This window comes from Luteimonas dalianensis, from assembly GCF_049339425.1.
Taxonomy (GTDB): Bacteria; Pseudomonadota; Gammaproteobacteria; order Xanthomonadales; family Xanthomonadaceae; genus Luteimonas; species Luteimonas dalianensis.
On record NZ_JBMPPO010000008.1, the window covers coordinates 167,527 to 224,617 of the forward strand.

Below are 57,091 nucleotides of genomic sequence, written 5' to 3' on the forward strand. Positions count from 1 at the left end.
AGGTGGTGGATCAGGCCTACCGTGATCCGAACTCGCTCGAGCCTGCGGCTGCGGTGGGTGATTTCGAAGTCAGGAGCGCGGGGCCGTTCGCGCGCGGTGAGGGCGAGGGCGTGATCGCGCATCCGGCGCTGCAGCGCGCCGCGTTCACCGAGAGCCTGATCGAGGATCGCACCGTCAGCGATCCGATCGAGGTGGGCACCAACCACAGCGTGCTGATCCGGGTGACCGACCACACGCCCGAGCAGGCCCGCCCGCTGGAGCAGGTGCGTGACGAGGTCATTGCCGCGATCCGTGCCGACCGCAGCGCCCGTCGCCTGGCGGCCGAAGCGGAGGCCATCGTCGAGCGGATCGGAGAGGGCGCGTCGCTGTCGGAAATCGCCGAGGCCGAAGGGCTGGCGGTGCAGGACGTGCCGGGCGTGCCGCGCGGCGCGCCGATCCCCCATCCGGCGGCCGCGGAGGCCTACTTCGCCGCCGACGTCCCGGAAGAGGGGAGCGCCAGCGCGGGCCAGGTCCAGCTGGAAGACGGCAGCATCGTGGTGTTCGCCGTCACCGCGGTGAACCCGGGTGACCCGTCCGATGCCAGCGAGCAGGAGCGCGGGATGCTGCGCCAGCAGCTGACCGTGCTGGCCAGCAACGACTCGGCCGAAACCGTGCTGCGCGCCCTGCGCGAGCGGATGAAGGTCACCGTGATCGAATCCCAGCTCTGATCCCGGTGCACGGCGCGCCCCGCAGGGAGCGCGCCGCATGCGCGAAGCCGCGCGCTGTTACGACTGCGCGGGCTCTTCGATGCCGGTCATGCTGACGATGTTGTAGCCGCCGTCGACGTAGGTCACCTCGCCGGTGACGCCCGAGGCCAGGTCCGAGCACAGGAACGCGGCCACGTTGCCTACGTCCTCGATGCTCACCGTGCGCCGCAGCGGCGCCTCGGACTCCACGTGGCCCAGGATCTTGCGGAAGCCGCCGATGCCCGAAGCCGCCAGGGTCTTGATCGGGCCGGCCGAGATCGCGTTTACGCGGATGCCTTCCGGGCCCAGGTTGTAGGCCAGGTAGCGCATGGTGGCTTCCAGGCTGGCCTTGGCCACGCCCATCACGTTGTAGCTGGGCAGGGTGCGCACCGCGCCCAGGTAGGACAGCGTGAGGACCGCGCCGTTGCGACCCTGCATCAGCGGCCGCGCGCCCTTGGCCAGCGCCGCCAGCGAGTAGGCGGAGATGTCCTGGGCGATGGCGAACGACTCGCGCGACAGCCCGTCCAGGAACTGGCCGGCGATGGCCTCGCGCGGGGCGAAGGCGATGGCGTGGATGAGGATGTCGAAGCCGTCCGGCCAGTGCTTGCCCACGTCGGCGAACAGCGCGTCGATCTGCGCGTCGTCGGTCACGTCCAGGGCGAACGACGGCCCGCCGCCCAGCCGCGAGGCGACGTCCTCGACCCGCGACTTGAGCTTTTCATTCTGGTAGGTGAAGGCCAGTTCGGCACCTTCGCGGTGCATGGCCTCGGCGATGCCGTTGGCGATCGAGCGCTGACTGGCGATGCCCGTGATCAGGGCGCGCTTGCCTTTCAGGAAACCCATGTGTGTCCGTCTCTTGGTTGAGCAACGGCCTAGTTTGCCACGGGCGGCGCGTCACCGGGCTCGGCGGGGTCGATCTGCAGCAGCATGCCGGGCTGCAGCACGCTGCCGGCGTCCAGGCCGTTGCGCAGCAGCAGCTCGGCGGTGCCGATTCCGTAGCGACGGGCGATCCGCCAGATCGAGTCGCCGCGGGTGACGGCGTGGGTGCGGGGTTCTGCACCGGCTTCGCTTTCGGCAACCAGGTCGCTCGCATCCGCCAGGAACACGGGCGCCTGCACCTCGTCGGCCTTCCCGGGCCGGGTGGCATGCTGCAGGAAGGCCGCCAGCGCGTCGCGAGGGCGCGCGGGCACCATCACCTCCACGCCCCGGTCGCCGCGGCCCACGCGGCCTTCGGCGAAAGCCGGATTGAAGTGCCGCACCAGTGCCGGGTCATGGCCGTTGCGGCTGGCCCAGCGATCCAGCTGGCGGGTGCCGGCCGGCAGCGGGGTGCTGGTCAGCACCGGCACCGGCCGGTCGATCGCGTCCAGCCACTGCGGATCCTCGCCGGCCTCCACCAGCAGGCACGACAGCGCCTGCAGCTTGCGCACGTAGGCGCGGGTGATGCCGGGCACGGCGAGCTTCTCCGGCTCGGCGTCCATGGCCCGCTGGCCGGCGTTGCGCAGCGCGCCGAAGATCCGGTATTCGCCGGCGTTGTAGCCCATCACCGCCAGCCGCCAGTCGCCGGCGAACATGCCGTGCAGGGTGCGCAGGTAGCGCACCGCGGCGGTCGTGGATTCCACCGGCGACAGCCGGCCGTCATAGCCGGGCCGGATCGTGACCTCGTGGTTGCGCGCGGTGACGGCGATGAACTGCCACAGCCCGGCCGGGCCGGAGGGACTGCGGGCGTTGGGGCGGTAGCCGCTTTCCACGAACGGGATCAGCGCGTACTCGGAGGGCAGGTGGTATTCACGCAGCGCCTCGACCACGTAGCCGAACAGCGGCAGCAGCCGCTCGGGCCGGTTGGCCAGCTCGCCCGGGACGTGGGCGAAGTGCTGCCGCCAGCGCTCGCTTGCATCCACCGCGCACTCCTGATCCGACAGCCCGCTGCGGAACTCGGCATAGATCTCGCGCCCGCTGCGGGTGACCGGCTGCAGGGCCCGGGTGGTCTGGCCGGCACCGCCGGCGATGGCCGGCAGCTGCGTCGCCTGCAGCGCCGTGGCCGGGGTGGCCGCGGCTGCCGTCGCCAGGCAGGCAGCAGCCAGCACGGCGGCCAGCAACGCCCCGCGGACGCTCGCAAGACCGGCCCTCATGCGGTGAAGCCGTCCTTCCAGGCGCGCAGCGCCGCGAACAGGGCCGTCCGGTCGTCGGCCCGGCCGCCCTCGACCCGATCGCGCAGCGCGTCGCGCACCTGCGCAACGTCGACCCGCAGGAACGGATTGCAGGCCAGTTCGCTTTCCAGGGTGGACGGCACGGTGGGTTGGCCCTGCGCCAGCATGCGTTCAACCTCCTCACTGCGTTCGCGCAGCGCCCGGTTCGCCGGCTCGACGGCCAGGGCGAAGGCGGCGTTGCCGCGCGTGTATTCGTGTCCGCAGCACACCAGAGTTTCGGGCGGCAATCCCGCCAGCCGATCCAGGGACTCCAGCATCTGCAACGGCGTACCCTCGAACAGCCGCCCGCAACCCAGGCTGAACAAGGCGTCGCCGCTGAACAGCGCGCCGTGGCCGTGGAAGGCGACGTGGCTGCGCGTGTGGCCCGGCACGTCGATCACCTCGAACCGCCAGGGGCCGGTTTCCACCACGTCCCCGCCGCGCACGCGCACGGTGGCGGTGCGGATGCGCTCATCGTGCGGTGCGTAGACCGGCAGTCCCGGCCAGCGCTCGAGCAGGGCCGGCACGCCGCCGACATGGTCATCGTGGTGGTGGGTGAGCAGGATCGCCGCCGGCACCCTGCCATCGGACGCCGCGGCCAGCACCGGCCCGGCTTCGCCGGGATCGACCACCAGCAACCGCCCGCCGTCGCCGGGGAGAGTCCAGATGTAGTTGTCGGACAGCGCCGCCAGGGGCGTGGGCTGCATCGGCCGGCTCCCCGAACCCAGTAGAATGGAACCATGCCCGCGCTCTCCCCGAACGGTCAACCCGCGTCCGCCCGAAACTGGTTTGCTTCCGAGGCCGGCCAGGCCCTGCTCCGGAGTGAATTCCCGCTGATCCAGCGCGCCCTGCGCGACCGCCCGGCGCCGCCGTGGGCGTGGTTTGCGCCGTGCAAGGTCGAGGCTGAAGACTGCGGCCGCGGCGCCTGCCTGGTGGCGGGCGAGGGCGGCTGGGAAGGCTCCCTGCGCTGCGGGCTGCCGCTGCCCTTCGCCACCGGATCGCTGGCCACCGTGGTGCTGCAGCACGCGCCCGCGGTGGCCGGCCCGCTGGACGCGCTGCTGGACGAGTGCGCGCGGGTGCTGATCGATGGCGGCCGGCTGTACCTGCTGGCGCTCAACCCGCTCTCGCCCTATCGGATGCGCTGGCGCGGCAGCGGCCTGGCGGCGAGCGAGCCGCTGGTCTGGCGCCGGCGCCTGCGTCGCGTGGGCCTGGAGCCCGACCCGGTTTCGCAGGGAGTCGGCCCCGTCTGGAAGCCCCGGGCCCGCGAGGAGCTGCGCAGCGGCCCGGGCCTGGCCGCCGCGTACGTCCTGGGCGCCGAGAAGCGGGTGGTTCCGCTGACCCCGGCCGCGGGCAAGGCCCGGCGCATCCGCCTGCAGCACGGGCTGAGCGCCGGATGAGCGCGCGCAAGCAGGTTCGGATCCACACCGACGGCGCCTGCCTGGGCAATCCCGGGCCGGGCGGCTGGGCGGCGCTGCTGCGCTACGGCCAGCGCGAGCGCGAGCTGGCGGGCGGCGAGGCGCAGACCACCAACAACCGCATGGAGCTGATGGCCGCCATCCGCGCGCTGGAAGTGCTGACCGAGCCGTGCGAAGTCGTGCTGCACACCGACTCGCAGTACGTGCGCAAGGGCATCACCGAATGGATGCCCAACTGGCTGCGCCGCAACTGGCGCACCGCCGCCGGCGCTGCGGTGAAGAACCAGGATCTGTGGCAGCGCCTGCACGCCGCGGCGCAGCGCCACGAGGTGGACTGGCGCTGGGTCAAGGGCCATTCCGGCGATCCCGACAACGAGCGGGTCGACGACCTCGCCCGCAACGAGGCCGAGCGCATCAAGGCCGCCCCGGCCGATGCGATAGGCTAGCGGCATGCGACAGATCGTCCTGGATACCGAAACCACCGGCCTGGAATGGAAGAAGGGCAACCGGGTGGTCGAGATCGGCTGCGTGGAGCTGGTCGAGCGCCGTCCCACCGGCCGCACCTACCACTGCTACCTCAATCCGAAGCGCGAGTTCGAGGCGGGGGCGCAGGAGGTTACCGGCCTGACCCTGGAGTTCCTGGCCGACAAGCCGCTGTTCGAAGACGTGGTGGACGAGTTCCTGGCCTTCGTGGAGGGCGCGGAGCTGGTGATCCACAACGCCGCGTTCGACATCGGCTTCCTGGATTCCGAGCTGGACAGGCTGGGCACCGGCCGCGGCCGCATGACCGACCACGCCTCGGTGCTGGACTCGCTGGACCTGGCCCGCCAGCGCTATCCGGGCCAGCGCAACTCACTGGACGCGCTGTGCCGCAGGCTGGGCGTGGACAACGCCCACCGCCAGCTGCACGGCGCGCTGCTGGACGCCCAGCTGCTGGCCGAGGTGTACCTGGCGCTGACCGCGGGGCAGGGCGAGATCGGCTTCGACGCGCTCGAGCCGGCCGCCGCCGCGGCCACGCCCCTCGCATCCGCGCCGCCGGCCGGCCCGCGCCCGCGGGTGGTGGCCACGGACGAGGAGATGGCCCTGCACGCCGCGCGCGTGGAGGCGATCAGCGCCCGCGCCGGCCGCAACCTGTGGCAGGTGGCGGCCGAAGCGCCGCAGCGCGAGGTCGAGCCGGCCTGACCAGGCGGGCCGCGCCGCTCAGGCGCGGCGCACCAGCACCACGGTCACGTTGTCCGAGCCGCCGTTGTCCAGCGCCGCGGCGACCAGCCCGTCCACGCATTCCTGCGCGCTGCATTCGGTATGGGCCAGCACCCGGGCGATGCTGTCGTCGTCCACTTCCTCGGTCAGTCCGTCGCTGCACAGCAGCAGCTGCATGCCGGGCAGCAGCTCGCCGGTCATCGTCTCCACGTTCAGCGCCTTGGGGTCGGTGATGCCCAGCGCCTGGGTGACCACGTTGCGGTGCGGGTGGTTGCGCGCCTGGTCGACGCTGATGGTGCCCTGGCTGATGAGTTCCTGGACATAGCTGTGATCCTGGGACAGCTGGGTCAGGCGGCCGCCGTGCCACAGGTACACCCGGCTGTCGCCGACCCAGGCCACTTCGAAGCGGTCGTTGCCCACCCGCGCGGCCACCACCGTGGTGCCCATCGGCAGGGTGTCGTGGCGCTGGCGCGAGGCGCGGATGATTTCCTCGTCGGCGATCCGGATCGCCTGCTCCAGCGGCGTGCCCTGGCGGGTTTCGCGCACGATGGTCTCGCGCGCCAGGGCGCTGGCGACCTCGCCGTATTCGTGGCCGCCCATGCCGTCGGCCACCAGCCACAGGCCCAGGTCGCTGTCGCCGTAGTAGGTGTCCTCGTTGAGATCCCGGCGCAGCCCGACGTGAGTCAGGTGTCCGAACTCGATCATCCGGATGCCGTGATCCGATACGGGCGCGCGTTCAATGGCAGGTGGGGCGGTGGTGCGGACTTCGGCCGCGGAATCTTGTGCGTCTGCGTCAACCACTGGCAACCCGGATCCTGCGGAGGGTACGGATAAGTTATCAGAGTGGCGCTCAAACGGTTGTCGCGGGTGTGGCGGGGGCGGATGCCGCTTGTTCATTCGGGACGGCCGGTTGCTCGAACAGGGAAGGTGCGACCGCGCGGTGCTCCGGGCTGGAGAGAACCCGGTGCACCGGCGGCAATCCGGCCGATCCTGGCCATGCACGCGGTGGGGGACTGCGCGTGCGGCTTTTCGGTTGCAGCCTTCCGGCGTGGAAGGCCCGGGGCGTTCTCTGGGCCCCTTGTCTGGTACATACGTAAATCAGGCGGCGGCCGGACACCGCCAGCGCAGCCTGAGCCCGCGCCCGGCCAGGTGGCGCTCGAACCCGTCCGCCAGCACCATGTCGCCGGCGGCCAGCACGCTGCCATCGGCTGCGCACAGCAGCGGCAGGCGCTCGCGCACCCACGGCGGCACGTCCATTTCCTGCAGCAGGTTCCTGAGCGCGTGCGAATGGCTGCGCCCGGGCAGGGTGATGCGCTCGCCGCCCTGGCGGGCGCGAATCGTGAGCGGGAAGGGCTTTCCGGGGGGCGCGGCGGCGGCCGGCAGGCCCTCAAGTTCCAGGATGTCGCCGGTGGGCAGCAGCAGCGGCGCGCAGCCGTCCCACTGCGCCTGGTAGGCCGGCGGCAGCGCGGGCGAAGCATGCGATGCGTGCAGCAGGTCGCGCCAGCGCCGCACGACGGCGCCGGCCCAGGCGAATTCCGGGATCCTGTCTCCGGCGGGGCCGAGCAGTCCGGCCTCGATGCGCGCCACGCCCTCGCCGGGCAGCGGCGGCAGGCCGAGGCGTTCCAGCCAGAGCCGCAGCACCCGTGCGCGGCGTTCGCGGGGGAGCTGCAGCAGGCGAGCGACGTCGAGCACCTGCGGCTGGGTGGTGGACGCGCCGGCCAGTGCCGCCGCGTCCCCGTCGGCCAGCAGGCTGGCGGCTTCGGCGGCCAGCCCGGCGCTGCGCGCAAGCATCGCGCCGGCGTGCGGCCAGCGCTGGCGCAGCAGCGGCATCACGTGCAGGCGCAGGTGGTTGCGGTCGTGGTCGCCTGCCGTGTTGGCCGGGTCTTCCACCCAGTCCAGGCCGGTGCCGCGGGCGTATGCGAGCAGCGCATCGCGTGGCTGTTCCAGCAGCGGCCGCCACAGCCAGCCGCGCCCCAGCGGGCGCCAGGCCGGCATCGCGCGCAGGCCGTCCACGCCGGAGCCGCGCAGGGCCCGCAGCAGGAAGGTCTCGGCCTGGTCGTCGCGGTGGTGGGCGAGGGCGAGGAGTTCGCCGGCGCCAAGCACCTGGTCGAACGCGCGGTAGCGGGCCTGCCGGGCCGCGGCCTCCAGGCCCAGGCCGGTATCGCGGTCGACGTCCACGCGCGCCACCTGCAGCGGCACGGTGAGTGCGTCGCAGCGGCGCTGGCAGTGCGCGGCCCAGTCGTCGGCCTGCGCGGCCAGCCCGTGGTGGACGTGGACGGCGCGCAGCCCGCGGTCGCGCACTTCGACGTCGGCGGCCAGCAGGTGCAGCAGCACGGTTGAGTCCAGGCCGCCGCTGAAGCCCACCAGCACCGGCCCCGGGGCCGGCGGCTGCGGCAGGGTCGGCGGCGTCATCATCGCACCGGCCGCGGCCTCAGCCGGCTTCGTAGGCGCCGTAGCTGCGCAGGCGCTGGTAGCGCTGTTCCACCAGCGCCGGTGTCGGCATGGATTCGAGCTGGTCGAGCTGGTTGAGCAGCACCGCCTTGAGCCGGACTGCGGTCTGGCCGGGGTTGCGGTGGGCGCCGCCGATGGGTTCGCGCACCAGCTTGTCGACCAGGCCCAGCCCGTGCAGGCGGCTGGCGGTCAGGCCCAGCTGTTCGGCGGCATCGCGCTTCTTGTCCGCGTCCTTCCACAGGATCGAAGCGCAGCCTTCCGGCGAGATCACCGAATAGGTGCTGTATTCGAGCATGAGCGTGCGGTCACCCACGCCGATCGCCAGCGCGCCGCCGGAGCCGCCTTCGCCGATCACCGTGCACAGGATCGGGATCTTCAGCTCGGCCATCTCCATCAGGTTGCGGGCGATCGCTTCCGACTGCCCGCGCTCCTCCGCGCCGATGCCCGGGTAGGCGCCGGGGGTATCGATGAAGGTCAGCAGCGGCAGGCCGAAGCGCTCGGCCATCTTCATCAGCCGCAGCGCCTTGCGGTAGCCCTCCGGCCGCGGCATGCCGAAGTTGCGGCGCACCTTGGACTTGGTGTCGCGGCCCTTCTCGTGGCCGATGATCATCACCGCGCGCCCGTCGATGCGGCCCAGCCCGCCGATGATCGCCGGATCGTCCGCATAGGCGCGGTCGCCGGCGAGCTCCTCGAACTCCTCGCACATCACCCGGATGTAGTCGCTGGTGTACGGGCGCGCCGGATGCCGCGCCAGCTGCGACACCTGCCACGGTGTCAGGTCGCGGAAGATCTGGGCCGTGCGCCGGCGCAGCTTGTCCTGCAGCGTGCGCAGCTCGGCGTCGATGTTGACCGCCGGCCCGGTGCTGGCCTGGCGCAGATCCTGGATCTTCGCCTCAAGGTCGGCGATGGGCTGTTCGAAATCGAGGTAGTTCGGATTCATCGGATACGGGGGCCGAAAACGATCCGCACAGTCTATCCGACCACCCGCCGCGGCACCGTACCGCGGCGTTTGTCGCGCGCTGGCGCGAACGGTGCGCAGGGGCCGGGTACGGCGCCATCACGCGGGCATGACACCATATGCAGGGTCTCAGAACCGATGGGGGCTTCATGCTGACCCGGTTGCACGACCTGCTCGGCCTTCGAACCGGCCCGGTGACGTTCTTCGTCTCCATGGCGATCATCCTGGCATTCTCCGTGGCCATGGCGCTCTTTCCGGGGCCTGTCCAGGCCGCATTCGGCGTGGTGGCGCGCTACCTGCGCTACGAACTGGGCTGGCTGTACACCCTGGGGACGACCGCGCTGGTGATCTTCGCCTTCGGGCTGGCGGCCAGCCGCTACGGACGGGTGAAGCTCGGTGACGACGATGCCGAGCCGGAGTTTTCGGGGGTGGCGTGGTTCGGCATGCTGTTCGCGGCGGGCGTGGGCGCGGTGCTGATGTTCTGGGGCGTGGCCGAGCCGGTGAACCACTATGCCAACCCGCCGCTCTACGGAACCGGGCCGGGCACCGACCTGGCGGCCATGCAGGCCCTGGCCATCGCCAACTTCCATTTCGGCATCCACATGTGGGCGCTGCTGGTGATCCCGGGGCTGTGCTTCGGCTACTTCACCTACAAGCGCCGGCTGCCGCCGCGCGTGTCTTCGGCGCTGCAGCCGCTGCTCGGAGAGCGCATCCACGGCCCCTGGGGCCGGGCGGTGGACATCACCTGCGTGGTGGCGACCGTGTTCGGACTGGCCGTGTCGGTCGGGCTGGGCGCGATGCAGATCAACTCCGGCATGAACTACGTCATGGGCGTGCCCATGAACGGCTCGCTGCAGGCCGGCATCATCGCCGTGATCACCGCCCTCGCGCTGGCCTCGGCGCTGGCGGGCCTGGACCAGGGCATCAAGCGGCTGTCCTACCTGAACATCGTCCTGACGGTCGCACTGATGGTGTTCGTGCTCATGTGGGGCGCCAGCATGGACACGATCCGCGGCATCGTGGAGTCGGCGGGGGCCTATGTGTCGCATCTGCCGGTGCTGTCGTTCTTCAACGACTCCTTTGGCGGCGGCAGGTGGTCGGGGGACTGGACGGTCTTCTACTACGCGTGGACGGTCACCTGGTCGCCCTTCGTCGGCCTGTTCATCGCCCGCATCTCGCGTGGCCGGTCGATCCGGGCCTTCGTCACCGCCTCCATCGGCCTGCCGACGGCCTTCGTCGTCATCTGGATGGGCACCTTCGGCTTCAGCGCCTTCCGCATCGACCGGGCGGCGGAGACGGCCGGCAGCCTGACCGAAACCATCGTGACCAACGGAAACGTGGAGGCCGCGCTGTTCCAGTTCCTCCAGTCCTTTCCGCTCTACGGGTTCACGGCGGTGCTGGCGCTGATCGTGATCACCATTTTCTTCGTCACATCGCTCGACTCGGGCGCACTGGTGCTCGACAACCTGGCGTCCGGGCACGAGGACGTGGGGCCCAGGCGGCAGCGCGTGCTCTGGGGGCTGTCGGTGGGGCTGGTCTGCGCGGTGATCCTGGTGACCTCGGGCGAGCACGGGCTCGCGGCCCTGCAGGAGGTCATCATCGTCGTTGGAGCCCCGGTGATGCTGATGGTGGTGGGGCTGTGCCTGCTGCTGCTGCAGGCGCTGCGGGAGGACGCGGGAACGGCCAGGCCGATGCGCACGCGGCAGTGGAAGCAGGTGCTGCCGGTGGAAGAATACCGGCGGCGGGCGCGCGAGGATGAGCACGACATGGCCGAGTACGTGATCCGGCCCGAATACGAGCCCGGAACCGAGCCCGAATACGACACCCATCCGCCGGCCATCCGGCGCAATGGCGACGACCGCGGGGCCCTGCTGACCATCGGGTTGACCGGCGGCATCGGCTCGGGGCGGACGCTTGCGGCCGAGGATTTCCGCGAACTCGGGGCGGTGGTGATCAGCGCCGATGAGCTGGTCCGCCGGGTGGTCATGCCCGGCACCGGGGCGCTCCGGGAAATCAGGGAGCTGTTCGGCGAGGAAGTGATTGGCGAAAACGGTGAGCTGATCCGCTCCGCCCTGGCCGGGCTCGTGTCGGGCAACGACACCGCGCGGCGCAGGCTCAACCGGATCATCCATCCGAGGGTGCGCGCCGAGATCGCGCGCCGTGCCGCACAGGCCGGCCCGGACGCGGTGGTCGTGGCCGACGTGCCGCTGCTGGCCGAGACCGACGCGCCGCGGGCCGGGCTCGACCTGGTCCTGGTGGTGGAGGCGCCCATCGAGGTGCGGATCGACCGGCTGATGAACGTGCGCGGCATGTCCAGGCAGGAGGCGTGGGAACGGGTGGATGCCCAGGCCACGGACCCCGAGCGCCGGGAAATCGCCGACGAGGTCATCGTCAACGATTCCGGGCGCGAGGCGCTGGCCGGGGCGGTGCGCGGGTTCTGGAACGAGCGGGTGCAGCCGGTGCTTGAAGGGCATCGGAACGGGTCGTGAGGGCGGCGCCGGTGCGGCTGTCCCGCGTGCGTCAGCTGCCGGCCCAGGGCCTTTCCAGCTGCAGCGCCACCTCGCGCACGGCGGGATCGGCACGCAGCAGGCCGGGCAGGTCGGCGTCCACGCGCACGCCGGACTGGCCGTTGACGTCCACCGCACCGCGGGCGCCGGAGGCCAGCAGCAGTTCGTAGCGCAGCGGCGTGGTGCCCGGCCGGCGGGCTTCGAGCAGCTGTTCAACGCGATCCAGCCCGCCGGGATCCCGCAGATCCAGGCGCAGTCTCATGCCCCGTGCCAGCTCCGGGCAGACCTGCTGGAAATCCCAGCAGCGGCGGGCGCGCAGCGAGAATCCGCCGCTGAACTCGTCCTCGCGCAGGCCGCCCTCGACGATCAGGATCCGGTCGCGGGTCAGCAGCGGTGCGTATTCCTGGAAGGCTTCGGAAAAGAAGGCGCACTCGATGCGGCCGCGGCCGTCTTCGATCTGCACGAACGCCTGCGAGTCGCCGCGCCGGCGCATGGCGGTCACCAGCCCGGCGATCACCACCTTGGCCTCCTGGCGCCAGCCACCGCGGGACTCGCCGGTCGAGGCCGAGGCCCACAGTGCGTCCAGCCGGCCCAGGTCGGTGCCGACCAGCGCTTCCAGATCCTGGCGGTAGGGGTCGATCGGATGGCCGCTGAGGTAGTGGCCCAGGGTGTCGCGTTCGCCGGCCAAGGTCTGTGCCAGCGGCCACGGCGCGGTTTCGGGCAGCTCGATCGCCAGCGCCGGCGCTGCGTCCCCGCCGCCACCGAACAGCGACACCTGGCCCGCGCTGCGCTCGCGCGCCAGCTGCTCGGTGGCCTTCATCGCCTCGGGCAGCTGCAGCATCAGCGAGGCGCGGTTGCTGCCCAGCGCGTCCAGCGCGCCCGACAGCGTGAGTGCCTCCATCGTGCGGCGGTTCATGCGCCCGGCATCGACCCGGTTGCAGAAGTCCAGCAGGCCCTCGAAGGGCCCGCCTTCGGTGCGCTCGGATGAAATCGCCTCGCAGGCACCGCGGCCCACGCCCTTCACCGCGCCCAGGCCGTAGCGGATCGTTCCCCGGTGCGCCTGCGCATCGGCTTCGACAGCGCCATCCATCGCCTCGAACATGAAGCCCGACGCGTTCACGTCCGGCGGCAGCACGGTGAGCCCGATCGTGCGCGCCTCCTCCAGGAAGCCGACCACCTTGTCGGTGTTGTCCATGTCCGACGACAGCACCGCGGCCATGAACTCGGCCGGATAGTGCACCTTCAGCCACGCGGTCTGGTAGGCCACCAGCGCGTAGGCCGCCGAGTGCGACTTGTTGAAGCCGTACTCGGCGAACTGTTCCATCAGGTCGAAGATCGAGGTGGCGACCTTCGGATCGACCCCGTTCTCGGCCGCGCCGGCCTCGAACTTGGCGCGCTCCTTGGCCATCTCCTCGGGCTTCTTCTTGCCCATCGCCCGGCGCAGCAGGTCGGCGCCGCCCAGCGAATAGCCGGCCAGCACCTGGGCGATCTGCATCACCTGTTCCTGGTACACGATCACGCCGTAGGTCGGCGCCAGCACCGCCTCCAGCTTCGGGTGCGGATAGGTGACCTCGGCGTTGCCGTGCTTGCGATCCACCCAGTCCCTGTCCATCCCCGAGTTCAGCGGGCCGGGGCGGAACAGCGCCGCCAGCGCGATGATGTCCTCGAAGGTGTCCGGCTTGGCCCGCTTGAGCAGCTCGCGCATGCCGCGTGATTCGAACTGGAACACTGCCACGGTGTCGCCGCGGGCGAACAGCTCGTAGGTCTTCGGGTCGTCGAGCTCGAGCGCGGAGATATCCAGCGGCTCCTCGCCGGCGGCCTTGCGGCGCCTGTTGATCGCCTTCACCGCCCAGTCGATGATGGTCAGCGTGCGCAGGCCGAGGAAGTCGAACTTCACCAGGCCCACCGCTTCCACGTCATCCTTGTCGAACTGGGTCACCGGGTTGCGCCCGCGGCCCTCGCCGTCGTGTTCGGCGAACAGCGGGCAAAAATCGCTCAGCGGCCTGGGCGCGATCACCACGCCGCCGGCGTGCTTGCCGGCGTTGCGGGTGAGGTTCTCCAGCTGCAGCGCCAGGTCGAGCAGGTCGCGCACGTCCTCCTCGTCGTGGTAGCGCGCGATCAGCTCGTCCGAACGCCAGTTCTCGTCCTTGCGGCCCTTGTCGGTGCGCCCCAGCGCGTCCGACAGCGACACGCCCAGGGTCATCGGCACCAGCTTGGCGATGCCGTCCACCATGCCGTAGGGATAGCCGAGCACGCGGCCGACGTCGCGCACCACCGCCTTGGCGGCCATGGTGCCGTAGGTGATGATCTGGCTGACCCGGTCGCGGCCGTACTTGCGGGCGACGTACTCGATCACCTCGTCGCGCCGGTCCATGCAGAAGTCGATGTCGAAGTCGGGCATCGACACGCGTTCGGGATTCAGGAAGCGCTCGAACAGCAGGTCGTAGGGCAGCGGATCCAGGTCGGTGATGCCCAGCGCCCAGGCGACCAGCGAGCCGGCGCCCGAGCCGCGCCCCGGCCCCACCGGGATGCCCTGTTCCTTGGCCCAGTTGATGAAGTCGGCCACGATCAGGAAGTAGCCGGGGAAGCCCATCTTGATGATGACTTCCAGCTCCACGTCCAGGCGTTCGAAGTAGCTTTCGCGGGTATGGCCTTCGGCCAGCGGCGCGTCTTCCAGCCGCCGCTCCAGGCCGTCGCGCGCCTCGCTGCGGATCCAGCTGTCCAGGGTGTGGTCGTCGGGCACCGGGAACGCCGGCAGGTAGTACTTGCCCAGGCTCAGCTCGAAGTTGCAGCGCTGCGCCAGGGCCACGGTGTTGTCGAGCGCGTCGGGCAGGTCGGCGAACAGCCCGGCCATTTCATCGGCCGACTTCAGGTACTGCTCGGGGCTGTAGTCGCGCGGCCGGCGCGGGTCGTCCAGCACCCGGCCGGTGGCGATGCAGGCGCGGGCCTCGTGGGCGTCGAAGCCCTCGCGCTCCAGGAACCGCACGTCGTTGCTGGCGACGATCGGGATCCCGCGCTCGCTGGCCGCGTGCAGGGCGAAGTCGTTGAACTGGGCCTCGCCGTCGCGGCTGGTGCGGGTCAGCTCCAGGTGCAGGCGGTCGCCGAACGCGCGCTGCCAGTCGCCCAGCCACTGCAGCGCCAGCTCGTGCTTGCCGGCGGCGGCCAGGCGGCCTGCTTCGGTATGCCGGCCGAGCAGGGCGAACAGGTCGCCGGGCTGTTCCAGCAGCCACTCCGGGCGCACTGCCACGCCGTCGGTACGGTGGCCTTCCAGCCAGCCCCGGCTGAGCAGCCGCGACAGGTTGAGGTAGCCCGCGTGGTTGCGGCACAGCAGGGTCACCGGGAAGGCAGGCTCGCTGCCGCTGGCGACCATCACGTCGGCACCGGCCAACGGCTTGACCCCCGCGGCCTCGGCCTTGGCATGGAACTCCACCAACGCAAACAGGTTGTTGCGGTCGGTCACCGCCACCGCCGGCTGGCCCAGCGCAGCGCAGCGATCGACGAGCCCCGGGATGCGGATCGTCGAATCGACCAGCGAGTACTCGCTGTGCAGGTGGAGGTGGACGAAGCGGGCGGACACGGCCCGTGCAGCGTAGGTGCCACGGCGGGCCCGGACAAGGCTTGACATCGGCGCGCCCAGGCGGGCGTGCCGCGCTCAGTCTTCGGCCACCGCCAGCGGCAGGCCCTGCTGCACGGGCCGGAAGCTGCGCCGGTGATGCGGGCAGGGGCCGTGCGCCCGCAGCGCGGCCAGGTGCGCGGGGCTGGGGTAGCCCTTGTGGCGGTCGAAGCCGTACTGCGGGTATTCCAGGTGCAGGGCGCGCATGGCGCGGTCGCGCGAGACCTTGGCCAGGATCGAGGCGGCCATGATGGCCGGCTCCAGCGCGTCGCCGCCGACTACGGCTTCGGCCGGGCAGGGCAGGTCGCGCGGGAGCTGGTTGCCGTCGATGCGCGCCAGCTGGGCAGCGGGCGTGAGCCCGCGCAGGGCGCGGCCCATGCCGGCCAGGGTTGCCTGGAGAATGTTCAGCGTGTCGATCTCGGCACACTCCACGAACTCCACCCGCCACGCCAGCGCCCCGGCCAGGATCCGCGGGTACAGTGCCTCGCGCCTGGCCTCGGTCAGGCGCTTGGAGTCGTCCAGGCCGTCCACGCCATGATCGGGGCGCAGGATGACCGCGGCCACCACCACCGGCCCGGCCAGCGGGCCGCGACCGGCTTCGTCCACGCCGGCCACCAGCAGGCTCACCGGCGCGCCACCAGGGCCTCGACCACGTCCGCCGCGCGCGCGGAGGCGTCGCGGCGCAGATCCATGTGGATTTCGCGAAAGCGCGGCTCCAGCGCCGCCGCCGCCGCGGGGTCGCGCAGCCAGCCCAGCACCGCGGCGGCCAGCTGCTCCGGCGTGCAGTCTTCCTGGATCAGTTCCGGCACCAGCCGCTCGCCGGCCAGCACGTTGGGCAGCGAGTAGCGATCCGTGCGCAGCAGCCCGGTGGCCCGCACCAGCACCTGGGTGCCGCGTGCAACCTTGTAGCCGACCACCATCGGCCGTTTGGCCAGCAGCGCCTCCAGGGTTGCGGTGCCCGACGCCAGCAGCACCACGTCGCTGGCCACCATGGCTTCGCGCGCGCGGCCGTCGAGCACCGTCAGCGCATCGGCCTTGAAGCCGGCGCCGGCGGCCAGCGCGTCGATCGCCTCACGGCAGCCCGGGTTGGCGGCAGGCACCACCACGCGCAGCCCCGGAACCTGGGCCGCCACCTCGCGGGCGGCCTGCAGGAAGGGTTCGCCCAGCCGGCCGATCTCGCCCAGCCGAGAGCCCGGCAGCACCGCCAGCACCGTGCCCTCGCGCGGCAGCCCCAGCTGCTGGCGTGCGGCCCTGCGGTCGGGGTTGAGCGGCATCTCGTCGGCCATCGGATGGCCGACAAAGCGCGCGTCCACGCCGTGGGCGGCGTAGATCTCCGGCTCCATCGGGAACAGGCACAGCACCCGGTCGGCGCTGCGGCCGATGGTGCGCGCGCGCCCGCTGCGCCAGGCCCACACCGAGGGGCTGACGTAATGCACCGTGCGCACGCCGTGGTGCTTGAGCTGGCGCTCCAGGCCGAGGTTGAAATCGGGCGCGTCGATGCCGATGAAGGCGTCCGGCTGCCACTCCAGCAGGCGCCGGCGCAGCTTCGATCGCAGGGCGAGCAGGCGCGGCAGGTGCGAGAGCACCTCGCTCAGCCCCATCACTGCCAGCTCGGAGGCATCGTGCCAGGCGTCCAGCCCGGCCTGGCGCATCGCGGCGCCGCCGACCCCGGCGAACAGCGCGCCGGGGAAACGCCGGGAAAGCTCGCTGACCAGGCCTGCGCCCAGCTGATCCCCGGACGCCTCGCCGGCCACCAGTGCGAAACGGGGCGGACGGGCCGTGGCGGGGCTCATCGGAGCAGGGCGCGCTGGCCGGCGTCGATGAATTCGAGCATCGCGCGCACATCCTCGCTGCTGTCCGCGATCTCGGCCAGGCGCTCGCGCGCCTGCGCCAGGTCGGTGCCGGACATGTACAGGGCGCGGTAGGCGCGCTTGATCGCGGCCGTGCGTTCGCTATCGAAGCCGCGCCGCTTGAGGCCTTCGCTGTTGATGCCGCGCGGGCGGCCGTAGCCGTCCTGGGCGACCATCACGAACGGCGGCACGTCGCCGTTGACGAACGCGCCCATGCCGATGAAGGCGTGCATGCCGATGCGGCAGAACTGGTGGATGCCGGCGAAGCCGCTGAGGATCACGTGGTCGCCGACCTCGACGTGGCCGGCCAGGGTGGCGTTGTTGGAGAACACGCAGTGGTTGCCGACGATGCAGTCGTGGGCGATGTGCGTGTAGGCCAGCAGCCAGTTGTCGTCGCCGATGCGGGTCACCCTGCCGCCGCCGCCGGTGCCGCGGTTGATGGTGGTGAACTCGCGGATGACGTTGCGCTCGCCGATCTCCAGGCGAACCGCTTCGCCGGCGTATTTCTTGTCCTGCGGGTCGCCGCCGATCGCGGCGTGGCCGTGCACCACGTTGTCACGGCCGATGCGGGTCGGGCCGTGGATGCTGGAGTGCGGGCCGATGCGGGTGCCTTCGCCGATCTCGACCCCGGCCCCGATCAGCGTGAACGCGCCGACTTCGACCCCGCTGCCCAGCCGCGCCGACGGGTCGACGACGGCGGTGGGGTGCACCTGGCCGGCCGCGTCCATGTCAGGAGGTGGCCTCCGCGCACAGGATCTCGGCGCTGGCGACCTCCTTGCCGTCCACGCTCGCGGTGCCGGCATACAGGGTCATGTTGCGGATCACGCGGCGGATCTCCACCTCCAGGTCGAGCCGGTCGCCGGGCACCACCATGCTCGAGAACCGGGCCTTGTCGACCTTGACCAGGTAGGAGGTGCGCCCGGGCGTGTACTCGCCGGTGCTCAGGTAGCTGAGCACGCCGCCGGCCTGGGCCAGCGATTCGATCACCAGCACCCCCGGCATCACCGGGCGGCTCGGGAAATGGCCCTGGAAGAAGGGCTCGTTGGCGCTGACGTTCTTGTAGCAGAGCACCCGCTTGCCCGGCTCCAGCTCGAGCACGCGGTCGATCAGCAGGAACGGATAGCGGTGCGGCAGCAGCGCCTTGATCGCGTTGATGTCCATCGGCATCGATGGTGTCGTGTTGCTCATTCCCCTTCCTTTTCCAGGGCGCTGATGCGCCGCGCGAGCGTGTCGAGCTGGCGGATGCGCACCGCGTTGCGGCGCCAGTCGCGCGCCGGCGTCGCCGGGATGCCCGAAGCATACTCGCCCGGCTCGGTGATCGAGTGCGAGACCATGCTCTGGGCCATCACGGTGACGTGGTCGCAGATGTCCAGGTGCCCGGCCGCGCCCGCCTGCCCGGCGAACATGCAGTAGCGGCCGATGCGGGTGCTGCCGGCGATGCCGACGCAGCCGGCCATGGCCGTGTGCGCGCCCACGTGCACGTTGTGGGCGATCTGGATCAGGTTGTCCAGGCGCACGTTGTCCTCGAGCACGGTGTCGTCGATGGCGCCGCGGTCGATGGTGGTGTTGGCGCCGATCTCGCAGTCGTCGCCGATCCGCACCCCGCCCAGCTGCGGCACCTTGATCCACTGGCCGGCGTCCATTGCCAGGCCGAAGCCGTCGGCGCCGATCACCGCACCCGGGTGGATCACGGTGCGCGCGCCGATGCGCACCCGGCGCACCAGGCTGACGCGGGCGACCAGTTCGGTGCCTTCGCCGATCTCGCAGTCCTCGCCGATGGTGCAGCCCGGGCCGATCACCGCGCCGCGCGCGATCTTCGTGCGCGGGCCGACGGTAGCCAGCGGGCCCACGTGCGCGCCCGGATCCACTTCGGCCGCCGGGTCGACCACCGCGCTGGGGTGGATGCCGGGCGCGATGGCCTCGCGGACTTCGAACAGCGCTGCTGCGCGGGCGTAGGCCACGTACGGGTCGGGGGCCAGCAGCACCGTGCCTGCGTGGCCGTCGGCGTCGGCGGGCCTGAGGATCACCACGCCCGCGCGGCTGGTCGCCAGCTGCTCGCGATAGCGCGGGTTGGCCAGGAACGTGAGCTGGTCCGGCCCGGCGGCGGCCAGGCTTGCCACCCCGTCGATGCGCGTGCCGCCGTCGCCACGCAGCTCCAGGCCGAGCCGTTCCGCGATCTGCCCGGCGGTGAAGGTGTTGTCCATGCTTGCTCCCGCGCCCGTGCGACGCGCCGTCAGAACGCGCCGCCGAAGGTGAACTGCAGGCGCTCGACCTCGTCGCCGCGGCGGATCAGGTCGCCCGCGCCGCCGAACACGTCGTCCTTCTTGCGGATCGGGTAGGCATAGCTGATCGAGATCGGTCCCACCGGTGCGCGCCACATCAGCGCGATGCCGGCCGAAGCGCGGAAGTCCTTGGCGTCGAAGGCATCGGCATCGGCAAACACGGTGCCGAAGTCGACGAACGCCGAGATCCGCGCCGCCGGCGAATCGAGCAGGGTCGGGAAGTACATCTCCAGCGAGCCCACCGTCTTCAGTGCACCGCCCAGCGGCTGCAGGTAGTTGCTGCCGGCCACAGACTCGCGCGGGCCCAGGGTGTTGTCGCGGAAACCGCGCACCGAGCGCGCGCCACCGGCGTAGAAGTTCTCGTAGAACGGCAGCCCGCTGGCGGTGACCGTCTTCACGTAGTCATCGGCGTCCGGGGTGCAGGGGTCGCTCGCCGGCGGCGGCTGCGGCCAGGGATTGTCCTCGGTCGGCGGCGGCGGCGGGATGTAGCACAGGTCGCGGGTCACGTCGTCGCCGTAGCTGTCGCCGTAGCCGATCTCGGCACGGGTGTTGAGCACCAGCGCGCGGTTGAGCTGCCAGTACTTGGAGAACTCGTAGTTGAGCTTGAAGTACTCGGCCGTGGAGCCGGGCAGGGTGACTTCCGCCGACACCCGCTGATAGGTGCCGCGGGTGGGCTGCAGAAAGTCGTTGCGGGTATCGCGGGCCCAGCCGATCTCCGAGCGCCAGGCGTGGAAGGTGCGCGAGCCGAAGGCGTCGATGTAGTCGACGATGGTCTGCGGCGTGGCCCCCGGCCAGGCGAAGATCTGGTTGCTGTCGATGCCGAACAGCAGCGAGAAGCTGTCGTGCTCGCTGATCGGCACGCCGAAGTACACCTGTCCGGCGGCGCTGGTGGACGAGTACTGGGCGGTATTGAACTCGGAGTTGTCGAATTCGCGCCACCACAGGTTGTAGCCCATCGACAGCCCGTCGTCGGTGAAATAGGGGTTGTGATAGGAGAACGCGTAGCGCTGCAGGTACAGGTTGCGGCTGGCCTCGATCGAGACCCGGTTGCCGCGGCCCAGGAAGTTGTCCTGCGACAGCTGGATCGACGTGGTCACGCCGGCCAGCTGCGAATAGCCCAGGCCGAACACGAAGCTGCCCGAGGCGGTCTCGGTCAGGTTGAACACCACGTCCACCTGGTCCGGCGTGCCGGGCACCGGCTCGGTCTCCACGCTCACGCTGCCCGATTCGAAGAAGCCCAGCCGCTGCAGGCGCACCCGCGAGCGGTCGATCGCCGCCTGCGAGTACCAGGCGCCTTCGAACTGGCGCATCTCGCGGCGCAGCACCTCGTCAGCGGTGCGGGTATTGCCGCGGAACACCACCCGGCGCACGTTCACCCGCGGGCCGGGGACCACCTGCATGTTGATGCTGACGGTGCGGTCTTCGCGGTTGACCTCGGGGATCGGATTGACCTGGGCGAACGCGTAGCCGATGTTGCTGAGCGTGGCGATAATCGAGTCCGAGCTGAGCTCGAGCAGCGCGCGCGAGAACGTCTGGCCCTCGCGGATGAACAGCCGCGAGCGGATGTCTTCTTCCGGCAGCACGGTGTCGCCGCTGATCTCCACCCCGGACAGGGTGTAGATCTCGCCCTCGGTGATGCCGGCGGTGATGTACATGTCCTGGCGGTCGGGGCTGATCGCGACCTGGATGCTGTCCTCGGTGAAGTCCAGGTGGCCGCGGTCGAGGTAGAAGTTGTGCAGCTTCTCGCGGTCGCCCTCCAGTTTCTCGCGCGAGTACTGGTCGTCGCGGCGGTACCAGCTGAGCCAGTTGCTGGTGGCCGACTCCCAGCCCGCGCGCAGGTCGTCCTCGTCGTAGAGTTCGTTGCCGACGATGTTGATGTGGCGGATCCGCGCGGCATCGCCCTCGTCCACGTTGATGGTGACGTCGACCCGGTTGCGATCCAGGTTGGACACCGTCGGGGTGATCTGGACGCTGTACTTGCCGCGGTTGTTGTACTGCCGGGTCAGCTCCTGGGTGACCCGGTCCAGGGCCAGCCGGTCAAAGGTCTCGCCTTCGGCCAGGCCGATCTCGGCCAGGCCGCCCAGCAGGTCTTCGGTCTTGATGTCCTTGTTGCCGACCAGGGTCAGGCGGTTGATCGCCGGGCGCTCGGTCACGCTCACCACCAGGATGTCGCCCTGGCGGCCCATGCGCACGTCCTCGAAGAAGCCGGTGCGGTACAGGGCGCGGATGCCTTCGCTCACCCGGCCCTGGTCGACGCGGTCGCCGCGCTCGATCGGCAGGTAGGTGAACACGGTGCCGGCGCCGATGCGCTGCAGGCCGTCCACGCGGATGTCGCTGACGGTGAAGGCGTCGGCGGCGGGGGCGCGGGCGGGCGCCTGCGGGGGCGCGACCGGCAGCGGCGCGCCCTGGTTCTGGGCCATCGCCGGGGAGATGAGCGCCGCCGCGAGGGCAAGGGCGAGCAGGTGGCGGCTGGGATATCGCGTCATCTATTGCGTCCGTCTCGGTTCCGCCGCCGCTGCAGCGCTGGGCTGGGGCGGAGGCGGGTACGTGGGGTGGTTAGCGTTGGATCAGTTGCAGGATGTCGTTGTAGAACGCCAGTCCCATGAGGCTGGCAAGCAGCGCAAGGCCGACATACTGCCCGGCGACCATGGCACGCTCGCTTAACGGGCTGCCCTTGACCAACTCGATAAGGTAATACAGGAGGTGGCCGCCATCCAAGAGCGGGATCGGCAGCAGGTTGAGGATCGCAAGGCTCAGCGAGAGCAGGGCGAGGATGGTGAGGTACCACGCCGCGCCCTGGTTGGCGTAGGCATTCGCCGCCCGGGCGATGGTGATCGGGCCGGCCACGGTGTTCTCGATCGCGACCCGGCCGCTGAACGCGCGGCCGATCATCCCGAACAGCTGGCCGGTCAGGTGCGCGGTCTCGCGCAGGGCCGCCGGCACCGCCGCCACCGGCCCGTAGCGCTGCATCGCGTCCTTGGGCGGGGCCTGGCCGCGGTCGGACTCGATGCCCAGCATCCAGAACTCGCCGCGGGCCGGATCCTGGACGAGCTCGGGCACGATCTCCAGCGCCAGCCGCTCGCCATCGCGCTCGACTTCGACCATCCCGTGGCCCCCGGCCTCGCCCAGGGCCTGTACCAGCGGGCCGATCTGCTCGAACGTCTCCACCGGCTGGCCGTCCACCGCGGTGATGCGGTCGCCGGCCTCCAGCACGCCCGCCGCCGGAGTGTCCTCGCGCACGGTGCCGATCACCGGCGGGGCCAGCAGGTGCCGCGGCAGCAGGCCGATCGACGGCAGCAGCATGCGGTCGTCCAGCTCGGCCGGCAGTCGTGACAGCGGCAGGGTGCGGGTGGTGCGGTTGCCGTGGCCGTCGGTGACCTCCAGCCGCACGTCGCTGCGATCCAGCGCCGCCGGCAGCAGCGCCAGCTGCACTTCGTTCCAGGTCGGGGTCGCGCGCTCGCCCACCGCGTTGATGGTGTCGCCGCGCTGCAGGCCCGCCTCGGCGGCCACGGCCTGGGAGACGCCGACCACCGGCGCATAGTCCGGGCGGCCGATCACGAACATCGCCCACAGCAGGGCCACGCACAGGATCAGGTTGGCGGCCGGGCCGGCGACGACGATGGCGATCCGCTGCCACACCGTCTTGCGGTTGAAGGCCTGGGAGACCTCTTCGGCCTCGACCGGCGCCTCGCGCTCGTCGAGCATCTTCACGTAGCCGCCCAGCGGGATCGCCGCGACCACGTACTCGGTGCCGTCGCGGCCGCGGCGCGACCACAGCGCGCGGCCGAAGCCGATCGAGAAGCGCAGCACCTTGACCCCGTTGCGCCGGGCCACCCAGTAGTGGCCAAACTCGTGGAAGGTCACCAGCACGCCCAGGCTGACGATCAGCCACCACACCGATCCGATGAAGGTGCTCATGCGGGCAGGCTCATGGGTGAAACGGGCCGGGGGAACGCCATCACGGTGCAGCGTACCGGGGCAGGGCGGCGTGTGCGAGCCTGCGGGCCGCGGCGTCGGCCTCGCGCAGGGCCTCCAGCGAGCCGGCCGCCGTGGCCGGCAGCGCCTCCAGCGCGTCCGTGACCACCGCAGGGATGTCGAGGAAGCCGATCCGGCGGTTAAGGAACGCCTCCACCGCGACCTCGTTGGCCGCATTCAGGGTGGCCGGCGCGGTTCCGCCCGCTTCCATCGCCTGGCGTGCCAGCGACAGGCAGGGGAAGGTCTCCACGTCGGGCGCTTCGAACTCCAGCCGCCCGTGTTCCAGCAGATCCAGGCCGCCTACGCCCGAATCGATCCGCTCCGGCCAGCCCAGGCCCACCGCCAGCGCGGTGCGCATGTCCGGCAGGCCCATCTGGGCCAGGGTGGAGCCGTCCTGGAACTCCACCAGCGCGTGCACCAGGCTCTGCGGGTGCACCAGCACGTCGATCCGCCCGGCGGGCAGGCCGAACAGGTGGTGGGCCTCGATCACCTCCAGGCCCTTGTTCATCAGGGTGGCCGAATCGACCGAGATCTTCGGCCCCATCGACCACTTGGGGTGGGCAACGGCCTGCTCGGGGGTGACGGCGGCCAGTTCGGCACGGCTGCGGCCGCGGAACGGCCCGCCCGAGGCGGTGAGGGTGATTTTGCGCAGCCCCGCGCCCGGCCTGCCGTCGGGCAGGCACTGGAAGATCGCGCTGTGCTCGCTGTCGATCGGCACCACGGTGGCGCCGGCGTCGCGGGCGGCGGCCATCACCAGCTCGCCGGCCAGCACCAGCGATTCCTTGTTGGCCAGCAGCAGGCGCTTGCCGGCGCGGGCGGCGGCCAGGGTGGAGTCCAGCCCGGCGGCGCCGACGATCGCCGCCACCACGGTGTCGCAGCACCCGTGCGCGGCCAGCGCGGCGATGGCTTCCGGGCCCGCGTGGGCCTGCGTATCCAATCCGGCCGCCCGCAGGCCGTCGCGCAGCTCGCCGAAGCGCTCGGGATCGGCGATCGCGGCATGCTCGGGGCTGTGCTCGCGGCACAGCGCCAGCAGCGCCTGCACGTTGCCGCCGGCCGCCAGCACCGAGGCCCGCATCCGATCCGGATGGCGGGCGATCACGTCCAGCGCGGAGGCGCCGATGGATCCGGTGGCGCCGAGCACGGCAACGGGGCGGGGTGTGTCCATGACGCGTCCGGCCTCAGAAACCGAGCCAGATCCGGCCCACGGCGAATACCGGCAGGGCCGCCACGACGCCGTCGATCCGGTCGAGCAGGCCACCGTGGCCGGGAATCAGGTTGCCCGAGTCCTTGACCCCGGCATGGCGCTTCATCAGGCTTTCGAACAGGTCGCCGATGACCGAGAACATCGCCGCCAGGAACGCCACCAGCGCGACCAGCGGCAGCTCCGCCGCCGAGGCGCCGGCCAGGTGCCCGCCGACCACCCCGACCACCACCGCCAGCACCAGTCCGCCCAGCAGGCCCTCGATGGTCTTGTTGGGGCTGATCGCCGGCGCCAGCCGTTGGCCCTTGAACCACCTGCCGCCGAAGCGCTTGCCGGTGAAGTAGGCGCCGGTATCGGCGGCCCAGACGATGAACAGCGCCACCAGCAGCCAGCGGTTGCCGTACGGCTCGCCGGCGTGGATCAGCGCCAGCGCGCACCACGCCGGCACGATCACCAGGGTGCCGGCGGCCAGCTTGATGGTGCGCGCGCGCGGGCCGTTGTCGGCGCCGAACGAGGGGTATCGCAGCCACATCGCCACCAGCAGCCAGCCGACCACCGCGGCCACGCTGAACAGCTTGAGCAGCACCAGCGAGGCGTTGGGATCGCTGGCCGAGGCCCACACCAGCGCCAGGATCAGCAGCAGGTTGGCCACCAGCAGCGCGCTGCGGGCCAGCCCGTCCTCCAGCCCGGCCAGGCGCAGCCACTCCCACAGTCCGCCCAGGAACAGCACCATCGCCGCGGCCACCAGCCAGGGCGTGGGCAGCAGCAGTACCGCGGCGATTGCCACGGGCGCCATCACGAGGGCGGCGAGTACTCGGGTCCTGGTCATGCGGGGCGGTGTTCCTTGGTGTCCTGCGCGGGTGCGGCCAGCTGCGCGGCGGTCAGGCCGAAGCGGCGCTCGCGCGCGGCGTAGTCGTCAATCGCGCGCTGCAGGGTGGCGGCGTCGAATTCGGGCCACAGGGTATCGGTGAACCACATCTCGGTGTAGGCCAGCTGCCAGAGCAGGAAGTTGCTCACCCGCAGCTCGCCGCCGGTGCGGATGAACAGGTCGGGTGCGGGCAGGTCGGCCAGCGCCATGCGCGCGGCCATTGCCTGCTCGTCGACCTGGTCGGGGCGCAGGCGGCCGGCGGCCACGTCCTCGGCCAGCGAGCGGGCGGCGGCGGCGATGTCCTGGCGGCCGCCGTAGCTGGCGGCCACGTTCAGGTGCAGGCGGTCGTTGCCGGCGGTGCGCGCCTCGGCCTCGGCCATGCGCTCGCGGATCGCGGCGTTGAAGCGCTCGCGCTCGCCGATGAAACGCACCCGCACGCCGCGGCGCTCCAGCTCCACCACCTCGCGCTCCAGGGCGTTGAGGAACAGCTTCATCAGCGCGCCGACCTCTTCCTCCGGCCGGCCCCAGTTCTCCGACGAGAACGCGAACAGGGTCAGTGCCTCGATGCCGTGCTCCAGGCAGAAGTCGATGCAGACGTTGACGGCGCGGGCGCCGGCGCGATGGCCGATCATGCGCGGCCGCTTGCGCCGCGCCGCCCAGCGACCGTTGCCGTCCATGATGATCGCGACGTGCCTGGGCACGCTCAAACCGCCATCAGCTCCTCTTCCTTGGCCTTGACCACCTCGTCCACGCCCTTGATGGCCTGATCGGTCAGCTTCTGGATCTCGTCCTCGCTGCGGCGCTCCTCGTCCTCGCTGATTTCCTTTTCCTTGAGCAGATCCTTGGCCTGCTGGTTGGCGTCGCGGCGGATGTTGCGGATGGCGATCTTGGCGTTCTCGCCCTCCTGGTGCACCACCTTGGTCAGCTCCTTGCGCCGCTCCTCGGTCAGGGCGGGCATGTTGATGCGGATGGTGGTGCCGGCGGTGTTCGGGGTCAGGCCCAGGTCCGAGGCCAGGATGGCCTTCTCCACCGGGCCGACCATCTGCTTCTCCCAGGGGGTGATGGTCAGGGTGCGGGCGTCGCTGACGGCGATGGTGGCCACCTGCGACAGGGGCATGTCCGAGCCGTAGTAGTTGACCTTCAGGTGGTCGACCAGGGCGGTCGAGGCGCGGCCGGTACGAACCTTGGTCAGGTCGTGCCGGAGCGACTCGATGCTCTTGTTCATGCGGGTCTGTGCGTCTTTCTGGATTTCCTTGAGCATCGACGGCTCCGGTCTGTGCGGTTAACCGCCGGATTATAGCGGCAGCCGGCTTCACCGGGCGTTAGCCGCGGCCCTTGACCAGGGTTCCGATCTGTTCGCCCTGCAGGATGCGCAGCAGCTGGCCGGGCTGGCCCATGTCGAAGATGCGCAGCGGCAGGTCGCTGTCGCGGGCCAGGGCGAAGGCGGCGGTGTCCATCACCTGCAGGTCGCGGTTGAGGGCTTCGTCGTAGGTGAGGGTGTCGAAGCGGGTGGCGTCGGGGTTCTTGGCCGGGTCGGCGTCGTAGACGCCGTCGACCTTGGTGGCCTTGAGCAGCAGGTCGGCGCCGATCTCGATGGCGCGCAGGGCGGCGCCCGAGTCGGTGGTGAAGAAGGGGTTGCCGGTGCCGGCGGCGAAAATGGCGATCCGGCCCTTTTCCAGGTGGCGGATGGCGCGGCGGCGGATGTAGTCCTCGCAGACGTCGTTGATCTTGAGCGCGCTCATCACGCGCACCTTGCCGCCGAGCTTTTCCAGCGCGTCCTGCATCGCCAGGGCGTTGATGACGGTGGCCAGCATGCCCATCTGGTCGCCGGTGACGCGATCCATGCCGCCGGCGGCCAGGCCGGCGCCGCGGAAGATGTTGCCGCCGCCGATCACCAGGGCGATCTCGGCGCCGGCCTGCTGGGCTTCCATGACTTCGCGGGCGAGGCGGGTGATGATCTTGGGGTCGATGCCGTAGTCCTCATCCCCCATCAGGGCCTCGCCGGAAAGTTTGAGCAGGACGCGGCGGTAGGCGAGGTTCGACATGGGGGCTCCGGGGGCAGGCAAACGCGGGAATTCTAGCCGATGGGGGGCCGGTGGTCGCGGTTCCTTTCTTGTTCGCGGCGGGGCGCGGCTTGCGGAGAAAAAAAGGGCCGCGGATGTCCGCGGCCCTTCGGGTACTGCGTGAAGCCTGCGATCAGGCCAGGCCGGCCTGCTTCATCACTTCGGCGGCGTAGTCCTCGACCACCTTCTCGATGCCTTCGCCCACTTCCAGGCGCTGGAAGCCGACCACGTCCGCGCCGGCGGCCTTCAGGGCCTGCTCGACGGTCTGGTTGGTGTCCAGCACGTAGGGCTGGCCGTAGAGGGTGACCTCGTTGACGATCTTGTTGAGCTTGCCGCTGATGATCTTTTCCAGGATCTCGGCCGGCTTGGAGCGATCCTTCTCGGACATCTTGGCCAGCTCGATCTCCTTCTCCTTGGCGATGAACTCGGCCGGCACGTCTTCGGCCTTGTTGTGCGGCGGGTTCATGGCGGCGATGTGCATCGCCAGGCCGCGGGCCAGCTCCTCGTCGCCGCCCTTGACCTCGACCAGCACGCCGATGCGGCCGCCGTGGACGTAGGAAGCCACGTTGTTGGCGCTGTCCACGCGGGCGATGCGGCGGATCTGGATGTTCTCGCCGATCTTGGAGATCAGCGCGGCGCGGCCATCCTCGACGGTGTCGCCGGAAGCCAGCTTGGCGTCCTTGAGCGACTCGACCTCGGTGCCGTCAACCGTCAGCGCGGCCTCGGCCACGGCGTTGGTGAAGGCGACGAAGTTGTCGTCCTTGGCCACGAAGTCGGTTTCCGAGTTGATCTCGACCAGCACCGCCTTGCCGCCGCTCTGGGCGGTGGCCACGCGGCCTTCGGCGGTGACGCGGCTGGCCTTCTTGTCGGCCTTGGCCAGGCCCGACTTGCGCAGGGCTTCGGCGGCGGCGTCGATGTCGCCGTTGCTCTCGGTGAGTGCCTTCTTGCACTCCATCATCCCTGCGCCGGTGCGTTCGCGCAGTTCCTTGACCATCGATGCGGTGATTTCAGCCATGTTGAACCTCGAATACGGATGTAGGGCGGGCCGTGGCCCGCCTTCGGATCGGATGCGCACCCCGCTTGCCGCGCAGCATGGCGCGGCGGGGTTGCACGGCGGTTACTCGGCCGCGGCGGCCTTGTCGTCGGCGGGCGCCTCGGGAGCAGCCTCGGCGGGGGCCTCTTCCTTTGCGGCGGCCTCGGCGGCCTTCTTCGCCGGGGCCTTTTTGGCCGGAGCCTTGCGGGCGGGCTTGTCGCCGCCCTCGGCGAACTCTTCCTCGCGCACGCTGGCGGCGGACGGGGCGGCGGCCTTGCCTTCCAGCACCGCGTCGGCGGCGGCGCGGGCGTACAGCTGCACGGCGCGGATGGCGTCGTCGTTGCCCGGGATGGGGTAGTCCACCAGCGACGGGTCGTAGTTGGTGTCGACCACGGCGATGACCGGGATGCCCAGCTTCTTGGCTTCCTTCACGGCGATGTCTTCATGGCCGATGTCGATCACGAACAGCGCGTCCGGCAGGCGCGGCATTTCCTTGATGCCACCCAGCGAGGCCTCCAGCTTCTCGCGCTCGCGGCGCAGGCCCAGCACTTCGTGCTTGACCAGCTTGTCGAAGGTGCCGTCGGTCTCGGCGGCTTCCAGCTCCTTCAGGCGGGCGACCGACTTCTTCACGGTGACGAAGTTGGTCAGGGTGCCACCCAGCCAGCGCTGGGTCATGAACGGCATGCCGCAGCGCTCGGCCTCTTCCTTCACGGCCTCGCGCGCGCTGCGCTTGGTGCCCACGAACAGCACGATGCCGCGCTTCTGGGCGATCGACGACATGAAGTTCATCGCGTCGCTGAACAGCGGCATGGTCTTTTCGAGGTTGATGATGTGGATCTTGCCGCGGGCGCCGAAGATGTACGGGCCCATCTTGGGGTTCCAGTAGCGGGTCTGGTGGCCGAAGTGAACGCCGGCCTCCAGCATCTGGCGCATGGTGATCTGGGGCATTGCTATGACTCCTGGATATGGAACCCGGCCGCCGGAAAGGGTAGGGGCGGTCTGCCTGCACGGGGGCGGGCGATGGGTTCCGGGGTTGGGCCTCCCCGTCGCTTCCGTGACCGAACCTCCCGAAGGAGGCACCCCGGCACGGGCTGTGGCGACGGGTGTGTATTCGCCGGTGACGCCCGGCGTGGGCGGCTGCGCCGGGCGGGCCCGGGGCTGCAACCGGCCGATTATACGGTTTGTGCACCTTTCGGCGCAATCTTCCTGCCGCGCCCGGGCCGATCGGCGATAATGTCCGGATGGCTATCAACCTCAAGACCCCCGAAGAGATCGAGAAGATGCGCGTGGCCGGCCGCCTGGCGGCCGAGGTGCTGCAGGTGGTGGCGCCGCACGTGAAGCCCGGCGTGACCACCGAGGAGCTGGATCGCATCTGCCACGAGCATATCGTCAACGTGCAGGGCACCACGCCGGCCAACGTCGGCTACCGCGGCTACCCCAAGGCCACCTGCATCTCGGCCAACAACGTGATCTGCCACGGGATCCCGGGCGAGAAGGTGCTCAGGGACGGCGACATCATCAACATCGACGTCACCGTGATCAAGGACGGCTGGCACGGCGACACCAGCCGCATGTACTACGTGGGCGAGCCATCGGTGATGGCGCGCAGGCTGGTGGAGACCACCCGCAAGGCGATGTTCGAGGGCATCCGCGCGGTGAAGCCGGGCGCGACCCTGGGCGACATCGGCCACGCGATCCAGAAATTTGCCGAAGCCGAGCGCTTTTCCGTGGTGCGCGAGTACTGCGGCCACGGCATCGGCAAGGTCTACCACGACGAGCCGCAGGTGCTGCACTACGGCAATCCGGGCGAGGGTCTGGTGCTGCAGGAGGGCATGACCTTCACCATCGAGCCGATGATCAACGAGGGCAAGCGCCACACCCGGCTGCTCCCGGACGGCTGGACGGTGGTGACCAAGGATCGCAGGCTCTCGGCGCAGTGGGAGCACATGGTGGCGGTGACCGCCGACGGGGTGGACGTGCTGACCATGATCCCCGGCGACGACAACGAAGCCTTCCTCTGACCGTGGCCACGGCCGTGCCCCCGCAGGCGGGTAACGGCGGCAGGCAGGTGGACGATGCCGCCTGGGCCGCCGAGGCCAGGGCATCGCTGGCCGAACACGACGCCGAGCTGGCCGCGCGCTTCGACGACGGCGAGGACATCGACCGCCTGCTGGCCGAACGGGTCAACGCCGTGGATGCCCACGTGCGCCAGGCCTGGGCCCGCTGCATTCCCTCCGATGCGCCGCTGGCGCTGTTCGCGGTGGGCGGCTACGGCCGCGGCGAGCTGTTCCCGTACTCGGACATCGACCTGCTGGCGCTGGCCGGCGAGGGCTCGCAGGCGGACTACCGGGACGAGTTGGCGCGGCTGTTCGCGCTGCTGTGGGACGCCGGGCTGCCGGTGGGCCACGCGGTGCGCAGCGCGGCGGAATGCACCCGCATTGCCGCCGAAGACATCACCGTGCAGACCTCGCTGCAGGAGGCGCGTCCGCTGCTGGCCAACCTGGCCGAGGTGCGCATGCTCAACGAGGCGATCTCGGTCGGGCGCACCTGGCCGCCAGCGGAGTACTACGCCGCCAAGCTGGACGAGCAGCGCCGCCGCCACGCCCGCTTCGGCGATACCGCCGACAACCTGGAGCCCAACATCAAGGACGGCCCGGGCGGGCTGCGCGACGTGCAGACCCTGCGCTGGCTGGCGCGGCGGGTGCTGGGCACCCATGGAATGGAGCCGCTGATCAACCTCGGGCTGCTCGGCATCGATGAGCACGCCACCCTGGAGCGCGAACGGCGCACCCTGTCCACGCTGCGCTTCGGCCTCCACCTGGTGGCCGGCAAGGCCGAGGAGCGGCTGCGCTTCGACCACCAGAAGGCGCTGGCGGCGCGGCTGGAGCACGTGGAGGAGGCCGGCAACGCGCTGGTCGAGACGATGATGCAGGCGTTCTACCGCAGCGCGGCGGTGGTGCTGCGGATCAGCGAGCGCCTGGTGCAGCGTTTCGAGGAGCACCTGGAGGGGGAGGGCGAGGAGCGGCCGCTGGACGGCGAGTTCGCCACCCGCCGCGGCTACCTGGCGGCCAGCGACGAGGTCTGGCCCGGCGGCGACGTGGAGCGCGTGTTCGACCTGTTCGCCTGCTGGGCGGCCAACCCGCAGGTGCGCGGGCTGCATTCGCAGACCGAGCGCGCGCTGGCCGAATCGCTGCACGCGCTGCCGTCCTGGCGCGATGCCGAGCCTGCCGAACGCGCGCGTTTCATGGCGCTGCTGCGCGGGCCCACGCCGGTGCGCACGCTGGAGCGGATGTCGCGGCTGGGGGTGCTGGGCACGTGGATCCCCGAGTACGCGCAGGTCACCGGGCGCATGCAGTTCGACCTGTTCCACATGTACACGGTGGATCAGCACACGCTGGCGGTGCTGCGCAACATCGCCGGTTTCGCCGCCGCCGAGCCGGACGCGCGCTTCAGCGCCGCCCACGAGATATGGCCGCAGCTGCGCAAACCGGAGCTGCTGCTGCTGGCGGGGCTGTTCCACGACATCGCCAAGGGCCGCGGCGGCGATCATTCCGAACTGGGCGCGGTGGATGCGCGCGAGTTTTGCCTGGGCCACGGGCTGGGCGATGCCGATGCCTCGCTGGTGGAGTGGCTGGTGCGCCGGCACCTGCTGATGTCGACCACGGCACAGAAGCTGGATATCTCCGATCCCGGGGTGATCCACGCCTTCGCCACCGAAGTGGCGGATCGCGAGCGGCTGGATTACCTGTACCTGCTGACCTGCGCCGACATCGCCGGCACCTCGCCGCGGCTGTGGAACGCGTGGAAGGATCGGCTGCTGACCGACCTGCGCACCGCCACCCGGCTGGCGCTGCGCCGCGGGCTGGAGAACCCGGTGGCGATGGTGGAGCGGGTGGCCGACACCCGCGAGCGCGCGCGCGGACTGATGTCGGCGCATGCGGTGGACGATGACGAGGCCGATGCGTTGTTCCGGCGCATGCCCGGGGCGGTGTTCCTGCGCAGCCGTCCCGACCAGGTGGCCTGGCAGGCGATGGCGCTGCGCGGCACCGATCCCGGCGACACCGTGGTGAAGGTGCGGCGGCTGGCGGAGGGGGCGCAGGCGCTGGAGGTGTTCGTGCACTCGCCCGACCGCGACGGCCTGTTCACCGCCATCGCCATCACCCTGGATCGCAGCGGCCTGGCGATCCAGCAGGCACGCGCGCTGGACGGCCCGCACGGCACCATCTTCGACACCTTCCAGGTGCTGCCCACCGATGCACGCTACATGCCCGAGCCGGCGGCGATTGAGCGCAAGCTGGCCACCGTGCTGGCCGGCAACCTGGACGTGCGCCCGGCGCGCCGCAACCAGCCGCGCCACCTGCGCCACTTCCGCATCGTCCCGCAGATCGCCTTCGACGATACCGCCGACGGCGGCCAGACCATCTTCAGCCTGGTCTGCACCGACCGTCCCGGGCTGCTGGCCGGCGTGGCCCACGTGCTGCGCGAGCAGCGGCTGCGGGTGCACGATGCGCGCATTGCGACCTTCGGCGAGCGGGTGGAGGACGTGTTCCGCCTGACCGACGAAAACAACCGCCCGCTGGACGATGCGCGGCGCGAGGCGCTGCGCGAAGCGCTGCTGGCCAGCCTGGACGGCGAAGGAGCGGATTAGACGTTGCCCGATGATGTTGATCCATTGCCGCGTCGTCGTTCCCGCGCAGGCGGGAACCCGGCGCCTTCGCCATCATTGTCCGAAGATGCTGGACCCCCGCTCCCGCGAGGGTGACCGTATCGACCGACAGCCCACTCCCCCGGAACCCATCCCCATGACCGACACCGAATTCAACGCCGACCCCGACAGCATCGCCGGCCTGCGCCACACCATCGAATCCGCCTTTGCCCGGCGCAGCGCGCTCATCCTCGAAGAGATCGAGGGCAGCGTGCGCCCGGCGGTGGAACAAGCGCTGGATGGCCTGGAGTCCGGCCACCTGCGCGTTGCCGAGCCCGGCGAAGGTGAGCACGGCTGGCAGGTCAACGAGTGGCTGAAGAAGGCCGTGCTGCTGTATTTCCGCCTCAACGAGATGGCGCTGGTGGAGGCCGATCCGGCGCCGTTCTGGGACAAGATCGAGGCGCGCTTCGAAGGCTACGACGAGGCCGCCTTCCGCGCGCTGGGCGTGCGCGTGGTGCCCGGCGCCATCGCCCGCCGCGGCAGCCACATGGGCCGCGACGTGGTGCTGATGCCCAGCTTCGTCAACATCGGCGCCCACGTGGGCGAGGGCAGCATGGTGGATACCTGGGCCACCATCGGCTCCTGCGCCCAGGTCGGCAGCCACTGCCACATCTCCGGCGGCGCCGGCATCGGCGGCGTGCTGGAACCGCTGCAGGCCACGCCCACCATCATCGAGGATCATTGCTTCATCGGCGCGCGCTCGGAAGTGGTGGAGGGCGTGGTGGTCGGCCACCACAGCGTGATCGGCATGGGCGTGTTCCTGGGCCAGAGCACGCGCATCTACAACCGCATGACCGGCGAGACCGGCTACGGCTACGTCCCGCCCGGCAGCGTGGTGGTGGCCGGCTCGCTGCCCGCCGCCGACGGCAGCCATTCGCTGTACTGCGCGGTGATCGTCAAGCAGGTCGACGAGCGCACCCGCGCCAAGACCTCCGTCAACGAACTGCTGCGAGGACTCGCCTGACATGACTGCCCTCTACGGATTGAAGAACTGCGATACCTGCCGCAAGGCGCGCAAGTGGCTGGATCGCTTCGGCGTCGAGCACGAGTTCGTCGACTACCGCGACGACAAGCCGGCGCCCGAGACCCTGGTTGAATGGGCCGGCAAGCTCGGCGGCTTCGAGAAGATGGTCAACAAGTCATCGACCACCTGGCGCCAGCTCCCCGACAACCGCAAGGCCGCCGCCAGCGACGCCGAGTGGAAGCTGCTGCTGCGCGAACATCCGCAGCTCATCCGCCGGCCGGTGGTCGTCACCGCAGACGGCGCCGTCACCCAGGGCTTCTCCGACAACGGCTTCAAGCAGCGCTTCGGCATCAGCTGACGCCATGTCCGACGTCCTGGAACTGCTGCAGGAGCTCATCTCGCGCGCCTCGGTCACGCCGGACGACGCCGGCTGCCAGGCGCTGATCGCCGAACGCCTGGGCCGCGCCGGCTTCGCCTGCGAGCACCTGCGATACGGGGAAGTCGACAACCTCTGGGCCACGCATGGCAGCGGCGACGGGCCGGTGCTGGTGCTGCTGGGCCACACCGATGTGGTGCCGCCGGGGCCGCGCGAAGCCTGGGCCAGCGACCCGTTCAGGCCGGAGATCCGCGACGGCGTGCTGTACGGCCGCGGTGCCGCGGACATGAAGAGCGGGGTGGCCGCGTTCGTGGTCGCCGCCGAGCGCTTCGTGGCCGCCAACCCGGGTCACCCCGGAACCCTCGCGCTGCTGCTGACCTCGGACGAGGAGGGCGACGCCATCGACGGCGTGCGCCGCGTCGCCCAGACCTTCCGCGAGCGCGGCCAGCGCATCGACTGGTGCATCACCGGCGAGCCGTCCTCGCAGGAGACGCTGGGCGACCTGCTGCGCGTCGGCCGCCGCGGCTCGCTCACCGGCCATCTCACCGTGCGCGGCGTGCAGGGCCACGTCGCCTATCCGGACAAGGCCCGCAATCCCATCCACCAGGCCGCCCCGGCGCTGGCCGAGCTTGCCGCGCGCAAGTGGGACGACGGCTACGAGACCTTTCCGCCCACCAGCCTGCAGGTCAGCGACGTGCACGCCGGCACCGGCGCCGACAACGTCATTCCCGGCGAGCTGAAGGCCACCTTCAACCTGCGCTACAACCCCAACTGGGACGCGCCGCGGCTGGAGGCGGAAGTGGCCGCGCTGCTCGAACGCCACGGGCTCGACCACGACCTGCGCTGGCACCGCAGCGGCGAACCGTTCTTCACTCCCGAAGGCCCGCTGCGCGATGCCGCCCGCGAGGTGCTGACCCGGTTCGCCGGCGCCGCGCCCGAGGAAAGCACCGGCGGCGGCACCTCCGACGCCCGCTTCATCGCCCCGCTCGGCGCCCACTGCATCGAGATCGGCCCGGTCAACGCCAGCATCCACCAGGTCGACGAGAACATCCGCGTCGCCGACCTCGAGGCATTGCCGGATCTCTACCAGGCCCTGATCCAGCGCCTCCTGTAAGGCCTGCAATGCATCTCCCTGCCCTTGGGGTAGGCGCGCGCATGGCGCGCTCCTACAGCGATTGCCATCGTCACGCCCGGGCGGTGGTTGCATGCCCCCCGGAAACGGCGCAGGATGCAGCCATGTCGCAGCTCCACGCCGCCGCCGTGAATAACAATCCGCGCAACAACGCGCGGGCGAATAATCGCGCGCGGCCGATGCGGGGTGGCGGACAGGCGTAGCACCGAAACAAGAACGCCCGGACACCAGGAAACCCGCATCGGCCGCCGATGCGGGTTTTTTCTTGCCCGCCAAGCGTCCGCAGCCTGTCCTGAGCCGGGAAGCCCGTGCGTTATCCCCATAGCCGAGGAAACTCCCCCATGTGCTCCATCTTCTCCATCTTCGACCTGCAGCCGGGCGACGACGTCGCCGCGCTGCGCCGCCACGCGCTGGAATGCTCGGCGCGCCAGCGCCACCGCGGCCCCGACTGGAGCGGGGTGCACGTGGGCGAAGGCGCGATCCTGGTGCACGAGCGCCTGGCCATCGTCGATCCGGCCGGCGGCTCGCAGCCACTGAAGTCCGAAGACGGCCGCCTGGTACTCGCCGTCAACGGCGAGATCTACAACCACCGCGAGCTCAAGGGCGAGCTGCGCAAGGACTACGCGTTCCAGACCGGTTCGGACTGCGAGGTGATCAACGCGCTGTACCGCGAAAGCGAGCCCGGTGCCTTCCTCGACCGCCTCAACGGCATCTTCGCCTTCGCCCTGTGGGACAGCGAGCGCGGCCGCGCGATCATCGCCCGCGATGCGATCGGCGTGGTGCCGCTGTACTGGGGCCACGACCGCGAGGGCCGGCTGCGCGTGGCCTCGGAGATGAAGGCGTTGGTGGACACCTGCGCCGATGTCGCCCAGTTCCCGCCCGGGCACTGGTACGACAGCGCGACCGGCGAGCTGCGCCGCTACTACGACCGCCCCTGGCGCGACTACGATGCCGTGCAGGGCACGCACGTGGCGCCGGACGAGCTGCGCGAGGCTTTCGAGGCCGCCGTGCACCGGCAGCTGATGAGCGACGTGCCCTACGGGGTGCTGCTGTCCGGCGGGCTGGATTCCTCGCTGGTGGCGGCGGTGGCCGCCCGCTTCGCCCGCCGCCGGATCGAGGACAACGACAACTCCGAGGCCTGGTGGCCGCGCCTGCATTCGTTTGCCATCGGGCTGGAAGGCTCGCCCGACCTGGCCGCGGCCGAGGTGGCTGCGAAGTCGCTGGACACCGTGCACCACGGCTTCGAATACACCTTCCAGGAAGGCCTGGACGCGCTGCCCGACGTGATCCGCCACATCGAAACCTACGACGTCACCAGCATCCGCGCCTCCACGCCCATGTACCTGCTGGCGCGGCGGATCAAGGCGATGGGGGTGAAGATGGTGCTCTCCGGCGAAGGCAGCGACGAGACCTTCGGCGGGTACCTGTATTTCCACAAGGCCCCGGACGCGCGCCAGTTCCACGAGGAAACCGTGCGCAAGCTCGACGCCCTGCACAACTACGACTGCCTGCGCGCCAACAAGTCGATGATGGCCTGGGGCGTGGAGGCGCGGGTGCCGTTCCTGGACGTGGAGTTCCTGGACGTGGCCATGCGCATGGACGCGGCGCAGAAGATGGTGCACCGCCAGTCCAGCGGGCCGCAGCGGATGGAGAAGGGGATCCTGCGGCAGGCGTTCGAGGGCTACCTGCCGCCGGAGATCCTGTGGCGGCAGAAGGAGCAGTTCAGCGACGGCGTCGGCTACGGCTGGATCGACGGGCTCAAGGCGTACGCCGAGGCCCAGGTGAGCGACCGAGAGCTGGCGGCCGCGCACCGGCGCTTCCCGGTGAACCCGCCGGCGAGCAAGGAGGCGTACTGGTACCGCACCCTGTTCGAGCAGTGCTTCCCCAGCCGCGCCGCGGCGGAGACGGTGCCCGGCGGCAAGTCCATCGCCTGTTCCACCGCCACCGCGATCGCGTGGGACGCCGCCTTCGATGCCTCGGCCGACCCGTCAGGCCGCGCCGTCGCCGGCGTCCACGCCGCCGCGTACCAACCCGCCCCCGGCTGATCGTGCTCCTACGGGGGTGGGGGGCTGATCAGGGTCATCCGGTATTCCGCCGGGCCGGGCAGGAACGGGGAGGCGTCGCCGCGGGCCCAGTCGGCGTGGCCGGCGCCCCAGAACGGCGACAGCGGGTGGCCGCTCTGGCCGCCGGGCATGTGGGCGATGCCGTCGGCCTCGTGCCCGGGCGCCACCACCATCCGCTGCGAAGCGCCGAACGAGGGCCCCTGCACCCGCGGCATCATGCCGTCGCCGGGCAGCGGCTCGGCCGGCATGCACAGCCGCCGCCCGAGCAGCGGCACCGCATCGGCAAGCGGATGGCAGATCCGCGTCGTGTTGCGCTCGCCCCAGCTGCGTTCGGCCAGCGGCCCGCTGGCCGCCAGCGCGTCGCGCACCTCGCGCGCGGCATCCTCGAACAGCCCGTGCCAATCGTCGAAGCGCGGCGACAGCAGGTGCGCCGGCTGCCGGGTCACCAGCGGCCAGGCCACGCCTTCCAGCTGCGGCAGGTCGGGCATGGCGAAGTCATCGCCCAGCGCCACCTGCGCCGGCCCGGTCAGGCCGTCGGCGATGCGTGCGTGCACGGCCAGCCGCCAGGCACGGACGATGCGGTAGCCCACCGAACCGGTATCGGCGCGCCCGCTCCAGTCCGATGCGGCGGCCGCCAGCTCCAGCAGCGCCGGCGCATCGTCGCGCGGCGGAAGGCCGTCCAGCAGGTGCCACCAGCGATCCAACAGCACGGCGCGTGCGTCCAACTGGAGATCAAGCAGATCCTGCTCGGTGAAGCTGTCGCTTGCGAACAGCAGGTCGCGGATCTGCTGCTGGCGCGCGCCGAAGGCGTAGCCGCCGTCGCCGACCAGCGCTTCGGCCGCACTGCCAACCACCCGTGAATTCGCTGTCCAGAGCCGATCTTCGGCGGGGTCGACCACGATCGGCGATCGGTCGGTGGCGATCGTCCAGGGGCTGCAATCGCGTTCCCCAAGACCGTCCGCAGCCGGTTCCATCCCAGCCACCGGCAGCTGGTGGCAGCCGGGGTCGCGCTCGGCCAGCGGCCCCAGCAGCCGCCAGGCGATGCGGCCGTGGCGGTCGCCGGTCATCAGGTTCTGGGTCGGTACCGCGGTGCGGTCGGCGGCGGCCAATGCCTCGTCCAGGTCACCGGCCGCGGCCAGCCCGGCCAGCTCGAGGTTCAGCGAGCCGGGCAGGTGCGCCACCCAGCGCAGGGCCAGGGCGCGGCCGTCGTCCAGCCACTCCACCACCGGCCCCCAGCCGGTCTCCAGGATCTCGAACGCGATGTCTTCGCCGCCGGCTACTTCGATGTGCTCGACGTGGCGGATCGCCGGCTCGCAGCCGTCGGCGGCCACGCCATCCGCGCAGGGTGTCTCGATACGCCAGTCCATGTAGTCGCCGTAGCTGTTGGTGAAGCCCCAGGCGACGTGCCCGTTGCTGCCCACGATCACCGCCGGCACGCCGGGCAGGGTGAAGCCGGACACGTCCACCCGGCCGCCGGGCGCGCCGGCCTCGGAGTAGCGCAGCCGCGCCCGGAACCAGACGTTGGGCGCGCGCAGCCCCAGGTGCATGTCGTTGGCCACGATCGCGCGCCCGTCGGCGGTCAGCGCCCCGGCGACGGCGAAGTTGTTGCTGCCCGGGGTGCCGGTATCCGAGAGCGCGACCGGCGCATCGGTGCCGGGGAACGGCAGCCTGCGCAGATCGACTGCCTCGGGCCCGGGCAGCACCGCGTCGCCGCGCGCTTCGCCCATCAGCGGCGCGTCCCAGTCGCTGCCGTCGTGGGCCAGCAGGTCGCGCAGCGCGGGCGGCAGGTGCGCGGCGGCCTTCCACCGCCGCAGCTCGTGTTCGTTGCGCCCGCCCTGCAGGTCGAAGTACATCGCGTACGCGGCCAGGATCGAATCCTCCGGCGTCCACGGCTCGGGCTGCGCGCGCAGCAGCTGGTAGGCCCAGGGCCGGCTGCCCAGCGCCGCGAGCCCGGCGTTGGCGCCTTCGGCATAGGCCGCCAGCTCGCCCATGCGCTCGCCGGCGATCTCCGGCAGGCGCTCGCGGATCCGCGCCCGCAGCCGGTGCCGACGCCGCTCGCGGTCGGCGTCCAGGGCCAGCTCGCCGAACAGCGCCGCCAGCTCGCCGGCCGAGCTGCGCCGCATCAGATCCATCTCGAACCAGCGCTCCTGCGCGTGCACGTAGCCGAGCGCGCGCGCGGCGTCGGCCGCGCTGGCCGCGCTGATGGTGGCCACGCCCAGCGCGTCGCGCTCCACCTGCACGGGCGCGCCGAGGCCGGCCAGCGCGTGCTCGCCATCCAGCGCTGGCAGGCTGGCGCGCAGCAGCAGCCATGCCGCCAGCAGCGCCAGCAGGAGCAGGGCGGCGATCAAAAGGACGACACGGGGCAACCACTTGCGCATGCTGGAAACCGTTGGCCTGGGTGCGCGCACCTTACAACGTCCGGCACGCAAAGGCTGCGCCGGTTAAAGTCGCCGGGTTCCTCCTGCACGGGGCGGTGGCAACCGCCGGGCCGCAGGCCGTGCTTTCGGGTGAGACAACGGAGATTCCATGATCGAGACCGCCGTGGCCCGGCTGCCCGGCATCAACGGGCTGCCGGAGGTCACCACCGTCGAGGCGCTGCCCGCGCTGACCCTGGCGATCCTGCTGCTGTTCGTCGGCAAGGGCCTGTCGGCGCGCATCGCCACCCTGCGCCGCTACAGCATCCCCGAGCCCGTGGTGGGCGGCGTGCTGTGCGCGGCGGTGGTGTGCGCGCTGTATTACGGCATGGGCATGCAGGTGGATTTCGAGCTGGGCGCGCGCGACATGTTCCTGCTCTACTTCTTCGCCGCGCTGGGGCTGAACTCCAGGGTGGCCGCGCTGGCCAGGGGCGGCTGGAAGCTGGTGGTGCTGCTGGCGCTGGCCGGCTTCTACATCGTGTTCCAGAACCTGGTCGGCATGGGCCTGGCCGGTGCGTGGGGCATGGATCCCAGGGCCGGGCTGATGGTCGGCTCGGTCTCGCTGACCGGCGGGGTGGGCACCACCATCGCCTGGACGCCGCACTTCGTGGACGAGCTGGGCATCGCCAACGCCGGTGAAATCGGCCTGGCCGCGAACATGGTCGGCATGATCGCCGCCTGCGTGGTCGGCGGCCCCATCGCCGGCTGGCTGATCAAGCGCCATCCGGTGATGCCCTCGGCCGACGCCGAGCTCGAGGTCGGCACCCTGTACGGCGACGAGTCGCGCGCCACCCTGGACTACACCGGCGTGCTTCTGGCGCTGTTCTGGCTCAACATCGCGCTGATGCTCGGCCACGGCATCAGCCACCTCATCGGCGAGGCCGGGCTGCTGCTGCCGGAGTTCGTCGGTGCGCTGGTGGCGGGCATCCTGCTGCGGCTGCTGGGGGATCTGTTCGCGCCCAACGGCCGGCGCATGTGGCGGCCGGACGCCATGCAGCCGGGCATCGCGCTGATCTCCGACATCAGCCTGGGCCTGTTCCTGGTGATGGCGCTGATGGGCCTGCAGCTGTGGGTGCTGGAGCCGCTGCTGGGCTTCCTGTCGGTGGCGATGCTGGTGCAGGTCACGTTGGTGGTGCTGTTCTCGGTGTTCGTGGTGTTCAAGGCGATGGGCGGGGACTACGAGTCGGCGGTGGTCAGCTCGGCGTTCGGCGGCATCGCCCTGGGCTCCACCGCTACCGCCATGGCCAACATGACTGCGGTCAGCCGCGAGTACGGCGCCGCCCCGCGCGCATTCGTGATCGTGCCGCTGGTGTGCGGCTTCTTCATCGACATTGCCAACGCGGTGATCGTGGGCGTGATGGCGGGCTGAACGCCGGAGTCGAGAACGCGAAGACGAGTGGTTCTCATCCCGTCATCGCAACGGCTGTCCCGGCATACTGTGTCCAACAGGCCCGGGTGCCAGGCGCTCACCCCCAACAAGGAGACCCGCGATGAAGGGCAACGCCGAAGTCGTCGATTACCTCAATTTCCTGCTGCGTGGCGAGCTTGCCGCCCGCGACCAGTATTTCCTGCATTCGCGCCGCTACGAGGATCTGGGCCTGCAGGAGCTGTACGAGCGCATCAACCACGAGATGGAAGAGGAGACCGAGCACGCGGACGCGATCCTGCGCCGGATCCTGTTCCTGGAAGGCAACCCGGACATGCGCCCGGATCCGATCGATCCCGGCGGTACGGTCGAGGAGATGCTGCGCAAGGATCTGGATCTGGAGTACAGCGTGCGCGCCAACCTCGCCAAGGGCATCGCCCTGGCCGAGAAGCACAACGACTACGTGACCCGCGAGATGCTGGTCAAGCAGCAGGCCGATACCGAGGAAGACCACACGTACTGGCTGGAGAAGCAGCTCCGCCTGATCGAAATGATCGGCTTGGAGAACTACCAGCAGGCGCGGATGGGCAGCGAAGCCTGACCCCGCCCGAATAACGTAGGAGCGCGCATGGCGCGCTCCTACCGGTGGTGGAGGCGGTAGACGGCGGTGTTGAGGGCGGTGACGCCGGCCTCGCGGAAGCGGTCCTCGCCGGCCAGGATGTCGCGGCGCTCGAGCAGGGTGACGTCCCAGGCACGCGGCGCGGATCCTGAATCGCCCGGGCCGTCCGTCCGGCCCGCTTCCAGCAGATCCCGTACCTCGGCCTCGCCCACGGCAAACGGCGGCCCGTCCTTCTCGTCCTGCGGATATTCCAACGTCACCAGCAGTCCCGCGCAGCCGGCCGGCAGGTGGCGCAGGGCGGTGGCCGCGTAGCGCCGGCGCAGCTCCGGGGGCAGGGCGATCAGGGCGGCGCGGTCGTATACCGCGGCGCAGCCCGCCAGCGCGTCGGCATCAAGCGCGAACGCGTCGCCGGCGATCAGTTCGTACGGGCCGGCGGCGTAATGCCGGCCGTAGCGGGTTTCGCGGACCCGGGGCTCCAGGCCGCGCTCGTCGAAGAACTGCCGGACCGCCAGCTCCGACAGCTCGACGCCGAGGATGCGATGCCCCTGTCCGGCCAGCCAGGCCATGTCCAGCGACTTGCCGCACAGCGGTACGAAGACCGTGGTATCGGCCGGCACATCCAGCGCCGGCCAGTGCTTGCACAGCAGCGGCAGTGGCCGATCCTGGTGGAAACCGATCCGCCCCGCCTGCCAGCGCTGGTGCCAGAAATCGGGCTCCATCTATTCGACCGACAGCCCTTCGACCTTCTGCCAGCCGCGCGGCAGCAGGCCGCCGCGCGAGGCGCGGGCGCCCAGGTAGGTCTCCAGGTCCTTGAACGACAGGCTCATCACCCGCCCGCGCGAGTGCACCTGCAGGGTGCCGCCGGGCGGCACCGAAGCCACCGCCACCACCTTCTCGGTGCCGCGCTTGGCCTTGGGGATCTCGATGAGCTTGTTGCCCTTGCCCTTCTCCAGTTCCGGCAGCTCGGCCACGGGGAAGGCCAGCAGGTGCCCGGCGCTGGTCACCGCCACGATGCGGTCGGCCTCCACGTCGCCCACCGGCGCCGGCTGCAGCACGCCCGAGCCGGCCGGCACGCTGAGCATGGTCTTGCCGGCCTTCTGCCGGCCCACCAGGTTGGAGAAGCGGGTGACGAAGCCGTAGCCCAGCGAGGAGGCCAGCACGAACCGCGCCTCCGGCTCGCCGCTGGCCACGCCCAGGAACGACGCCCCCGCCGCCGGCGAGAACCGCCCGGTCAGCGGCTCGCCGTTGCCGCGCGCAGACGGCAGGCTGTGGGCAATGGTCGAATAGCTGCGGCCGTTGGAGTCCAGGAATGCCACCGGCTGGTTGCTGCGCCCGCGCGCGTACGCCAGCAGGCTGTCGCCCTCGCGGTAGGACAGGCCGGCCGGATCCACGTCGTGGCCCTTGGCCGCGCGCACCCAGCCCTTTTTGCTCAGCACCACGGTGACCGGCTCGCTGGGCACCAGGTCGGTGTCGGCCAGCGCCTGGGCGGCGCCGCGCTCCACCAGCGGCGAGCGGCGCTCGTCGCCGTGCTTGTCGGCGTCGGCCAGCAGCTCGGTGCGGATCAGCCGCTTCAGCTTCGCCTTGCTGCCCAGGGTGGCGATCAGGCGGTCGCGCTCGCTGTCCAGCTCGTCCTGCTCGCCGCGGATCTTCATCTCCTCCAGGCGGGCCAGCTGGCGCAGCTTTGTTTCCAGGATGTAGTCGACCTGGTCGTCGCTGAGCTCGAAGCGCGCCTTCAGCACCGCTTTGGGCTCGTCCTCGGTACGGATGATCCGGATCACCTCGTCCAGGTTCAGGAACGCCACCAGCAGGCCTTCCAGCAGGTGCAGGCGGCGCTCCACCTTCTCCAGCCGGTGCTCCAGCCGCCGGGTGACGGTGGCGGTGCGGAACTCCAGCCATTCGGCCAGCAGCGCCTTGAGGTTCTTCACCTGCGGGCGGCCGTCCAGGCCGATCACGTTGAAGTTGGCGCGGTAGCTGCGCTCAAGGTCGGTGGTGGCGAACAGGTGGCCCATCAGCTGTTCGGCATCCACCCGGCTGGAGCGCGGCACCAGCACCACCCGGGTCGGGTTGGCGTGGTCGGACTCGTCGCGGATGTCCTCCAGCCACGGCAGCTTTTTGGCCCGCATCTGGGTGGCGATCTGCTCGATCACCTTGCTCGGCGAGACCTGGTGCGGCAGCGCGTCGACCACGATGTTCTGGCCCTCGCGCTTGAACGTGGCGCGGGCGCGGATGGCGCCATAGCCGGTTTCATACAGCGTGAGCAGGTCGGCGGCCGGGGTGATGATCTCGGCCTGGGTCGGGTAGTCCGGCCCGCGCACGTGCTCGCACAGCTCGCGCACCGTCGCCTTGGGCTCGTCCAGCAGGTGGATGCAGGCCGAGACCACCTCGCGCAGGTTGTGCGGCGGCACGTCGGTGGCCATGCCCACGGCGATGCCGGTGGTGCCGTTGAGCAGCAGGTGCGGTAGCCGCGCCGGCATCCAGCCCGGCTCCTGCAGGGTGCCGTCGAAGTTCGGCGTCCAGTCGACCGTGCCCTGGCCCAGTTCGCTGAGCAGCACCTCGGCGATCGGGGTCAGGCGCGATTCGGTGTAGCGCATGGCCGCGAACGACTTGGGGTCGTCGGAGGAGCCGAAGTTGCCCTGGCCGTCGATCAGCGGGTAGCGGTACGAGAACGGCTGCGCCATCAGCACCATCGCCTCGTAGGCGGCGCTGTCGCCGTGCGGGTGGTACTTGCCGATCACGTCGCCGATGGTGCGGGCGGATTTCTTGGGCTTGGCGCTGGCGCCCAGGCCCAGCTCGCTCATGGCGTAGATGATCCGCCGCTGCACCGGCTTGAGGCCGTCGCCGATGAAGGGCAGGGCGCGGTCGAGCACCACGTACATGGAGTAGTCGAGGTAGGCGCGCTCGGCGTACTCGCGCAGCGGGATCTGCTCGAAGCCGTGGAAGGAGGTGCGGATGGTGTCGGTCATCGGGACTGCAGAAATCGGGGAAGCCAATTCTAGTAGGAGCGCGCATGGCGCGCTCCTACCAAAAGAATGTGGCCCGGACGGAAACGGGGGCCGTCCGACCAAAAGCGGAGGCCCGGACGGCCGCGGGCGCGGTTATGATGGGATCTCAAGGAGCGCACGCCATGACGCCCAGCCAGCCGACCAGCGGCCAGCCACAAGAGGAACAGGTTCCCCGCAGTCGGCAGGCCGATTGCGCACAGCGCAGGCGCCTGCACGGCCACTGTGAAGGCTGCCTGGTGCGTGGGCTGGCGCCGTGCACGGTGATCCCGCCGGAGGAAATCCACGCCCTGGAGCAGCTGGGCGGCCAGGTCAGGCTCCCGGCCGGCAACGTGCTGGCCCGCGAAGGCGATCCGCGCCGCGAGGTGCACACGGTGACCTCCGGGATGATGCGCAGGAGCCGCCTGCTGCCCGACGGCCGGCGCTTCGTGCACGCCTTCGTGCTGCCGGGCGAGTTCATCGGATTCACCAGCTCGGATCAGTACCGGTACACCCTCGAAGCGGTCACCGAATCCACCCTGTGCAGCTTCAGCGTCGACAGCCTGCGCAGCCTGTGCGAGCGCTATCCGGACTTCGAGAGCAACCTGTTCTCCCAGGCCTGCGGCGAGCTCGACGTGGCCGACAATTTCCTGATGGCGCTGGCGCGGATGACCCCGGTCGAGCGCCTGGCCGCGTTCCTGGTGGATCTGAGCAAGCGCCAGCACCTGCGCGGCGGCGCGCTGAACCAGGTGGATCTGCCGATGACCCGGGCCGACATCGGCGACCACCTTGGCCTGACCATCGAGACCGTCAGCCGCACCTTCAGCCGCCTGAAACAGGAAGGGGTGCTCTATTTCGAGCACCCCCACCATATAGAACTGCGCGATCCGCCACGCCTGCGCGAGCTGGCCGGGCTCTAGCGGATCGCGCCCTCCGCGTCCTGCGGTCAGCGGTTGCCGTCGCGGCCCTTGCGCTCGTCGCGCTGGTGCTCGGATCCCTGCTTCCTGTCAGCCGACTTGGACTGCTTGTTGCTGCCGCCGCCTGCTTCCTTCTTCGGGTTCGACTTCTGCGGAGCCATGGTGGTGTCCTCGGTTGGGTTGTCTGATCACGCCCTTCCCGGCGCGATCATGCGCCCGCCAGATCTCCAGCCCGCGTGAAGGCACGACGCCGCGCAACCACGGGCTCCTGAACCGTTCACGGCGGCTCGCCGGGGGTTGCAAACCGGGGGCCATGCACGCGACCCTCGCGCCCGCCCGGGGTACGCGCCGGCCTCCGACTGTGGGGCGGTTGATCCAGGTCAATGTCTCCGCGGCATGCAAGGCGCACGCTTTCCGGCACGATCCGTGGCCATCGGATGCGGTGGGCCGCGGCGCCACGCCCGGAGGCCGCCATGCGTACCCAATGCACTCCCCGATCCGCCAGAGCTGCCGGATCCGCATCAAGATCGTGCCCGCGAATCGCGTTGGCCACCGCGCTGGCGCTGGCCGCGGGCTTCGCCCACGCCAGCGACGCCTGGACGGCCAGCGGCGACATGCGGGTCGGCTACGTCGCCTCCGAGACGCGCGCACGCAGCGGCGCCGAGACCGATGCCGACAGCCTGCGAGCCCGCTTGCGCCTGCGCCTGCGCGGGGACCTGGGCGGCGGCTGGCACTTCAGCGGCCGGGTTGCCGCCCGGCTCGACACCGACCAGGGCGACGAGGAGTTCTGGCTGCGCACCTACGCCCCGGGCCCGGCGGGGCTCAGGAACGGGCAGGCCACGGTCGATGAGGCGTATCTGGAATACCGCGCCGCCGACGCGCCGTGGAGCCTGCGCGTGGGCCGCTTCCAGGCGGCATGGGGCCTGGACGACGTGATGAAGAAGTCGCTTGACCAGAACGACAGCCCGAACTTCGACATCACCTGGACCGACGGCGCGTGGCTGCAGTGGCGGCCCGGTGATGATTGGACCACCCACCTGATCGTGCGCCACAACGACCGCCGCGGGCCTACGGGAACCTTGCGCCCACCGCTGGGATTCAGTGACGGTGAAGCGCGGATCGGCGCCCTCGCGGTCGTCGAGTCGAAGACGCCGGTGGGGCCGCTGATCCAGCGCGTGATCACGCTCAATTGGCTGCCCTCGGCGTTGCACCCGCATGGTGCCGCTGATCCGCACAGCGAGGATTACGTGGCCATCACCGGCAAGGCCACCGCGCAATGGTCGCTGGGCGAGGGCGGCACGCAGCTGCGGCTGGGGGGTGAACTGGGATACGCCCCGAACACGCCCCGGCGCGAAGCGATGGGCAGCGGAACCGGCGATGCCGACGCGTTCTCATGGCAGGCCTCGCTCAATTTCATTGATGTGCTGCCCAACCACGACCTGGGCATCGTCCATGGCCGGGTGGCCGATGGCTGGCTGGTGTCGAGTGACTTCCGGCCCAACGACAGGCTGACCGAGGTGCGCTGGGTCTGGCAGGCCTCGCCCGCCTGGCAACTGGACGCGCGCGTACGCCGCCGGGAGGAAATCGACGTGCCCACCGGGGCCGCGGGCACGCGGCGCGATGACGACATCTATGTCCGGGCCACCCTGCGGTTCTAGGCCGCAGCTCCGAACAACAAAAAACCCCGCTTGCGCGGGGTTTGATGTCTGTTGACCCGATTGGTGCCCAGGAGAGGACTCGAACCTCCACAGGGTTGCCCCCGCTAGCACCTGAAGCTAGTGCGTCTACCAATTCCGCCACCTGGGCGGGTCAAGCCGTGTATTTTGCTGATCTCCCTGGGCGAAGTCAACGGTTCGGCGCTTCGACCGATCACGCCCGCCTGAACAGGTGCCGTGTAACATCCGCCCGATGGCCAAACCCCCAAGCAAGCGCGGCGGATCGCGCACTTCGAAGACCTCCGGCAAGTCCGGGCAATCCACGCGCTCCAGACCTGCAGGCAAGCGCCCCGCGAAAGCGAAGAAACTGCCGCCCTGGATGCCCGATCCGGCCGTCAGCGCTGCCCCCGGCGGGCGCGATGCAAAGCCCGCACGCCCCGGCTCCGGCGGCCGCGGCAAGACGCCGAAGGCCGCCGACACGCCCAGGCGCGACACCAAGGGGCGCCTGATTGATCCGCACGCCGAGCGCGAGGCCGGCCGCTACGAGAACCCGATTCCCAGCCGCGAGGCGATCCTGGCAGCGCTGTCGGAAGCCGAGGGCCCGCAGAAGTCCGAGGAGATCGCAGCGCTGCTCGGCCTGACCGCGCCGGATCGCTTCGAGGCGCTGGAAAAGCGCCTGGGCGCGATGGTTCGCGACGGCCAGCTGCTGCGCAATCGCCGCGGCGGCCACGTGCCGGCCGGCGAGGTGGAGCTGATTTCCGGCACCGTCATCGCCAACCCCGACGGCTTCGGCTTCCTGCGCCCGGACAGCGGCGCGGGCGACGACCTGTTCCTGCCGCCGTATGAAATGCGCAAGGCCATGCACGGCGACCGGGTCATGGCCAGCGTGTCCGGCGTGGATGCCCGCGGCCGCCGCGAGGGCGTGATCGCCGAAGTGCTCGAGCGTCGCTCCACCCGCCTGCTGGGACGCTTCAACGTGGAATCGGGCATCAGCTTCGTGGTGCCGGACGACCGCCGGATCCTGCGCAACGTGCAGATCCCGCACGACGCCCGCGAGGGCGCCGAGCACGGCCAGCTGGTGGTGTGCGAGATCGTCCACGCGCCCGACACCCACCGTCCGCCGATCGGCCGCGTGCTGTCGGTGCTGGGCGACGTGCTCAAGCCGTCGCTGGTGGTGGAGGCCGCCATCCACGGCCACGGCCTGCCGTACGAATTCCCGCAGGAAGCGCTGGACGAGGCCGCCGCGGTACCGGTGGAAGTCACGCAGAAGGAGATCCGCGGCCGCCGCGACCTGCGCGACATGCCGCTGGTCACCATCGACGGCGAGGACGCCAAGGACTTCGACGACGCCGTGTACTGCGAGGCCGACCGCGACGGCTTCCGCCTGGTGGTGGCGATCGCCGACGTGTCCCACTACGTGCGCCCGGAGCAGCCGCTGGACGACGAGGCCCAGCTGCGCGCGACCAGCGTGTACTTCCCCGGCTTCGTCATCCCGATGCTGCCCGAGACGCTGTCCAACGGCATCTGCTCGCTCAAGCCGAAGGTCGACCGGCTGTGCTTCGTGTGCGACATGCGCGTGGGCCGCGACGGCACCGTGCACGAGTCGGAGTTCTACGAGGCGGTGATGCACTCGCACGCACGCCTGACCTACACCCAGGTGTGGGAGGCCATCGGCGAGGACGATGAGCAGGCGAAGAAGGACATCGGCAAGCTGATGCCGCAGATCCGCGACCTGCACAAGCTGTACAAGACGCTGGCGCGGGCGCGCAGCAAGCGCGGGGCGATCGAGTTCGAGACCTCCGAGGTGCGCTTCGAGCTGGACAACACCGGCGAGGTGGTGCGCGCCGGCATGCTGGTGCGCAACGACGCCCACAAGCTGATCGAGGAGTGCATGATCGCAGCCAACGTGGAGGCGGCGAAGTTCCTGCTCGACACCGACCTCCCGGCGCCGTACCGCATCCACGACAAGCCGCCCGAGTCCAAGTACCTGGACCTGCTGGAGTTCCTAAAGGAGTTCCAGCTGCGGATGCCGGCCTGGGGCAGGGTGCGGCCGAAGGATTTCACCAGCCTGCTCAACCGCGTGCGTGATCGCGCCGACGGCCCGCTGATCGAGTCCGTGCTGCTGCGCAGCCAGAGCCTGGCGGTGTACTCGGTGGACAACATCGGCCACTTCGGCCTGGCGCTGGATCACTACGCGCACTTCACCTCGCCCATCCGCCGCTACCCGGATCTGCTGGTGCACCGGGCCATCAAGCACGCGCTGTCCGGGAAGAAGTCGTCCAGCTTCAAATACTCCAACCGCGAGATGGTGGGGCTGGCGCTGCAGAGCTCGGAGAAGGGCCGGCGCGCCGACGAGGCCTCGCGCGAGGTCGACGACCGCTACCGTGCGGCGTGGATGGAGGAGCACGTGGGCGGCGAGTTCGACGGCGTGATCAGCGGCGTCACCAGCTTCGGGCTGTTCATCGAACTGGACGAATCCAAGGTCAACGGCCTGGTGCACGTGACCCAGCTGCCGCACGATTTCTACCACTTCGACCCCATCCGCCGCACCCTCACCGGCGACCGCCGCGGCCGCGAATACCGCCTCGGCGACCGCGCCCGCGTGCGCGTTCTCAAGGCCAGCCTGGAGGAGCGCAAGATCGACTTCGGCCTGGTGGAGGAGGGCGAGCCGCAGGGCAAGAAGTCCTCGAAGAAAGAGCCGAAGCCCCCCAGGGACCTGACCGAACGCGGCAAACCCGCCAAGCGAAAAAAGAAGCCGTACTGACATGACAAAGCAGTCCCCCTGGATCGCCGGCATCAACGCCGTGGCGGCCGCGCTTGAGCACGACGCCGACAACGTGCGCGAGGTGCTGGTGGAGGCGGGCGCGAAGAACCCGCGCATCGCCGACATCGAAACCGAGGCCCGGCGCAAGGACATCGACGTGCGCCGGGTCACCCAGCAGGCGCTGGACGGCGTGGCCGGCGGCCTGCGTCACCAGGGCGTGGCCGCCCGCTACGTGGCGGCGAAGACCTGGGACGAGAAGGACCTGGCCGAACTGGTCGAAGCCGCCAACGGCCAGGCCCTGGTGCTGGTGCTCGACGGCGTGCAGGACCCGCACAACCTCGGCGCCTGCCTGCGCAGCGCCGCCGCCGCCGGCGCCACCGCCGTGGTCATCCCCAAGGACAAGGCGGTGCAGGTCACCGCCACCGTGCGCAAGACCTCGGCCGGCGCCGCGGACACCATCCCCGTCGTGCGCGCCACCAACCTTGCGCGCACCCTGCGCGAGCTGCAGAAGCAGGGCGTGTGGATCCATGGCCTGGCAGGCGACGCCGACGCCACGCTCTACAGCCTGGACCTCACCGGCAACGTCGCCCTGGTGATGGGCGGCGAGGCCGACGGCCTGCGTCGGCTCACCCGCGAATACTGCGACCACCTGGCCCGCATCCCCATGCCCGGCGAGTTCGAAAGCCTCAATGTCTCCGTCGCCACCGGCATCGCCCTCTTCGAAGCCGTCCGCCAGCGCCAAAAGTCGTAGGGTGCATCTCCGCTTGCCGGCAAGGCCAGGCTGTCCCGTTCAGCTTGAGAGCGGCCGCGGGGTTTACCTGGCATGGCGCGGGTGCTTATATGGCCTTTCGCAATTCGCGCCAAGGGGAGGCACGGAATGAAACCGTCCGCCCCGGGGCCGGCGACCGGACTGACATCGCAGCTGCGCGCCGCCACCCGCCGGGCGCACGATCACGTGGATGGCACTTTCCCGAACGGGCTGGACAGCCACGCCGCCTACGTCCGTTACCTCACAGCGATCCTGCCGCTCGCGCAGTGGCTGCACGATTCCTGGCGCCCGGCATGGCCCGGCCTCGCCGGCTGGCATGAGGCGGCGCGCGTGCGGCACCTGGAGGCGGACCTTTCCCACCTCGGCGCCTCACCTGTTCGGGGATCAAGTCCAAACACCGCAGCCTCCGCCGCCGAATGGCTCGGCGGCAGCTACGTGCTGGAAGGCTCGGCCATGGGCGCGCGGCTGCTGGCGCGCGACCTCGACCGCCTGCAGTCCTCCCAGCCGCTGATCGCCGGCGCCCGCAGCTTCATCGATTCGCTCGTCGGCGATCCGCGCCGCTGGGCGCGCTTCAGGCACGTGCTCGATTCGCTTCCCGATCACCACGCCGCGGCCGCCATGCGCGGCGCACTGCGTGGCTTTGGAATTGTGGAACACCAACTGGATGCCATGGAGGCCGCCGCATGAACAAAGACGCTTACCGCCGCGCGCTGGAAACCTGCGCCACCGAGCCGATCCACATCATCGGTGGCATCCAGCCTCCCGGCGTGCTGCTGGTCTACGCGCGCGGCACCAAGCAGGTCGTGGCCGCTTCGGCCAATGCGGTGGAGCTGTTCGAAGCGGGGGGCATTGGCGACATCCTCGGCCAGCCGGTGCACCCATTGCTGGATCCGGTGGTGCTGCGGCTCGTTTCCGAAGCGGTGGCCAGCGCCGAGCCCGGGCCCTCGCGCCTGGCCGGCGTGGCCAACATCGGCGCGTTCGGCGCATTGCACCACGTCAGCGCCCATGTCTCCGGCGAGCTGGTGCACGTTGAACTGGAGCCGTGCGGTGACGATGCGGATCCGGACGAGAGCCAGGCCGCGCTGGTGCTGGACAGCAGCCCGCGCGAGGAGCTGCTGGAATCGCTGGCGGCGCAGGTACAGGCGGTGTCCGGCTATTCCCGGGTCATGGTGTACAAATTCCTGCACGACGGCGCGGGGGAGGTGGTTGCCGAAGCGCTTGACGGCGATCTGCCGTCCTACTTCGGCCTGCGCTACCCGGCCTCGGACATCCCGCCGCAGGCACGCGCGCTGTACCTGCGCAACCGGGTGCGCGCGATTGCCGATTCCCGCCACGTGCCGGTGCCGGTGCACCAGCACCCGGACCTGGCCGAGCCGCTGGACATGAGCTTCGACGTCCTGCGCACTGTCTCGCCGGTGCACCTGGAGTATTTGCGCAACATGGGCGTGGCGGCATCGATGTCGGTTTCGCTGGTGGTCGACGGCAAGCTCTGGGGACTGGTGGCGTGCCACCACCACGAGCCGCGGCCGGTGTCCGCGCGCACCCGCCAGGCGCTCGACCTGCTCGGTCGCCATGCCTCGATGATCCTGGATGCCTCCGCCCTGCGCGAGGTGGTCCAGCGCGAAGAGGCCATGCGCGCGCAGCGCGACGCGATGGAAATTCAGCTGCACCGCGCCACCAATCCACTGCGCGCGCTGCGCGATGCGCTGCCGCAGGCGCTGGCGGCGGTCCCGGCCGACGGCATTGCTCTGCACGTGGACGGGACGACCCATGCCCACGGCAGCGTGCCGGACGAAGGCGCCCTCCAGGCCGCCCTGCGCTGGGCCCGCACCCGCGGCCGCTCCGGCGTTTCGCACACCAGCTGCTGCGAGGACTGGTCCACCGCCCCGGCCACCGACGCCTGCGGCCTGCTGGCAGTGCCGCAGGGCCGCGGCGTGGATGGCTGGATGCTGCTGTTCAGGCGCGAGCAGCGCCAGACCGTGCGCTGGGCAGGGCGCCCGGACGAGCCGTTCCAGATCGACCCGGCCGGCAACCGCATCGGCCCGCGCACCAGCTTCGCCGAATGGGAGGAACTGGTGGAAGGCAGCGCACGCCCGTGGACCCGGCGCGACGTGGAGCTGGCGCAGCGCCTGCAGCTGGTGCTCGAGCGCGCCGGGGCCGACGCCGTGGGTCCCCGGGCCCGGCTGCGCAAGGATCCCGTCGCCGCGCTGGAAGTACGCGAGCACGCGGCGCGCCTGCGGCGGCTGGCCGAACTGCTCGACGGCGCCGCGCCCGGGCGGCCCCGCCTCAAGCGCGTGCACGGCCTGCTCTTGCAGCTGGAGAGGGAGCTCGGGGCGCTGGCCGAAGCGGAATCGGACGGCTGATCCCGGCCGCTCGGCAGCGGCATGTTCGCGGATAAGATCTCGCCTCCGACGCACGGGCCGGCGGGCCGGTCACCTTGCTGGCGTACAACCGCGGCCAGAACTACCTGCGCATGGGCAGGCCCGCCTGCAGGACACCGAGCGCGAGCGCGAGTTCCTGCGCCTGCAGGACGAACAGCGCCGCGAGGCCCTGGACTCGGAGCACTCCCAGCGCCTGCGCAACCTGTGGATCGCCGGCCTCGTGGTGATCCTGCTGCTGGGCACGGCGTTCGGCTGGTACCAGCCCGGCCTGAGCCGCGGCCGAGCCGCCGGCAGATCCACCCGCCACCCGCCCCGATTCACATTCGCCGCACGCCGCGGCCGCGAGACTGCACCCAACTCCCCGCGCCCGCGGGGGCATCAAAGGAGGGTTGCATGATCAAGTGGGCCATCATCTTCGCCATCATCGGCCTGATCGCCGGCGCGCTCGGCTTCACCGGCATGGCCGGGGCGGCCATGGGCATCGCCCAGTTCCTGTTCTGGGCCGCGATCATCATCGCCGTCGTGCTCTTCATCCTGGGCTTCACCGCGTTCAAGAAGATTTCCAGATAGGAACGCTCCGTCCCCATTGCGTCGGGGATTGCCTGATCCCCGGCTCCTACAATGGCAGGGCCCTTTTTGAACATGGATCTAGCCTGTGACCCAGCATGAAAGCCGCATGGTGCGGCACCGCCCTGGCCTTCCGCCGCGTCCAGGTGCGCGAGGTCCTCGACCTCACGCCCCGCATGCGCCGGATCGTCGTTGGCGGGCCGGAGCTGGAAGGTTTCCACAGCGGTGCGCCGGACGACCACGTCAAGGTGTTCTTCCCCAATCCCGAAGGCGAATACGTCACCCCGGTGCCCGGCCCGGACGGCCCGGTGTTCCCCGCCGGCCAGACGCCGTCGCCGGCGCGTGACTACACCCCGCGCCGCCACGACCCTGCCGCCGGCACACTGGCGATCGACTTCGTGATCCACGGCGACGGCCCGGCCAGCAACTGGGCCGAGGGGGCGAAGCCCGGCGACGACTTCGCCTTTGGCGGCCCGCGCGGCTCCTTCGTGGCCGCGGACGACTTCGACCACTACGTGATGGCCGGCGACGAGACCGCGCTGCCCGCGATCGCCCGCTGGCTGGAGGAGCTGCCCGCCGGCACCCGCGCCACCGCCCTCATCGAGATCCCGGAAGAGGGCGGGCGGCAGGAAATCGCCACCCGTGCCGACGCCAGCATCACCTGGCTGCCGCGCAACGGCGCTCCCGCCGACCAGCCCGGCCTGCTGGAGGAAGCCCTGGCGAAGGTGGCTCCCGAAGGCGACGCCTTCTGGTGGATCGCCTGCGAATCCCGCCGCGCCCGCGGCATGCGCAAGTTCCTCGGCGAGGAGCGCGGCGTCCCCAAGGACTGGATCCGCGCCACCGGCTACTGGAAACACGAGGCGGACATCACCCCAAGGGTGTAGCCTGAACTGGCGCTCCAGTGCGGGAGCGCGCGGACAAGGGAAGGGCGGCACGATGATCATGCAACTCGCGCAGCGATGGTTCCTGGCGCTGGTTCTGCTGCCGGCCACGGCCGCCTTTGCACAGGTGCCCGCGGGCGAGGACGCGGCTGAACTGTTGTTCCAGCAGGTCCGCGTGCTTGACGTCGAGCACGGGGTACTGGGCGAACCCACCGACGTACTTGTCCGGGGCAACCGCATCGCCGCCATCGGCGACGGGGCGCGGTCCGGAGCGGGGCCGGACGTCCACGTGATCGAAGGCCGCAGCCGTACCCTGATGCCGGGCCTGATCGACGTGCACTGGCACAGCACCTTCACCGCCGTGACGATCCCGGACCTGCTGGCGCCGGACGCGAACCCGGAGACCATCGACGCTGCCGTCGCCGCGGAGTCGCAGCGCACGCTGCTGCGCGGATTCACCAGCGTGCGCGACGCCGGCGGGCCGGTGTTCGAACTCAAGGCCGCCATCGATGCCGGCCAGGTGCAGGGCCCGCGCATCTGGCCCTCGGGCGCCTTCGTCGGCCAGACCGCGGGCCACGGCGACATCCGGCTGCCGCACGAGCGCTCGCGGCGCTTCTTCGGCCAGGCCTCCGTGGCCGAGGAAAGGGGCATCACCTTCATCGCCGACGGCCGCGCCGAAGTCCTGACCGCCGTGCGCGAGAACCTGCGCATGGGCGCCAGCCAGATCAAGGTGATGGCCGGCGGCGGCACCGCCTCGGCCTACGACCCGGTTGACGTCACCCAGTACACCCTGGACGAAATGCGCGCGGCGGTGGAGGCGGCCGAGGACTGGGGTACCTATGTCACCGTGCACGCCTACACCTCGCGGGCGGTGCGGCGGGCCATCGAGGCCGGCGTGAAGTGCATCGAGCACGGCCAGCTGCTCGACGACGACACGCTGGAGCTCATGGCCGAGCGCGGGATCTGGCTTTCCACCCAGATTTTGAGCCCGAGCACCGAGGCCATGGACCCGCTGTGGCGCGAAAAGCGCCGGCCGGTGATCGAAGGCCAGGCGCGGGCCATCGCCGCAGCGAAGCGCGCCGGCGTGCGCATCGCCTGGGGCACCGACTTCCTGTTCGATCCCGCGGGCAACGTCGAGCAGGGCGCCTACATCCTGGCCCTGCGCGAGTGGTTCACACCCGCGGAGATCCTGAAGATGGTGACCCACGACAACGCCGAGCTGCTGGCCCTGTCCGGCCTGCGCAGCCCCTACCAGGGGCGGCTGGGCGTGGTGGAGGAGGGCGCGCTGGCGGACCTGCTGCTGGTCGAGGGCGACCCGCTCGCCGATCTTGAGGTGCTGGCCGACCCGGAGCGGAACTTCACCGTGATCGTGAAGGACGGGCAGGTGGTCAAGGGCGCGGAGTAGGCCTGGCCCCGGTTCCCCGGGGGTGAATGGGCGCCTGCGGGCTACAATCGGGAGATTCCCGATTTTTCTGGACCCCGCCATGAGTGTTCCCGCCTCCCAGGCCCTCCCGGACAGCCGCGCCGACTCCACCCCGCTGCGCTTCGTCACCGCCGCCAGCCTGTTTGACGGCCACGACGCCGCCATCAACATCATGCGGCGGCTGATCCAGGCCCAGGGCGCGGAAGTCATCCACCTGGGCCACAACCGCTCGGTGGAAGACGTGGTCCGCGCCGCGCTGCAGGAAGATGCCGACGCCATCGCGCTCTCCAGCTACCAGGGCGGGCACGTGGAATACATGAAGTACATGGTCGACATGCTGCGCGAGCGCGGCGCCGGCCATATCCGTGTGGTCGCCGGCGGCGGCGGCACCATCACGCCCGAGGAGATCCGCGAGCTGGAAGGCTACGGCGTGGAGCGCATCTACCACCCCAATGACGGCATGAAGCTGGGCCTGGTGGAGATGATCGAGGACGTGGTGCGGCGCGTGGCGAGGGCCCGCGATGAGCGCGCCGACGAAGCCCGCGCCCCCGCCAGCACCAGACCCGCCATGGACGACGAGATCGCCATCGGCCGCGTGCTCAGCGCGCTCGAGGACGGCGTGCACTCCGAGGCCGAGCTGGCCATGCTGCGCAAGCAGTGGGCCGCCCAGGATTCGCACGCCCCGGTGATCGGCATCACCGGCACCGGCGGCGCCGGCAAATCCAGCGTTACCGACGAACTGCTCAACCGTTTCCTCGCCAGCTTCCCGCAGATGCGCATCGCCGTGATC

47 protein-coding genes, 1 tRNA gene and 1 pseudogene (2 of these 49 running past the window's edge) are annotated in these 57,091 nt (G+C 70.6%); 23 read left to right on the forward strand and 26 right to left on the reverse strand.

What is annotated here, in order from left to right:
• Positions 1–707, forward strand: partial view of a peptidyl-prolyl cis-trans isomerase gene (locus ACOZ90_RS12920; protein WP_422894050.1) — the end only. It extends 1,309 nt beyond the left edge of the window; the window shows 707 of its 2,016 coding nt (coding positions 1,310–2,016); the start codon falls outside the window, past its left edge; it ends in the stop codon at positions 705–707.
• Positions 708–764: 57 nt separating this feature from the next.
• Here the strand turns inward: ACOZ90_RS12920 and ACOZ90_RS12925 are convergent, their stop codons facing one another.
• The 3 genes from ACOZ90_RS12925 to gloB are packed head-to-tail and all read right to left on the reverse strand — an operon-like array spanning position 765 to position 3,618.
• A complete protein-coding gene (locus tag ACOZ90_RS12925; protein ID WP_422894051.1) occupies positions 765–1,568 on the reverse strand; it encodes an enoyl-ACP reductase FabI in 804 nt (267 codons plus the stop codon).
• Between the two features lie 29 nt (positions 1,569–1,597).
• Positions 1,598–2,854 carry a lytic transglycosylase domain-containing protein gene (locus tag ACOZ90_RS12930; RefSeq protein ID WP_422894052.1) on the reverse strand — a complete coding sequence of 419 codons (1,257 nt, stop codon included), beginning with the start codon at positions 2,852–2,854 and terminating at the stop codon, positions 1,598–1,600.
• Positions 2,851–3,618 (reverse strand): hydroxyacylglutathione hydrolase, encoded by a 768-nt coding sequence (gene gloB, locus ACOZ90_RS12935; protein WP_422894053.1) that lies wholly within the window; start codon positions 3,616–3,618, stop codon positions 2,851–2,853. Before gloB ends, ACOZ90_RS12930 begins: the two co-directional genes overlap by 4 nt.
• 33 nt (positions 3,619–3,651) lie before the next feature.
• Between gloB and ACOZ90_RS12940 the strand changes: the two genes are divergently transcribed.
• Genes ACOZ90_RS12940 through dnaQ form a run of 3 tightly spaced genes read left to right on the forward strand, consistent with a single transcriptional unit; the run spans position 3,652 to position 5,508 of the window.
• On the forward strand, positions 3,652–4,308 hold the full coding sequence (locus tag ACOZ90_RS12940) for a hypothetical protein (RefSeq protein ID WP_422894054.1): 657 nt from the start codon (positions 3,652–3,654) through the stop codon (positions 4,306–4,308).
• Positions 4,305–4,772, forward strand: a complete 468-nt coding sequence (rnhA, locus tag ACOZ90_RS12945; protein WP_422894055.1) for a ribonuclease HI — start codon at positions 4,305–4,307, stop codon at positions 4,770–4,772. The genes ACOZ90_RS12940 and rnhA overlap by 4 nt, the downstream gene beginning before the upstream one ends.
• A gap of 4 nt (positions 4,773–4,776) precedes the next feature.
• On the forward strand, positions 4,777–5,508 hold the full coding sequence (gene dnaQ / locus ACOZ90_RS12950) for a DNA polymerase III subunit epsilon (protein ID WP_422894056.1): 732 nt from the start codon (positions 4,777–4,779) through the stop codon (positions 5,506–5,508).
• Positions 5,509–5,526: 18 nt separating this feature from the next.
• Here the strand turns inward: dnaQ and ACOZ90_RS12955 are convergent, their stop codons facing one another.
• From ACOZ90_RS12955 to ACOZ90_RS12965, 3 genes are all read right to left on the reverse strand, one after another.
• On the reverse strand, positions 5,527–6,231 hold the full coding sequence (locus ACOZ90_RS12955; protein WP_422894057.1) for a PP2C family protein-serine/threonine phosphatase: 705 nt from the start codon (positions 6,229–6,231) through the stop codon (positions 5,527–5,529).
• Positions 6,232–6,624: 393 nt separating this feature from the next.
• Positions 6,625–7,938: a tRNA lysidine(34) synthetase TilS gene (gene tilS / locus ACOZ90_RS12960; protein ID WP_422894058.1), complete on the reverse strand. Its 1,314-nt coding sequence runs from the start codon at positions 7,936–7,938 to the stop codon at positions 6,625–6,627.
• 19 nt (positions 7,939–7,957) lie between these two features.
• Complete coding sequence (locus ACOZ90_RS12965; RefSeq protein WP_422894059.1) at positions 7,958–8,917, reverse strand: acetyl-CoA carboxylase carboxyltransferase subunit alpha; 960 nt, start codon at positions 8,915–8,917, stop codon at positions 7,958–7,960.
• 167 nt (positions 8,918–9,084) lie between these two features.
• Between ACOZ90_RS12965 and coaE the strand changes: the two genes are divergently transcribed.
• A complete protein-coding gene (gene coaE / locus ACOZ90_RS12970; RefSeq protein WP_422894060.1) occupies positions 9,085–11,424 on the forward strand; it encodes a dephospho-CoA kinase in 2,340 nt (779 codons plus the stop codon).
• A gap of 31 nt (positions 11,425–11,455) precedes the next feature.
• Here coaE and dnaE read toward each other — a convergent pair whose 3' ends face one another.
• The 15 genes from dnaE to rpsB all read right to left on the reverse strand — a co-directional run bounded on the left by dnaE (position 11,456) and on the right by rpsB (position 29,275).
• Positions 11,456–15,067 (reverse strand): DNA polymerase III subunit alpha, encoded by a 3,612-nt coding sequence (dnaE, locus tag ACOZ90_RS12975; protein ID WP_422894061.1) that lies wholly within the window; start codon positions 15,065–15,067, stop codon positions 11,456–11,458.
• A gap of 27 nt (positions 15,068–15,094) precedes the next feature.
• Positions 15,095–15,682 (reverse strand): ribonuclease HII, encoded by a 588-nt coding sequence (locus ACOZ90_RS12980; RefSeq protein WP_422894062.1) that lies wholly within the window; start codon positions 15,680–15,682, stop codon positions 15,095–15,097.
• Positions 15,679–16,848, reverse strand: coding sequence for a lipid-A-disaccharide synthase (gene lpxB, locus ACOZ90_RS12985; protein WP_422894063.1), 1,170 nt, complete (start codon positions 16,846–16,848; stop codon positions 15,679–15,681). Before lpxB ends, ACOZ90_RS12980 begins: the two co-directional genes overlap by 4 nt.
• Complete coding sequence (gene lpxA, locus ACOZ90_RS12990; protein ID WP_422894064.1) at positions 16,845–17,633, reverse strand: acyl-ACP--UDP-N-acetylglucosamine O-acyltransferase; 789 nt, start codon at positions 17,631–17,633, stop codon at positions 16,845–16,847. Before lpxA ends, lpxB begins: the two co-directional genes overlap by 4 nt.
• A gap of 1 nt (position 17,634) precedes the next feature.
• On the reverse strand, positions 17,635–18,093 hold the full coding sequence (gene fabZ, locus ACOZ90_RS12995; RefSeq protein ID WP_422894065.1) for a 3-hydroxyacyl-ACP dehydratase FabZ: 459 nt from the start codon (positions 18,091–18,093) through the stop codon (positions 17,635–17,637).
• Positions 18,090–19,109, reverse strand: a complete 1,020-nt coding sequence (lpxD, locus tag ACOZ90_RS13000) for a UDP-3-O-(3-hydroxymyristoyl)glucosamine N-acyltransferase (protein WP_422894066.1) — start codon at positions 19,107–19,109, stop codon at positions 18,090–18,092. Before lpxD ends, fabZ begins: the two co-directional genes overlap by 4 nt.
• Positions 19,110–19,138: 29 nt before the next feature.
• Positions 19,139–21,673, reverse strand: coding sequence for an outer membrane protein assembly factor BamA (gene bamA, locus ACOZ90_RS13005; protein ID WP_422894067.1), 2,535 nt, complete (start codon positions 21,671–21,673; stop codon positions 19,139–19,141).
• A gap of 70 nt (positions 21,674–21,743) precedes the next feature.
• Entirely contained in the window at positions 21,744–23,105 is a 1,362-nt protein-coding gene (rseP, locus tag ACOZ90_RS13010) for an RIP metalloprotease RseP (RefSeq protein WP_422894068.1), read from the reverse strand.
• A gap of 40 nt (positions 23,106–23,145) precedes the next feature.
• The gene (locus tag ACOZ90_RS13015; protein ID WP_422894069.1) at positions 23,146–24,327 is read right to left on the reverse strand and encodes a 1-deoxy-D-xylulose-5-phosphate reductoisomerase; all 1,182 of its coding nucleotides are present in this window, start codon (positions 24,325–24,327) and stop codon (positions 23,146–23,148) included.
• A gap of 13 nt (positions 24,328–24,340) precedes the next feature.
• Positions 24,341–25,192, reverse strand: coding sequence for a phosphatidate cytidylyltransferase (locus ACOZ90_RS13020; RefSeq protein ID WP_422894070.1), 852 nt, complete (start codon positions 25,190–25,192; stop codon positions 24,341–24,343).
• The gene (gene uppS / locus ACOZ90_RS13025) at positions 25,189–25,938 is read right to left on the reverse strand and encodes a polyprenyl diphosphate synthase (RefSeq protein ID WP_422894071.1); all 750 of its coding nucleotides are present in this window, start codon (positions 25,936–25,938) and stop codon (positions 25,189–25,191) included. The genes ACOZ90_RS13020 and uppS overlap by 4 nt, the downstream gene beginning before the upstream one ends.
• Complete coding sequence (gene frr, locus ACOZ90_RS13030; protein WP_422894072.1) at positions 25,935–26,492, reverse strand: ribosome recycling factor; 558 nt, start codon at positions 26,490–26,492, stop codon at positions 25,935–25,937. Before frr ends, uppS begins: the two co-directional genes overlap by 4 nt.
• Positions 26,493–26,553: 61 nt before the next feature.
• The gene (gene pyrH / locus ACOZ90_RS13035; protein ID WP_422894073.1) at positions 26,554–27,276 is read right to left on the reverse strand and encodes a UMP kinase; all 723 of its coding nucleotides are present in this window, start codon (positions 27,274–27,276) and stop codon (positions 26,554–26,556) included.
• A 151-nt stretch (positions 27,277–27,427) separates the two neighbouring features.
• Positions 27,428–28,309, reverse strand: coding sequence for a translation elongation factor Ts (gene tsf / locus ACOZ90_RS13040; protein ID WP_422894074.1), 882 nt, complete (start codon positions 28,307–28,309; stop codon positions 27,428–27,430).
• 102 nt (positions 28,310–28,411) lie between these two features.
• Entirely contained in the window at positions 28,412–29,275 is an 864-nt protein-coding gene (gene rpsB, locus ACOZ90_RS13045) for a 30S ribosomal protein S2 (protein WP_422894075.1), read from the reverse strand.
• 293 nt (positions 29,276–29,568) lie between these two features.
• On the opposite strand from rpsB, the gene map reads away from it, so the two are divergent.
• The 6 genes from map (at position 29,569) to asnB (ending at position 37,549) form a co-directional block, all read left to right on the forward strand.
• Entirely contained in the window at positions 29,569–30,348 is a 780-nt protein-coding gene (map, locus tag ACOZ90_RS13050; protein ID WP_422894076.1) for a type I methionyl aminopeptidase, read from the forward strand.
• Positions 30,345–32,975, forward strand: a complete 2,631-nt coding sequence (glnD, locus tag ACOZ90_RS13055) for a [protein-PII] uridylyltransferase (RefSeq protein WP_422894120.1) — start codon at positions 30,345–30,347, stop codon at positions 32,973–32,975. Before map ends, glnD begins: the two co-directional genes overlap by 4 nt.
• Positions 32,976–33,129: 154 nt before the next feature.
• Complete coding sequence (gene dapD, locus ACOZ90_RS13060; protein ID WP_422894077.1) at positions 33,130–33,996, forward strand: 2,3,4,5-tetrahydropyridine-2,6-dicarboxylate N-succinyltransferase; 867 nt, start codon at positions 33,130–33,132, stop codon at positions 33,994–33,996.
• A gap of 1 nt (position 33,997) precedes the next feature.
• Positions 33,998–34,354 carry an arsenate reductase gene (locus tag ACOZ90_RS13065; protein WP_422894078.1) on the forward strand — a complete coding sequence of 119 codons (357 nt, stop codon included), beginning with the start codon at positions 33,998–34,000 and terminating at the stop codon, positions 34,352–34,354.
• A 4-nt stretch (positions 34,355–34,358) separates the two neighbouring features.
• Positions 34,359–35,486, forward strand: a complete 1,128-nt coding sequence (gene dapE / locus ACOZ90_RS13070) for a succinyl-diaminopimelate desuccinylase (protein ID WP_422894079.1) — start codon at positions 34,359–34,361, stop codon at positions 35,484–35,486.
• 359 nt (positions 35,487–35,845) lie between these two features.
• Positions 35,846–37,549, forward strand: coding sequence for an asparagine synthase B (asnB, locus tag ACOZ90_RS13075; RefSeq protein ID WP_422894080.1), 1,704 nt, complete (start codon positions 35,846–35,848; stop codon positions 37,547–37,549).
• A gap of 8 nt (positions 37,550–37,557) precedes the next feature.
• Here the strand turns inward: asnB and ACOZ90_RS13080 are convergent, their stop codons facing one another.
• Positions 37,558–39,945, reverse strand: a complete 2,388-nt coding sequence (locus ACOZ90_RS13080) for a penicillin acylase family protein (RefSeq protein WP_422894081.1) — start codon at positions 39,943–39,945, stop codon at positions 37,558–37,560.
• A 148-nt stretch (positions 39,946–40,093) separates the two neighbouring features.
• Here ACOZ90_RS13080 and gltS point away from each other — a divergent pair, with 148 nt between their 5' ends.
• Both gltS and bfr read left to right on the forward strand, forming a co-directional pair.
• Positions 40,094–41,350, forward strand: coding sequence for a sodium/glutamate symporter (gene gltS / locus ACOZ90_RS13085; RefSeq protein ID WP_422894082.1), 1,257 nt, complete (start codon positions 40,094–40,096; stop codon positions 41,348–41,350).
• 121 nt (positions 41,351–41,471) lie between these two features.
• Positions 41,472–41,948, forward strand: a complete 477-nt coding sequence (bfr, locus tag ACOZ90_RS13090) for a bacterioferritin (RefSeq protein ID WP_422894083.1) — start codon at positions 41,472–41,474, stop codon at positions 41,946–41,948.
• A 38-nt stretch (positions 41,949–41,986) separates the two neighbouring features.
• Here the strand turns inward: bfr and ACOZ90_RS13095 are convergent, their stop codons facing one another.
• A complete protein-coding gene (locus ACOZ90_RS13095) occupies positions 41,987–42,685 on the reverse strand; it encodes a thiopurine S-methyltransferase (protein WP_422894084.1) in 699 nt (232 codons plus the stop codon).
• Entirely contained in the window at positions 42,686–44,929 is a 2,244-nt protein-coding gene (gene parC / locus ACOZ90_RS13100) for a DNA topoisomerase IV subunit A (RefSeq protein ID WP_422894085.1), read from the reverse strand.
• 161 nt (positions 44,930–45,090) lie between these two features.
• On the opposite strand from parC, the gene ACOZ90_RS13105 reads away from it, so the two are divergent.
• The gene (locus ACOZ90_RS13105; RefSeq protein WP_422894086.1) at positions 45,091–45,864 is read left to right on the forward strand and encodes a Crp/Fnr family transcriptional regulator; all 774 of its coding nucleotides are present in this window, start codon (positions 45,091–45,093) and stop codon (positions 45,862–45,864) included.
• 26 nt (positions 45,865–45,890) lie between these two features.
• Here the strand turns inward: ACOZ90_RS13105 and ACOZ90_RS13110 are convergent, their stop codons facing one another.
• Positions 45,891–46,022, reverse strand: a complete 132-nt coding sequence (locus tag ACOZ90_RS13110; protein ID WP_422894087.1) for a hypothetical protein — start codon at positions 46,020–46,022, stop codon at positions 45,891–45,893.
• Between the two features lie 384 nt (positions 46,023–46,406).
• Between ACOZ90_RS13110 and ACOZ90_RS13115 the strand changes: the two genes are divergently transcribed.
• Positions 46,407–47,519, forward strand: coding sequence for a porin (locus ACOZ90_RS13115; protein WP_422894088.1), 1,113 nt, complete (start codon positions 46,407–46,409; stop codon positions 47,517–47,519).
• Positions 47,520–47,580: 61 nt separating this feature from the next.
• On the opposite strand, the gene ACOZ90_RS13120 is transcribed toward ACOZ90_RS13115, so the two are convergent.
• A tRNA-Leu gene (locus tag ACOZ90_RS13120) sits at positions 47,581–47,667 on the reverse strand.
• Positions 47,668–47,769: 102 nt separating this feature from the next.
• On the opposite strand from ACOZ90_RS13120, the gene rnr reads away from it, so the two are divergent.
• The 8 genes and pseudogenes from rnr to ACOZ90_RS13160 all read left to right on the forward strand — a co-directional run.
• On the forward strand, positions 47,770–50,280 hold the full coding sequence (rnr, locus tag ACOZ90_RS13125) for a ribonuclease R (RefSeq protein ID WP_422894089.1): 2,511 nt from the start codon (positions 47,770–47,772) through the stop codon (positions 50,278–50,280).
• A gap of 1 nt (position 50,281) precedes the next feature.
• Positions 50,282–51,031, forward strand: a complete 750-nt coding sequence (rlmB, locus tag ACOZ90_RS13130) for a 23S rRNA (guanosine(2251)-2'-O)-methyltransferase RlmB (protein ID WP_422894090.1) — start codon at positions 50,282–50,284, stop codon at positions 51,029–51,031.
• Positions 51,032–51,157: 126 nt separating this feature from the next.
• Positions 51,158–51,736, forward strand: a complete 579-nt coding sequence (locus ACOZ90_RS13135) for a biliverdin-producing heme oxygenase (protein WP_422894091.1) — start codon at positions 51,158–51,160, stop codon at positions 51,734–51,736.
• Positions 51,733–53,412: a GAF domain-containing protein gene (locus ACOZ90_RS13140; RefSeq protein ID WP_422894092.1), complete on the forward strand. Its 1,680-nt coding sequence runs from the start codon at positions 51,733–51,735 to the stop codon at positions 53,410–53,412. The genes ACOZ90_RS13135 and ACOZ90_RS13140 overlap by 4 nt, the downstream gene beginning before the upstream one ends.
• Positions 53,413–53,823: 411 nt before the next feature.
• Positions 53,824–54,000, forward strand: a complete 177-nt coding sequence (locus ACOZ90_RS13145; RefSeq protein WP_422894093.1) for a DUF1328 domain-containing protein — start codon at positions 53,824–53,826, stop codon at positions 53,998–54,000.
• Positions 54,001–54,085: 85 nt separating this feature from the next.
• Positions 54,086–54,881 (forward strand): annotated as a pseudogene (locus tag ACOZ90_RS13150) (siderophore-interacting protein).
• A 52-nt stretch (positions 54,882–54,933) separates the two neighbouring features.
• Entirely contained in the window at positions 54,934–56,283 is a 1,350-nt protein-coding gene (locus ACOZ90_RS13155) for a metal-dependent hydrolase family protein (RefSeq protein WP_422894094.1), read from the forward strand.
• Between the two features lie 79 nt (positions 56,284–56,362).
• A protein-coding gene (locus ACOZ90_RS13160; RefSeq protein WP_422894095.1) for a methylmalonyl-CoA mutase family protein crosses the window boundary here: on the forward strand, positions 56,363–57,091 show its beginning. The gene runs 2,898 nt beyond the window's last position; only the first 729 of its 3,627 coding nucleotides appear in the window; its start codon is at positions 56,363–56,365; its stop codon lies beyond the right edge, outside the window.

Coding starts and splice junctions, on each gene's coding strand:
- ACOZ90_RS12925 (WP_422894051.1), bottom strand. CDS start 1,568: ATGGGTTTCCTGAAAGGCAAGCGCGCCCTGATCACGGGCATCGCCAGT.
- ACOZ90_RS12930 (WP_422894052.1), bottom strand. CDS start 2,854: ATGAGGGCCGGTCTTGCGAGCGTCCGCGGGGCGTTGCTGGCCGCCGTG.
- gloB (WP_422894053.1), bottom strand. CDS start 3,618: ATGCAGCCCACGCCCCTGGCGGCGCTGTCCGACAACTACATCTGGACT.
- ACOZ90_RS12940 (WP_422894054.1), top strand. CDS start 3,652: ATGCCCGCGCTCTCCCCGAACGGTCAACCCGCGTCCGCCCGAAACTGG.
- rnhA (WP_422894055.1), top strand. CDS start 4,305: ATGAGCGCGCGCAAGCAGGTTCGGATCCACACCGACGGCGCCTGCCTG.
- dnaQ (WP_422894056.1), top strand. CDS start 4,777: ATGCGACAGATCGTCCTGGATACCGAAACCACCGGCCTGGAATGGAAG.
- ACOZ90_RS12955 (WP_422894057.1), bottom strand. CDS start 6,231: ATGATCGAGTTCGGACACCTGACTCACGTCGGGCTGCGCCGGGATCTC.
- tilS (WP_422894058.1), bottom strand. CDS start 7,938: ATGACGCCGCCGACCCTGCCGCAGCCGCCGGCCCCGGGGCCGGTGCTG.
- ACOZ90_RS12965 (WP_422894059.1), bottom strand. CDS start 8,917: ATGAATCCGAACTACCTCGATTTCGAACAGCCCATCGCCGACCTTGAG.
- coaE (WP_422894060.1), top strand. CDS start 9,085: ATGCTGACCCGGTTGCACGACCTGCTCGGCCTTCGAACCGGCCCGGTG.
- dnaE (WP_422894061.1), bottom strand. CDS start 15,067: ATGTCAAGCCTTGTCCGGGCCCGCCGTGGCACCTACGCTGCACGGGCC.
- lpxB (WP_422894063.1), bottom strand. CDS start 16,848: ATGAGCCCCGCCACGGCCCGTCCGCCCCGTTTCGCACTGGTGGCCGGC.
- lpxA (WP_422894064.1), bottom strand. CDS start 17,633: ATGGACGCGGCCGGCCAGGTGCACCCCACCGCCGTCGTCGACCCGTCG.
- fabZ (WP_422894065.1), bottom strand. CDS start 18,093: ATGAGCAACACGACACCATCGATGCCGATGGACATCAACGCGATCAAG.
- lpxD (WP_422894066.1), bottom strand. CDS start 19,109: ATGGACAACACCTTCACCGCCGGGCAGATCGCGGAACGGCTCGGCCTG.
- bamA (WP_422894067.1), bottom strand. CDS start 21,673: ATGACGCGATATCCCAGCCGCCACCTGCTCGCCCTTGCCCTCGCGGCG.
- rseP (WP_422894068.1), bottom strand. CDS start 23,105: ATGAGCACCTTCATCGGATCGGTGTGGTGGCTGATCGTCAGCCTGGGC.
- ACOZ90_RS13015 (WP_422894069.1), bottom strand. CDS start 24,327: ATGGACACACCCCGCCCCGTTGCCGTGCTCGGCGCCACCGGATCCATC.
- ACOZ90_RS13020 (WP_422894070.1), bottom strand. CDS start 25,192: ATGACCAGGACCCGAGTACTCGCCGCCCTCGTGATGGCGCCCGTGGCA.
- frr (WP_422894072.1), bottom strand. CDS start 26,492: ATGCTCAAGGAAATCCAGAAAGACGCACAGACCCGCATGAACAAGAGC.
- pyrH (WP_422894073.1), bottom strand. CDS start 27,276: ATGTCGAACCTCGCCTACCGCCGCGTCCTGCTCAAACTTTCCGGCGAG.
- tsf (WP_422894074.1), bottom strand. CDS start 28,309: ATGGCTGAAATCACCGCATCGATGGTCAAGGAACTGCGCGAACGCACC.
- rpsB (WP_422894075.1), bottom strand. CDS start 29,275: ATGCCCCAGATCACCATGCGCCAGATGCTGGAGGCCGGCGTTCACTTC.
- map (WP_422894076.1), top strand. CDS start 29,569: ATGGCTATCAACCTCAAGACCCCCGAAGAGATCGAGAAGATGCGCGTG.
- dapD (WP_422894077.1), top strand. CDS start 33,130: ATGACCGACACCGAATTCAACGCCGACCCCGACAGCATCGCCGGCCTG.
- ACOZ90_RS13065 (WP_422894078.1), top strand. CDS start 33,998: ATGACTGCCCTCTACGGATTGAAGAACTGCGATACCTGCCGCAAGGCG.
- dapE (WP_422894079.1), top strand. CDS start 34,359: ATGTCCGACGTCCTGGAACTGCTGCAGGAGCTCATCTCGCGCGCCTCG.
- asnB (WP_422894080.1), top strand. CDS start 35,846: ATGTGCTCCATCTTCTCCATCTTCGACCTGCAGCCGGGCGACGACGTC.
- ACOZ90_RS13080 (WP_422894081.1), bottom strand. CDS start 39,945: ATGCGCAAGTGGTTGCCCCGTGTCGTCCTTTTGATCGCCGCCCTGCTC.
- gltS (WP_422894082.1), top strand. CDS start 40,094: ATGATCGAGACCGCCGTGGCCCGGCTGCCCGGCATCAACGGGCTGCCG.
- bfr (WP_422894083.1), top strand. CDS start 41,472: ATGAAGGGCAACGCCGAAGTCGTCGATTACCTCAATTTCCTGCTGCGT.
- ACOZ90_RS13095 (WP_422894084.1), bottom strand. CDS start 42,685: ATGGAGCCCGATTTCTGGCACCAGCGCTGGCAGGCGGGGCGGATCGGT.
- parC (WP_422894085.1), bottom strand. CDS start 44,929: ATGACCGACACCATCCGCACCTCCTTCCACGGCTTCGAGCAGATCCCG.
- ACOZ90_RS13105 (WP_422894086.1), top strand. CDS start 45,091: ATGACGCCCAGCCAGCCGACCAGCGGCCAGCCACAAGAGGAACAGGTT.
- ACOZ90_RS13110 (WP_422894087.1), bottom strand. CDS start 46,022: ATGGCTCCGCAGAAGTCGAACCCGAAGAAGGAAGCAGGCGGCGGCAGC.
- rnr (WP_422894089.1), top strand. CDS start 47,770: ATGGCCAAACCCCCAAGCAAGCGCGGCGGATCGCGCACTTCGAAGACC.
- rlmB (WP_422894090.1), top strand. CDS start 50,282: ATGACAAAGCAGTCCCCCTGGATCGCCGGCATCAACGCCGTGGCGGCC.
- ACOZ90_RS13135 (WP_422894091.1), top strand. CDS start 51,158: ATGAAACCGTCCGCCCCGGGGCCGGCGACCGGACTGACATCGCAGCTG.
- ACOZ90_RS13140 (WP_422894092.1), top strand. CDS start 51,733: ATGAACAAAGACGCTTACCGCCGCGCGCTGGAAACCTGCGCCACCGAG.
- ACOZ90_RS13145 (WP_422894093.1), top strand. CDS start 53,824: ATGATCAAGTGGGCCATCATCTTCGCCATCATCGGCCTGATCGCCGGC.
- ACOZ90_RS13155 (WP_422894094.1), top strand. CDS start 54,934: ATGATCATGCAACTCGCGCAGCGATGGTTCCTGGCGCTGGTTCTGCTG.